The sequence below is a fragment of the Allobosea sp. AAP35 genome, from assembly GCF_001295925.1.
GTDB lineage: Bacteria > Pseudomonadota > Alphaproteobacteria > Rhizobiales > Beijerinckiaceae > Allobosea.
In genome coordinates this window covers 1-56,951 of the sequence record NZ_LJHQ01000038.1, presented here as the reverse complement: position 1 = coordinate 56,951, position 56,951 = coordinate 1, and the positions used below count along the sequence as shown (strand labels likewise).

General features: G+C 67.2%; 49 protein-coding genes and 1 tRNA gene (1 of these 50 running past the window's edge). 20 read left to right on the top strand and 30 right to left on the bottom strand.

From position 1 onward, the window contains the following. A protein-coding gene (locus IP69_RS13505; protein ID WP_054143349.1) for an EAL domain-containing protein crosses the window boundary here: on the top strand, positions 1–1,219 show its 3' end. It extends 2,171 nt beyond the left edge of the window; only the last 1,219 of its 3,390 coding nucleotides appear in the window; its start codon lies off the left edge, out of view; it ends in the stop codon at positions 1,217–1,219. 239 nt (positions 1,220–1,458) lie between these two features. Here IP69_RS13505 and IP69_RS13500 read toward each other — a convergent pair. Together IP69_RS13500 and IP69_RS13495 are read right to left on the bottom strand one after the other, a co-directional pair. Beyond that, positions 1,459–1,533, bottom strand: a tRNA-Val gene (locus tag IP69_RS13500). A gap of 198 nt (positions 1,534–1,731) precedes the next feature. Then, positions 1,732–2,091: a cell cycle two-component system response regulator CpdR gene (locus tag IP69_RS13495; RefSeq protein ID WP_054143348.1), complete on the bottom strand. Its 360-nt coding sequence runs from the start codon at positions 2,089–2,091 to the stop codon at positions 1,732–1,734. A gap of 277 nt (positions 2,092–2,368) precedes the next feature. Here IP69_RS13495 and IP69_RS13490 point away from each other — a divergent pair, with 277 nt between their 5' ends. After that, on the top strand, positions 2,369–3,289 hold the full coding sequence (locus IP69_RS13490) for an N-formylglutamate amidohydrolase (protein WP_082359297.1): 921 nt from the start codon (positions 2,369–2,371) through the stop codon (positions 3,287–3,289). 367 nt (positions 3,290–3,656) lie between these two features. Beyond that, positions 3,657–4,439, top strand: a complete 783-nt coding sequence (gene hisN / locus IP69_RS13485; RefSeq protein WP_054143347.1) for a histidinol-phosphatase — start codon at positions 3,657–3,659, stop codon at positions 4,437–4,439. Here hisN and IP69_RS13480 read toward each other — a convergent pair. Continuing rightward, positions 4,344–5,411: an alpha/beta hydrolase gene (locus IP69_RS13480; protein WP_054143346.1), complete on the bottom strand. Its 1,068-nt coding sequence runs from the start codon at positions 5,409–5,411 to the stop codon at positions 4,344–4,346. The two genes, hisN and IP69_RS13480, sit on opposite strands and share 96 nt — an antisense overlap. 213 nt (positions 5,412–5,624) lie before the next feature. On the opposite strand from IP69_RS13480, the gene IP69_RS13475 reads away from it, so the two are divergent. Further along, complete coding sequence (locus tag IP69_RS13475) at positions 5,625–6,113, top strand: Hsp20 family protein (protein WP_054143402.1); 489 nt, start codon at positions 5,625–5,627, stop codon at positions 6,111–6,113. Between the two features lie 106 nt (positions 6,114–6,219). On the opposite strand, the gene IP69_RS22515 is transcribed toward IP69_RS13475, so the two are convergent. The 3 genes from IP69_RS22515 to IP69_RS13460 form a co-directional block, all read right to left on the bottom strand. Then, entirely contained in the window at positions 6,220–7,236 is a 1,017-nt protein-coding gene (locus tag IP69_RS22515; protein ID WP_054143345.1) for a hypothetical protein, read from the bottom strand. A gap of 88 nt (positions 7,237–7,324) precedes the next feature. Continuing rightward, entirely contained in the window at positions 7,325–8,389 is a 1,065-nt protein-coding gene (locus IP69_RS13465; RefSeq protein ID WP_054143344.1) for a low specificity L-threonine aldolase, read from the bottom strand. A 53-nt stretch (positions 8,390–8,442) separates the two neighbouring features. Then, entirely contained in the window at positions 8,443–8,835 is a 393-nt protein-coding gene (locus tag IP69_RS13460; RefSeq protein ID WP_054143343.1) for an MAPEG family protein, read from the bottom strand. A 698-nt stretch (positions 8,836–9,533) separates the two neighbouring features. On the opposite strand from IP69_RS13460, the gene gltB reads away from it, so the two are divergent. Together gltB and IP69_RS13450 are read left to right on the top strand one after the other, a co-directional pair. Further along, complete coding sequence (gene gltB / locus IP69_RS13455) at positions 9,534–14,153, top strand: glutamate synthase large subunit (RefSeq protein WP_248306833.1); 4,620 nt, start codon at positions 9,534–9,536, stop codon at positions 14,151–14,153. A 126-nt stretch (positions 14,154–14,279) separates the two neighbouring features. Continuing rightward, a complete protein-coding gene (locus tag IP69_RS13450; protein WP_054143342.1) occupies positions 14,280–15,704 on the top strand; it encodes a glutamate synthase subunit beta in 1,425 nt (474 codons plus the stop codon). Positions 15,705–15,785: 81 nt separating this feature from the next. Here the strand turns inward: IP69_RS13450 and IP69_RS13445 are convergent, their stop codons facing one another. The 4 genes from IP69_RS13445 to argH form a co-directional block, all read right to left on the bottom strand. Then, complete coding sequence (locus IP69_RS13445; protein ID WP_054143341.1) at positions 15,786–18,485, bottom strand: TIGR02302 family protein; 2,700 nt, start codon at positions 18,483–18,485, stop codon at positions 15,786–15,788. A gap of 143 nt (positions 18,486–18,628) precedes the next feature. Beyond that, entirely contained in the window at positions 18,629–19,918 is a 1,290-nt protein-coding gene (gene lysA, locus IP69_RS13440) for a diaminopimelate decarboxylase (protein WP_054143340.1), read from the bottom strand. Positions 19,919–19,927: 9 nt separating this feature from the next. Then, entirely contained in the window at positions 19,928–20,191 is a 264-nt protein-coding gene (locus IP69_RS13435; protein ID WP_054143339.1) for a lipoprotein, read from the bottom strand. Positions 20,192–20,357: 166 nt separating this feature from the next. After that, positions 20,358–21,743 (bottom strand): argininosuccinate lyase, encoded by a 1,386-nt coding sequence (gene argH, locus IP69_RS13430; RefSeq protein ID WP_054143338.1) that lies wholly within the window; start codon positions 21,741–21,743, stop codon positions 20,358–20,360. A gap of 45 nt (positions 21,744–21,788) precedes the next feature. Between argH and IP69_RS13425 the strand changes: the two genes are divergently transcribed. From IP69_RS13425 to IP69_RS13415, 3 genes are all read left to right on the top strand, one after another. Further along, complete coding sequence (locus IP69_RS13425; protein WP_248306830.1) at positions 21,789–22,406, top strand: TlpA disulfide reductase family protein; 618 nt, start codon at positions 21,789–21,791, stop codon at positions 22,404–22,406. 85 nt (positions 22,407–22,491) lie between these two features. Further along, a complete protein-coding gene (locus IP69_RS13420) occupies positions 22,492–24,600 on the top strand; it encodes a DUF294 nucleotidyltransferase-like domain-containing protein (RefSeq protein ID WP_054143336.1) in 2,109 nt (702 codons plus the stop codon). Between the two features lie 58 nt (positions 24,601–24,658). Next, entirely contained in the window at positions 24,659–26,389 is a 1,731-nt protein-coding gene (locus IP69_RS13415) for a carbamoyltransferase C-terminal domain-containing protein (protein ID WP_054143335.1), read from the top strand. A gap of 71 nt (positions 26,390–26,460) precedes the next feature. Here IP69_RS13415 and IP69_RS21895 read toward each other — a convergent pair whose 3' ends face one another. Beyond that, a complete protein-coding gene (locus IP69_RS21895) occupies positions 26,461–26,613 on the bottom strand; it encodes a hypothetical protein (RefSeq protein WP_156323447.1) in 153 nt (50 codons plus the stop codon). Between the two features lie 82 nt (positions 26,614–26,695). Between IP69_RS21895 and IP69_RS13410 the strand changes: the two genes are divergently transcribed. Further along, positions 26,696–27,304 (top strand): AAA family ATPase, encoded by a 609-nt coding sequence (locus IP69_RS13410; RefSeq protein WP_054143334.1) that lies wholly within the window; start codon positions 26,696–26,698, stop codon positions 27,302–27,304. Between the two features lie 7 nt (positions 27,305–27,311). On the opposite strand, the gene grxD is transcribed toward IP69_RS13410, so the two are convergent. Genes grxD through purL form a run of 4 tightly spaced genes read right to left on the bottom strand, consistent with a single transcriptional unit; the run spans position 27,312 to position 30,666 of the window. Further along, positions 27,312–27,647, bottom strand: coding sequence for a Grx4 family monothiol glutaredoxin (gene grxD / locus IP69_RS13405; RefSeq protein WP_054143333.1), 336 nt, complete (start codon positions 27,645–27,647; stop codon positions 27,312–27,314). A 13-nt stretch (positions 27,648–27,660) separates the two neighbouring features. Further along, positions 27,661–28,182, bottom strand: a complete 522-nt coding sequence (locus IP69_RS13400; RefSeq protein WP_054143332.1) for a DUF29 family protein — start codon at positions 28,180–28,182, stop codon at positions 27,661–27,663. Then, positions 28,154–28,444, bottom strand: coding sequence for a BolA family transcriptional regulator (locus IP69_RS13395; protein ID WP_054143331.1), 291 nt, complete (start codon positions 28,442–28,444; stop codon positions 28,154–28,156). Before IP69_RS13395 ends, IP69_RS13400 begins: the two co-directional genes overlap by 29 nt. A gap of 11 nt (positions 28,445–28,455) precedes the next feature. After that, the gene (purL, locus tag IP69_RS13390; protein ID WP_197279863.1) at positions 28,456–30,666 is read right to left on the bottom strand and encodes a phosphoribosylformylglycinamidine synthase subunit PurL; all 2,211 of its coding nucleotides are present in this window, start codon (positions 30,664–30,666) and stop codon (positions 28,456–28,458) included. Positions 30,667–30,852: 186 nt separating this feature from the next. Here purL and IP69_RS13385 point away from each other — a divergent pair, with 186 nt between their 5' ends. Then, complete coding sequence (locus tag IP69_RS13385; protein WP_197279861.1) at positions 30,853–32,082, top strand: pilus assembly protein; 1,230 nt, start codon at positions 30,853–30,855, stop codon at positions 32,080–32,082. Here the strand turns inward: IP69_RS13385 and IP69_RS13380 are convergent. The 3 genes from IP69_RS13380 to IP69_RS13370 are packed head-to-tail and all read right to left on the bottom strand — an operon-like array spanning position 32,057 to position 34,303. Then, positions 32,057–32,509 (bottom strand): thioesterase family protein, encoded by a 453-nt coding sequence (locus IP69_RS13380; protein ID WP_054143329.1) that lies wholly within the window; start codon positions 32,507–32,509, stop codon positions 32,057–32,059. The two genes, IP69_RS13385 and IP69_RS13380, sit on opposite strands and share 26 nt — an antisense overlap. After that, positions 32,506–33,393 carry a methyltransferase domain-containing protein gene (locus IP69_RS13375; RefSeq protein WP_054143328.1) on the bottom strand — a complete coding sequence of 296 codons (888 nt, stop codon included), beginning with the start codon at positions 33,391–33,393 and terminating at the stop codon, positions 32,506–32,508. The genes IP69_RS13380 and IP69_RS13375 overlap by 4 nt, the downstream gene beginning before the upstream one ends. Before the next feature lie 28 nt (positions 33,394–33,421). Next, a complete protein-coding gene (locus IP69_RS13370) occupies positions 33,422–34,303 on the bottom strand; it encodes a UTP--glucose-1-phosphate uridylyltransferase (RefSeq protein WP_054143327.1) in 882 nt (293 codons plus the stop codon). Positions 34,304–34,614: 311 nt separating this feature from the next. On the opposite strand from IP69_RS13370, the gene IP69_RS13365 reads away from it, so the two are divergent. Together IP69_RS13365 and IP69_RS13360 are read left to right on the top strand one after the other, a co-directional pair. After that, positions 34,615–35,859: a lytic murein transglycosylase gene (locus IP69_RS13365; protein ID WP_082359294.1), complete on the top strand. Its 1,245-nt coding sequence runs from the start codon at positions 34,615–34,617 to the stop codon at positions 35,857–35,859. A 65-nt stretch (positions 35,860–35,924) separates the two neighbouring features. Beyond that, entirely contained in the window at positions 35,925–37,151 is a 1,227-nt protein-coding gene (locus tag IP69_RS13360) for an SGNH family hydrolase (protein ID WP_054143326.1), read from the top strand. 42 nt (positions 37,152–37,193) lie between these two features. Here the strand turns inward: IP69_RS13360 and IP69_RS13355 are convergent, their stop codons facing one another. Beyond that, a complete protein-coding gene (locus IP69_RS13355) occupies positions 37,194–38,156 on the bottom strand; it encodes an EamA family transporter (protein WP_349236298.1) in 963 nt (320 codons plus the stop codon). A 244-nt stretch (positions 38,157–38,400) separates the two neighbouring features. Between IP69_RS13355 and IP69_RS13350 the strand changes: the two genes are divergently transcribed. Together IP69_RS13350 and IP69_RS13345 are read left to right on the top strand one after the other, a co-directional pair. Then, positions 38,401–39,594 carry an MFS transporter gene (locus IP69_RS13350; RefSeq protein ID WP_054143324.1) on the top strand — a complete coding sequence of 398 codons (1,194 nt, stop codon included), beginning with the start codon at positions 38,401–38,403 and terminating at the stop codon, positions 39,592–39,594. Between the two features lie 104 nt (positions 39,595–39,698). Next, the gene (locus tag IP69_RS13345; RefSeq protein ID WP_054143323.1) at positions 39,699–40,940 is read left to right on the top strand and encodes an MFS transporter; all 1,242 of its coding nucleotides are present in this window, start codon (positions 39,699–39,701) and stop codon (positions 40,938–40,940) included. 20 nt (positions 40,941–40,960) lie between these two features. Here IP69_RS13345 and phbB read toward each other — a convergent pair whose 3' ends face one another. The 3 genes from phbB to IP69_RS13330 form a co-directional block, all read right to left on the bottom strand. Next, the gene (gene phbB, locus IP69_RS13340; protein ID WP_054143398.1) at positions 40,961–41,683 is read right to left on the bottom strand and encodes an acetoacetyl-CoA reductase; all 723 of its coding nucleotides are present in this window, start codon (positions 41,681–41,683) and stop codon (positions 40,961–40,963) included. 90 nt (positions 41,684–41,773) lie between these two features. Further along, positions 41,774–41,989: a DUF1737 domain-containing protein gene (locus IP69_RS13335; RefSeq protein WP_054143322.1), complete on the bottom strand. Its 216-nt coding sequence runs from the start codon at positions 41,987–41,989 to the stop codon at positions 41,774–41,776. Positions 41,990–41,996: 7 nt separating this feature from the next. Continuing rightward, positions 41,997–43,175 carry an acetyl-CoA C-acetyltransferase gene (locus tag IP69_RS13330; RefSeq protein ID WP_054143321.1) on the bottom strand — a complete coding sequence of 393 codons (1,179 nt, stop codon included), beginning with the start codon at positions 43,173–43,175 and terminating at the stop codon, positions 41,997–41,999. 309 nt (positions 43,176–43,484) lie between these two features. Between IP69_RS13330 and phaR the strand changes: the two genes are divergently transcribed. Further along, positions 43,485–44,114 (top strand): polyhydroxyalkanoate synthesis repressor PhaR, encoded by a 630-nt coding sequence (gene phaR, locus IP69_RS13325; RefSeq protein ID WP_054143320.1) that lies wholly within the window; start codon positions 43,485–43,487, stop codon positions 44,112–44,114. Between the two features lie 128 nt (positions 44,115–44,242). On the opposite strand, the gene IP69_RS13320 is transcribed toward phaR, so the two are convergent. After that, on the bottom strand, positions 44,243–45,940 hold the full coding sequence (locus IP69_RS13320; protein ID WP_054143319.1) for a GGDEF domain-containing phosphodiesterase: 1,698 nt from the start codon (positions 45,938–45,940) through the stop codon (positions 44,243–44,245). A gap of 188 nt (positions 45,941–46,128) precedes the next feature. Between IP69_RS13320 and IP69_RS13315 the strand changes: the two genes are divergently transcribed. Further along, the gene (locus tag IP69_RS13315; RefSeq protein ID WP_156323446.1) at positions 46,129–46,326 is read left to right on the top strand and encodes a hypothetical protein; all 198 of its coding nucleotides are present in this window, start codon (positions 46,129–46,131) and stop codon (positions 46,324–46,326) included. A gap of 128 nt (positions 46,327–46,454) precedes the next feature. Here the strand turns inward: IP69_RS13315 and rpmF are convergent, their stop codons facing one another. Together rpmF and mtgA are read right to left on the bottom strand one after the other, a co-directional pair. Continuing rightward, a complete protein-coding gene (gene rpmF, locus IP69_RS13310) occupies positions 46,455–46,640 on the bottom strand; it encodes a 50S ribosomal protein L32 (protein WP_054143317.1) in 186 nt (61 codons plus the stop codon). Positions 46,641–46,802: 162 nt separating this feature from the next. Continuing rightward, positions 46,803–47,504, bottom strand: a complete 702-nt coding sequence (gene mtgA / locus IP69_RS13305) for a monofunctional biosynthetic peptidoglycan transglycosylase (RefSeq protein WP_054143397.1) — start codon at positions 47,502–47,504, stop codon at positions 46,803–46,805. Positions 47,505–47,672: 168 nt separating this feature from the next. Between mtgA and IP69_RS13300 the strand changes: the two genes are divergently transcribed. Then, positions 47,673–48,602 (top strand): polyprenyl synthetase family protein, encoded by a 930-nt coding sequence (locus tag IP69_RS13300; RefSeq protein WP_054143316.1) that lies wholly within the window; start codon positions 47,673–47,675, stop codon positions 48,600–48,602. 19 nt (positions 48,603–48,621) lie between these two features. On the opposite strand, the gene IP69_RS13295 is transcribed toward IP69_RS13300, so the two are convergent. Next, entirely contained in the window at positions 48,622–49,458 is an 837-nt protein-coding gene (locus IP69_RS13295; RefSeq protein WP_156323445.1) for a hypothetical protein, read from the bottom strand. Between the two features lie 86 nt (positions 49,459–49,544). Between IP69_RS13295 and IP69_RS21890 the strand changes: the two genes are divergently transcribed. Further along, a complete protein-coding gene (locus IP69_RS21890; RefSeq protein WP_156323444.1) occupies positions 49,545–49,724 on the top strand; it encodes a hypothetical protein in 180 nt (59 codons plus the stop codon). Between the two features lie 115 nt (positions 49,725–49,839). Here the strand turns inward: IP69_RS21890 and IP69_RS13285 are convergent, their stop codons facing one another. Both IP69_RS13285 and IP69_RS13280 read right to left on the bottom strand, forming a co-directional pair. Beyond that, positions 49,840–51,051: a hypothetical protein gene (locus tag IP69_RS13285; RefSeq protein WP_054143313.1), complete on the bottom strand. Its 1,212-nt coding sequence runs from the start codon at positions 51,049–51,051 to the stop codon at positions 49,840–49,842. Between the two features lie 148 nt (positions 51,052–51,199). After that, complete coding sequence (locus IP69_RS13280; protein WP_054143312.1) at positions 51,200–52,492, bottom strand: adenylosuccinate synthase; 1,293 nt, start codon at positions 52,490–52,492, stop codon at positions 51,200–51,202. A gap of 299 nt (positions 52,493–52,791) precedes the next feature. Here IP69_RS13280 and IP69_RS13275 point away from each other — a divergent pair, with 299 nt between their 5' ends. Then, positions 52,792–54,003, top strand: coding sequence for an amidohydrolase (locus tag IP69_RS13275; RefSeq protein WP_054143311.1), 1,212 nt, complete (start codon positions 52,792–52,794; stop codon positions 54,001–54,003). Between the two features lie 45 nt (positions 54,004–54,048). On the opposite strand, the gene IP69_RS13270 is transcribed toward IP69_RS13275, so the two are convergent. Both IP69_RS13270 and IP69_RS13265 read right to left on the bottom strand, forming a co-directional pair. Continuing rightward, positions 54,049–55,764, bottom strand: a complete 1,716-nt coding sequence (locus IP69_RS13270; protein ID WP_054143310.1) for a mucoidy inhibitor MuiA family protein — start codon at positions 55,762–55,764, stop codon at positions 54,049–54,051. A gap of 257 nt (positions 55,765–56,021) precedes the next feature. Next, positions 56,022–56,951 (bottom strand): methyl-accepting chemotaxis protein (locus IP69_RS13265; RefSeq protein ID WP_248306829.1); only part of this gene is annotated, 930 nt, incomplete at its 5' end.

Sequence of the window (56,951 nt, the reverse complement as noted above, 5' to 3'; positions counted from 1 at the left end):
CCTCGATGACTTCAAGGACATCAACGATACCCTGGGTCATGCCGCAGGCGATCAACTCCTCGCCGAAACGGCGGCTCGGTTGACGCGCCTGGTTGGCGATCGCGGAACGGTTGCCCGCGTCGGGGGAGACGAGTTTGCCGTTGTCCTGGTCGAGCAGTCTGGGTTGCCCGAGATCGCCTCATGCGCAGAAGAAATCATTGAAGCGTTGCGAACGACATTCGATTATCAGGGCAGGGCCTTGTCGACGAAGGCAAGCATCGGCGTGGCGGCTTTCCCTGAACATCATCGCGACGCTGTCGAGCTGATGAAGGACGCCGACATTGCTCTCTACAGGGCGAAGGAAGGCGGGCGCAGCCGGGCGACCCTCTACACCAGTGCCGCCCGGGATATCATGGAACGTCGCGTATCGATTTTGCGTGAAGTGCGCCAGGGTCTCGTTACGTCTGAATTTTTTCCGCATTATCAGCCAAAGATTTCGTTGTCGACCGGCGAAATCACGGGCTTCGAGGCATTGGCACGTTGGCGGCATCCCACCCTTGGTTTGCTGACGCCAGGCTATTTTGGTTCCGCATTCAACGATCAGGATATTTCTGCGGCGCTCGCAATGAGTATGATTGGGCAAGTGGCCTCAGATATCCGCAACTGGCTCGATCAGGGGCTCGAGTTTGGGCGTGTCGCCGTCAACCTCGCTTCCGCGGATTTCGCCGACCGAACGCTTGCAACCAAGATCATCGCAGTTCTGACCGAGGCCGACGTCCCCCCGTCGCGGTTCGAAATCGAGGTGACAGAGACAGTCTTTCTAGGCCGCCAGACGGAGGAGGCCGCAGTTGTTTTGAGTGAGTTCCACGAAGCTGGCATTTCGATCGCACTTGACGATTTTGGCACCGGCTTCGCGTCCCTGACCCACCTCAAACAATTTCCTGTCGATCACATCAAGATCGATCAAAGCTTCGTCAAGAATCTGGAGACAGACAGGAATGACGCGGCGATCGTCACGGCGATCGTGAGTCTGGGTCGAAATATGGGAATGAACGTCACGGCCGAGGGTGTGGAAAATGCCGGTCAAGCAGAGCAATTGAGGCAAGCGGGTTGCGATTTCGGGCAAGGCTACCTCTATGCAAAGCCAACGTTCGGCGAGCGAATTCCCGGGATGATCCGTGGCTGGGCATCGCCCAGTCGGTCGGTGCGTCCTCACCAGCCGAAGCTTCGCCTCGCTTGAAAAGAACCGATCGCATAGGGGCTTCGCTGGGGTCGCTTGAGGAGGTGCGATTCACGTTCAGCGCCCGTATCGAGAGATCAGGGCGAATTGTTCCGCGATGTCGTCACACGGCACAGATGCATCGTGCCGGCGTCAAGTTTCTTTGACTGGACGGAGACAAGACCGCACGCATTCCCCATTCCGGTCTCAGGTTGGCAAAGAAAAACCCCGTAAACGCAGAGGTTTACGGGGTTTGAATATGGTGGGCGCGACAGGGATCGAACCTGTGACCCCTACGATGTCAACGTAGTGCTCTCCCGCTGAGCTACGCGCCCGGTTGCCGCGTCGGAATTTCGCCGCGGCGGTCGGAAACAGGTTGGCCGTTGCCGGCTGACCATGTTGCGAGGAGTGCGGCTATAGCCGCTCGTTTCGAGGCTGGCAAGGCGCCTTTTGGAGAAAGGCAAGGTGCCTTGCGTAGAAAGCCAACGCGCCTTGCGGAGAAAGCGCGCATTGGTGGCGTTGCGCCAATGGGCTCAGGCGGCGAGCAGCTTTTCGACTTCGCTGACCAGCTCGCGCAGGTGGAAGGGCTTGGAGAGCACCTTGGCATCCTTGGGGGTCTGCGAATCGGGGTTGAGCGCCACGGCCGCAAAGCCGGTGATGAACATCACCTTGATGTCGGGATCGAGTTCGGTGGCGCGGCGCGCCAGTTCGATGCCGTCCATCTCCGGCATCACGATGTCGGTCAAAAGCAGCTCGAAGGGCTCTTCGCGCAGGCGGTTATAGGCCGACAGCCCATTGTCGAAGGAGGCCACGTCGTAGCCCGCGTTCTGCAGGGCCTTGACCAGGAATCGGCGCATGTCGTTGTCGTCTTCGGCGAGAAGTATCTTGGTCATGGGCCTGATGTGTCCGTCCCGTATGGCCTGTCTTCAAAGGTCGAGCTGCCGGCCTGGCTGGCTCTCCTTGTTAGCGATCTGGCGCTCGGCTGGCGATCTGGCGTGCGCCCATTTCCAGGGCCCGCGCCGGCAGGGTTATCGGCCCATCCCCGCGCTAGGAACCCCATGTTTCTATAAGGCATCACCATGGTAAACAACGGGTGAATCGGCGTGCGGGAGCGCGATGCGCGCCCGTGTCGCTTCAACCGCACCGCTTTGTGTGCTTGTGTCGGCTGGCATGAGCGCTCCGTCCATCCCCTTCACGCCCGGTTCCGAGGCTGTCGTCGCCGAAATTGAGCGGCCCTACACGCTATACCAGCCGGCGCTCCACATCGTGCCGGTCGTGGTCGATGTGCCCCATGCCGGGCGGCGCTATCCGCGCGCCTTTGTCGATCGCGTCCGGTTGCCGCTGCGCTCGCTGCGCCGCTCCGAGGATGCCTATGTCGATGCACTGTTTGCGCGCAGCGTCGCGCTGGGAGCGCCGTTGCTCGTGGCGGAATTCCCCCGCGCCTATCTCGACGTCAACCGCGAGCCCTATGAACTCGACCCGCGCATGTTCGACGGCCGTTTGCCGCCCTTTGCCAATACCCGCTCGATGCGGGTCGCGGGCGGGCTCGGCACGATTCCGCGCATCGTCGGCGACGCGCATGAGATCTATTTCGGACGGATCCCGGTCGAAGAAGCGCTGGCGCGGATCGACCGGCTTTACCGGCCCTATCATGCGAGCTTGCGCGACCTCGTGCAGCGGACGCAGCGCGCTTTTGGCACCTGCATCCTGGTCGATGCGCATTCGATGCCCTCGAGCGGGCTCGACCGCGAGGGCCTCGGCAAGCCCGACATTATCCTGGGCGATCGGTTCGGGACCAGCGCAGCCGGCCATATCACCGACATCGCCGAGGCGGCCTTCGCCAAGCTCGGCTTCAGCGTGACGCGCAACCGGCCTTACGCGGGCGGGTTCATCACCGAGCATTACGGCGCGCCCCATACGGGCGTCCACACGCTGCAGATCGAGATCAACCGGGCGCTCTACATGGATGAAGCGACGCTGATGCCCCATGACGGCTTTGCCCGGCTGGAGCAGGCGATCTCCGGCGCCATGGCCGAATGTTTCGCGCGCTGGAGCGGCTGGCTCGACGAGTTCAGGCAGGCAGCCGAGTAGCCGGGTGCCGGCTACCGGCAGGGAGCGGCCTGCCATCGCCAAGAAACCCGCCATCGACAGAAAAAAGGGCCGCACACTTGCGTGGCGGCCCAAGTCTAGGGAGGAAACGCCCAAGGAGGGCAACGAAGGCTTGAGGTGATCGCCCCTTCGCAGTGCACAATATGACAGTGCAGCGCAAAAAAGCAAGTGGCCTGACCAAAATAGCCGGCGTGTCAGCGGACGGCTGGGTATGCGTCAGGCGCGGGACAAACGCCGGCGCAGCCCTTTGTTTTGTTGGTCCCGCTTGCCTTTCGGCCCGTGCCCGCTCATCACCATGCCGGATGGCGCGGGTGGTGCGGCGACTTGCCGCGCATAGGGAGGGGTTTTCATGAGCGCGGTGGATTTTGGAGCCTTCGTGGCCGAACTCGCGACCCAGTCCGGCCGGGCGATCCTCCCGTTTTTCAGGGCCCATCATGCGATGGAGGACAAGTCGGCCGGCGGCGTGTTCGATCCCGTGACCGAGGCCGACCGTGCCGGCGAGAACATCATGCGCCATCTGATCAAGCGCAGCTTTCCGGCCCATGGTGTGCTCGGCGAGGAATTCGGCAACGAAAACACGGAAGCCGAATATGTCTGGGTGCTCGACCCGATCGACGGCACGCGCGCCTTCATCTCGGGCATTCCAGTCTGGGGTACGCTGATCGGGCTGACCCGGGGCGGGACGCCGGTCTACGGCATGATGCACCAGCCCTTCACCGGGGAACGCTTTTCGGGCGACGGGCGAGAGGCCCGCTATGAGGGGCCGGGCGGGCCCAAGACATTACGGACCCGGCAGGTCTCGACGCTGGAAACCGCCACGCTGATGACGACCTCGCCGGCGATGTTCAAGGGCAACGAGGCTCACGCCTATGCCCGGGTCGAGAGCCAGGTGCGGCTCGCGCGCTATGGCTGCGATTGCTACGCCTATTGCATGCTCGCCGCCGGCCATGTCGATCTCGTCATCGAAAGCGGGCTGAAGCCCTATGACATCGTCGCGCTGATCCCGATCATCGAGGGGGCCGGCGGCGTCGTCACCTCATGGGAGGGCGGCAGCGCCGCCGGGGGCGGGCGCGTCGTCGCTGCCGCCAACAAGGCGCTGCATCAGGCCGCTCTGGCGCTGCTCACCGGCTGATGCGCGAGAGGGTCCGTCGAGGTCGGCATCCTCGCCGGGGATGAAGGCGTCGAACGCCGCCCAGAACTGAGCCCGGATCGGGTCGCTTTCCATCAGGATTTCGTGTCGCGCCTGGGGCAGCACCAGCGCCTGGCCGGTCTTCAGCCGGGCAGCAAACCGCTCGATGGCCGGCGTCGAGACGATCGGATCGCGCCCGGCGGCGATGACCAGAGTCGGCACGCGGACCTCCCGGGCGGCATGGGGGGCTGCAAGCCGTCCCATCAGCTGGAAGGCGGTGCGGACCCAGGCGATGGTCGGGTCGCCAATGCTGAGATGTCGTCCTTCTGCCGACAATGCGCTGTTGCGGGCATACCGGGCAGGGTCGCCGGTCAAGCGGTTGCCCTCGAAGGGCTTGGTCGCGATCGCGGTGTCACCCCCGCCGGGCACGAAGGCCTTCCCGAGGCCAAGCCAGAACAGCAGGCTGGCGAGCCGGCGCGCGGATCTCGGGTTCGGGATGATGGTCAAGTCGAGCATCGGCGCCAGCGCGACAAGGCGCGAGACGGGCAGGGCGCTGCGACGGGCGGCATCCAGGCACAAGGCGGCGCCCATGGAATGCGCCAGGACGAAATAGGGGCCCGGCAGCTGCTCTTGCATCTGTGCCATCGCCAGGGCGAGATCCGCCTCGTAATGCCTCAGCCAGCCGACATGGCCCTTGCGTTCGCGGCGCACGAAGCGCTGCGAGCCGCCCTGGCCGCGCCAGTCGAAGGTCAGGACGTGGAAGCCGCGACGGCGCAATTCTGCGATGGTCTCGAAATAGCGTTCGATGAACTCCGCGCGGCCCTGGACGACAACCACCGTGCCGCGCACCGGCTTCACCGTCGGGCGCCAGCTGGCAAAGCGCAGCCGGGCGCGGTCGCGCGTCGCGGCGAACCAGACCTTGCCATGGCCCGGTGCCGGATAGTCGGGATGGGCAAAGAGTTCGGCGTCGGCCATGGCGTGCTTTCGTGACAAACCGGCCTGCGGACCGGCATTCGCCAGCATCCATGCCACCTTGTTTATGGCCCTGCCGCAGGCCTCTTGAAAAGCCGAAATCACCTTACCAGATCAGGCTCGTGCAGGCCTGAAACCGGCTGCACGAACCGAAACCGGGCCCGCGCTCATGGCGAGGCGGGCTGGACCCACACGTCGCTTCCTTTGGAGGACATCATGCGTCATTTCGATCTTTCCCCGCTCTATCGCTCGACTGTCGGTTTCGACCGTCTTTTCTCTCTGCTCGACCAGGCCGGCAGCGCCGAGGCCGCGCCGAGCTATCCGCCCTACAACATCGAGCGCACGGCCGAGAACGCCTACCGCATCACCATCGCGGTCGCGGGCTTCGGCGAGGGTGACCTTGCCATCGAGAGCAAGGAGAATGCGCTGACGGTGCGCGGCGAGAAGCAGGCCAACGACAATGGCGAGCAGCGCGAGATCCTGCATCAGGGCATCGCGGCGCGCGCCTTCGAGCGTCGCTTCCAGCTCGCCGATTACGTGCATGTGACCGGCGCCAGCCTCGAGAACGGGCTGCTCCATATCGATCTCGTGCGCGAGATTCCCGAGGCCAAGAAGCCGCGCCAGATCGCGATCGGCGGCGGTCAGGGCAAGGTGCTCGACGCCAAGGTCGAGAGCGCCAAGGTTGAGAGCGCCAAGGCCGCGTAAGCCGCGCCTGACGTCACAGTCCGAATGAAGAGGGCGCTTCCGGAAAACCGGAAGCGCCCTTTTTTTGATGCGCTCGCAATGACACTGGGGACGCGGGCCTCGCGCCTCAATCCAGCGGCACGACCGGGACCTGCGGGGTTTCAGCCGGGGGCGTGGCCGAGGTTGTGTCCTGCGGCTGCACCGGGGGCAGCTGCGCCGGAATCCCCGGCTCCGAACGCGCAAGTGGGGGCTTGATCTCGACGGGCTCGGTGCCACGGACATCGCTGGGATTGACCAGGCGCGGCTTGTCTGCGGCTGCAGGCGGCTCGTCGGGGGCAGGGGTCGGCGGTGTCGGCACGACGGGGGCGGGCAGGGGCTGCGTCGCCGGCGCGCTGGCGTCCGCCGGGGGCTTCTCAGGCGTGGGTGCCGGCTCGACGCGTGGCGGGGCGGCCGGCGACGGGGGAACCTCGGTTGCCGGTGCGGACGCCGCGGCGGGGGGCTTTTCGGGCGCGGGGGCGGGCTCGGTCCGAGGTGGCGCGGCCGGCGCAGGTGGAATCACGGTCGCCGGCGCGGTCGCTGCGGCGGGGGGCTTTTCGGGCACGGGAGCGGGCACGACGCGCGGCGCAGCCGGTGAGGGCGGGACGACCGTGGCGGGCGCGGTCGCCTGGCCGGGAGGCTTGAGGGTCGCCGGGCGCTCGGGCGGCTGCTGGGCCCGGCCCGGCGTCCGCGGCCTGACATCCTCTCGCGGGTCGGTGCGGGCGACGCGCGGGGCGCTGCGGGCCGGGGCCTGCAGCAGGATCTCGTCGAGCACCTGGCCGCTATAGCGATCGACGATGACCCGGAGGCGTGCGCCTGCCCGGGTGCGGCCGTCGACGACATAGGCGGAGCCCGTCGCGATGGTGCGATCGACCCGGACGAGGCCGAGATCGCGGGCGGCGATTCGGCTGGCCGCGCGCGGCGGAATGGCGACGGGCGGACGCGGCGGGGCATAGCGATAGCCATAGCCGAAACGCTGCTCGAGATAGGGCGCGTCGTCATAGCCATAATACTGAGCGGCAGCCGTGCCGGCCGACCCGGCGAGGGCACCGGCGACAGCCACGCCAAAGAGGGCCGCGCGGCTGTGTGCGGTCGAACGAAGTGCCATGGGGGTCATCCCTTTCCAGGACAGACAGTCAGGCTTTCAGTCTTCGTTAGGGATTGCGGCATGCTTGCGGCTGGAATCGGGACGCAGTTCAGCCTTCTTGCGCGACGATCAACGCAATCAGACGTTCGACCTCCGCTCCGCGCGTCGCGAAAGACATCACGAACCGGCCGACGATCTCGCCCTGGGCGAGTGCCACGCCCGCTGGCAGTGCCCGGTCGGACCAGGTCAGGAAGCCGACACCGGCGGCCTGAAGGCGAGCCTGCAGGGAGGCGGACAAGATCGGAAACACTTCATTGGCCTGGGAGGGCCAGGCGAGGCGGGCCTCGCTGTTCGTCTCGATTGCCGTTGCGAGCTTCGTGGCCATGGCGTTGGCGTGGCGGGCCAGGTCGAGCCAGTGCCCGTCCGCCAGCAGCCCCTCGAACTGCGCGCCGATGAGGCGGCCCTTCGACAGGGTCTGGCCGGCACGCTTGCGGCGCCATTTCATCTCGGAGGCCTGGGCGGGGTCGAAGAAGATCACCGCTTCGGCGGCCCAGGCGCCGTTCTTGGTGCCCCCGAAGGAGAGCACATCGACGCCGGCCTTCCAGGTCATCTCAGCCGGCGTGCAGCCGAGCGTGATCAGAGCGTTGGCGAAGCGCGCGCCGTCCATATGCAGGGTCAGGCCCCGCGGCGTGGCGGCGTCCTTCAGGGCGCGGATTTCGTCCACGCTGTAAATGGTGCCGCATTCGGTCGCCTGGGTGATCGAGAGCGCCTGCGGCTGGACCTGATGGAGGGCGCCTTCGCGAAAGCGGGCGAGCGTCTGCGTGACGACGTCCGGGGAGAGCTTGTTGCCGGGGCCGGGCAGGCCGATCAGCTTGGCGCCGTCGCTGAAGAATTCCGGCGCGCCGCATTCGTCGTCGGCGACATGGCTTTCCTCATGGGTCAGCACGGCGCCCCAGGGGCGCGTGATGCTGGCGAGCGCCAGCGCATTCGCCGCCGTGCCCGATGTGACGAGGAAGACCGCAAGCTCGCGCTCGAAGATCTCGGCGAAGCGGCGCTCGGCCTTTTTTGTCCAGATGTCGGTGCCATAGGCGGCTGCCGCGCCGTCATTGGCGGCGGCGATGGCGGCCATGACCTGGGGGCTGGCGCCGGCTGTGTTGTCGCTGATGAAGTTCATGGCGCCTGCGATAGAACCAAGCGGCGTCTCCGCCAAGAGGGGCGGCGGCGCGCTCAGACGAGGACAGCCTGAACGATCAAGGTCAGCGCCGTCACGATGATGGTCAGGAAGGTCGCGATCATTCCGGCGGTGCGGAAGCGCAAATCCTCGTCCGCATGCGAAACGCCCCAGGCGTGGCTCGCCCGTCCCAGGAGCAGAAGCAGGCAGAGCAGGTGCAGCAGGAGTGGGGGCGCGCCGCGCCATTCCGCCATGGCGAGCAGCAGCAGGGCGAGGGGCGTGTATTCGGCGAAGTTGCCGTGCACGCGGACCCGGCGCTCAAGTGCGCGATCCTCCGAGACGCCGATGGCGACGCGCCCGGTGCGGCGCGCCTTGATGACCGCCAGCGAAAGGACCACGAAGAGCAGCGCCAGCACCGCCGCATAAACTGGAACCACGAGGAGCTGCATGTGACGATATCCACCGGGCGAGAGTTGCAGTCTATGGTCCCCTGCAGACACTGACCAGAGACTGCCTCCAGGCGGCACCGACAGGAAGTAAGCCGGGTTGAAGCAGCAACATGCCGGAAATGTCGGGATGATGTGCTGCCGCACAACAAAATTTCCGAGACGGGACAAAACGCCGCTTGTGTGGAGATTGGAATTCTGGCAAGTTCAGATCAATAGGACAGTGTTGCTGTCCCATTTTTCGCCGCGACGATCGGAGCCCGCGAGGGTCAGGGTCGCGCCATTACAACGGAGCGGATCGATGACGAAGGGTACGGCCAAACACGCCAAAGCCGTTCGTACGCGCGCAGCCCGCAAAGCGACGGCCTGACAGGCACGAAGGGGCGAAGAGCCCCCGGCGCCTGCGGAGGACGCGGGCGCCCCTGAGACGAGCGCAAGCCACCCTCCAGACAAACGAACGGCCGGTCCATTTGGCCCTGTCCTTGCTGTGCGCCCTTGGGCTTGCGCGGCAGCGATGCGGCCCGATGGCGGAAGGATGATATGGACTCGAAGGCGCCTCCCGGCCGAAGCTGGCAGGGCCTTGCAAGCGGGGTTTGACGATGAGCAAGACCAGCCAGTCGAACGGTGCCTTGACGAATGTCGCGGGGTCCCTGGACCACGCGCTGCCGTTCGAGCGTTTCCCCGAGGTTCGCGATCCGGCGATGCCGGTGCGCCAGGGTCTCTACGACCCGTCCATGGAGAAGGATTCCTGCGGCGTCGGCTTCATCGCCGACATGAAGAACCGCAAAAGCCACGCCATCGTCGCGCAGGGCCTGCAGATCCTGCGCAATATCGACCATCGCGGTGCTGTCGGCGCCGATCCCAAGCTCGGCGATGGCTGCGGCATCCTCACCCAGATCCCGCATCGCTTCTTCAGCGAAGAGTGCGCGCAGATCGGCATCGAACTGCCGGAGGTCGGGCATTACGCCATCGGCCAGTTCTTCATGCCGCAGGATCTCGGCGATCGGACGATCTGCGAGGACATCGTCGCGCAGACGGTGGTCGAAGAGGGGCTGATCTTCCTGGGCTGGCGCGACGTGCCGGTCGACGGGTCCGATCTCGGCGAGGCCGTGAAGGACAGCGAGCCGGTCCATCGCCAGCTCTTCGTCGGCCGCCCTGCCGAGATCGCGGATGAGGACGATTTCGAGCGCAAGGTCTATGTGCTCAGAAAGTCGGTCTCCAACCAGGTCTACAAGCTCAAGGACCGCGCGACCGCGACCTATTACCCGGTTTCGATGTCGGCCCGCACCATCGTCTATAAGGGCATGGTTCTGGTCACGCAGCTCGGCACCTATTTCAAGGATCTGCAGGACGAACGCTTCGAGAGCGCGCTGGCGCTCGTCCATCAGCGCTTCGCCACCAACACATTCCCGTCCTGGCGGCTGGCGCATCCCTACCGGATGGTTGCCCATAATGGCGAGATCAACACGCTGCGCGGCAACGTGAACTGGATGGCGGCGCGGCAGGCGAGCGTCGATTCCGAGCTGTTCGGACCCGATATCTCGAAGCTCTGGCCGATCTCCTATGAGGGCCAGTCGGACACAGCCTGTTTCGACAACGCGCTCGAATTCCTGGTGCAGGGCGGCTATTCGCTCGCCCACGCGATGATGATGCTGGTTCCCGAGGCCTGGAACGGCAATCCGCTGATGAACGAGGAGCGGCGCGCCTTCTACGAGTATCACGCCGCTCTGATGGAGCCTTGGGACGGGCCGGCCGCGATCGCCTTCACCGACGGCAGGCAGATTGGCGCGACGCTCGACCGCAACGGCCTGCGGCCGGCGCGCTATCTCGTCACCGATGACGGGCTCGTGGTGCTCGCGTCCGAGTTCGGCGTGCTGCCGATCCCGGAGGAGAAGATCGTCGAGAAGTGGCGTCTCCAGCCGGGCAAGATGCTGCTGATCGATCTCGAAGAGGGCCGCATCATCGGCGACGACGAGATCAAGGCAAGCCTCTGCCAAGCCAACCCCTACAAGGAGTGGCTCAAGCGCACGCAGATCGTGCTGGAGGATCTGCCGCCGGTCGAGGCCCGCGCGCAGCGCACGGATGTGGCCCTGCTCGATCGCCAGCAGGCCTTCGGCTATACGCAGGAGGACACCCGCATCCTGATGGCGCCGATGGCGGTGACCGGTCAGGAAGCCGTCGGCTCGATGGGGACGGACACGCCGATCTCGGCGCTCTCGTCGAAGTCGAAGCTGCTCTACACCTATTTCAAGCAGAACTTCGCCCAGGTCACGAACCCGCCGATCGACCCGATCCGCGAGGAGCTGGTGATGAGCCTGCTCTCCTTCATCGGGCCGCGGCCCAACATCCTCGATCTGGAAGGCACCTCGCGGCGCAAGCGGCTCGAGGTGCGTCAGCCGATCCTGACCAATGACGATCTCGAGAAGATCCGCTGCATCGGCCATTACGAGGATCGCTTCGACACCAAGACGATCGACTTCACCTATCCGGCGCGCGACGGCGCGGCCGGTATGGCGGCGGCTCTGGAGCGGCTGTGCGAGCGGGCGGAAGCGGCCGTCCATGGCGGCTACAACATCATCATCCTGTCCGACCGGCTGGTTGGGGCGGACCGGATCCCGATTCCGGCGCTGCTGGCCACCGCAGCCGTGCATCACCACCTGATCCGCAAGGGACTTCGCACCTCGGTCGGCCTCGTCGTCGAGACCGGCGAGCCGCGCGAGATCCATCATTTCTGCTGCCTGGCCGGCTATGGCGCCGAGGCGATCAACCCCTATCTCGCCTTCGACACGCTGCTCGACATGCATGAGCAGGGCGCGTTCCCGACCGAGGTCGACGCCTATGAGGTGGTGAAGCGCTACATCAAGTCGGTCGGCAAGGGCGTGCTCAAGGTGATGTCCAAGATGGGCATCTCGACCTACCAGTCCTATTGCGGCGCGCAGATCTTCGATGCGGTCGGCCTCAAGAGCGATTTCGTCGAGCGCTATTTCTTCGGCACGGCGACCGCGATCGAGGGTGTCGGTCTCGAGGAGGTCGCGCAGGAGAGCGTCAGCCGCCATCGCGACGCCTTCGGCGACGCCCCGGTCTACCGCAACAGCCTCGATATCGGCGGCGAGTATGTCTATCGCATCCGCGGCGAGGAGCATGTCTGGACGCCCGACGTCGTCGCCTCGCTGCAGCATGCGGTGCGGCTCAACGCGCAGGATCGCTACGAGGACTTCGCCCGCCAGGTGAATGACGAGGCGCAGCGGATGACGACGATCCGCGGCCTGTTCAAGCTGAAGCAGGCGAACGAGGATGGACGCCAGCCCGTGCCGCTGGAGAGCGTCGAGCCGGCCGCCGAGATCGTGAAGCGCTTCGCCACGGGGGCGATGTCCTTCGGCTCGATCTCGCGTGAGGCGCATGAGACGATCGCCATCGCGATGAACCAGATCGGCGGCAAGTCGAACACGGGCGAGGGCGGCGAGGAGCCGATCCGCTTCAAGCCGATGGCGGATGGGCGCTCCAAGCGCTCGGCGATCAAGCAGATCGCGTCGGGCCGCTTCGGCGTCACGGCAGAGTATCTCGCCAATGCCGACGTCATGCAGATCAAGGTCGCGCAGGGCGCCAAGCCCGGCGAGGGCGGGCAGCTTCCCGGCCACAAGGTCGACGCCAAGATCGCCAAGGTCCGGCATTCGACGCCGGGCGTCGGGCTGATCTCGCCGCCGCCGCATCACGACATCTACTCGATCGAGGATCTGGCGCAGCTCATCTTCGATCTGAAGAACGTCAATCCGGCGGCCGATGTCTCGGTCAAGCTCGTCTCCGAGATCGGGGTCGGCACGGTGGCGGCCGGCGTCGCCAAGTCGCGCGCCGACCACATCACCATCTCCGGCTTCGAGGGCGGCACGGGCGCGAGCCCCCTGACCTCGCTGAAGCATGCCGGCTCGCCCTGGGAGATCGGGCTCGCCGAGACGCAGCAGACGCTGGTTCTCAACAAGCTGCGCGGCCGCGTCGCGCTGCAGGTCGATGGCGGCCTGCGCACGGGGCGCGACGTCGTGATTGGCGCGCTGCTGGGGGCCGACGAGTTCGGCTTCTCGACCGCGCCCCTGATTGCGGCCGGATGCATCATGATGCGCAAATGCCATCTCAACACCTGCCCAGTCGGCGTCGCGACGCAGGATCCGGTGCTGCGCAAGCGCTTCAAGGGCCTGCCCGAGCATGTGATCAACTACTTCTTCTTCGTCGCCGAAGACGTGCGCAGGATCATGGCCGAGATGGGCTTCACCAAGCTCGAGGAGATCGTTGGCCGCTCCGACCTGCTCGACAAGCGCGAGCTGATCGACCACTGGAAGGCCAAGGGGCTCGATTTCACGCGGCTGTTCCACAAGGTCGATATGCCCGGCGTCGCGATCCGCCATGTCGAACTGCAGAAGCACCCGATCGACGACGTGCTCGACCGCAGGCTGATCGCGGGCGCCAAGGACGCACTCGAAGGCGGCGCGCCGGTCGTGCTCGAACACCCGATCTGCAATGTCGACCGCAGCGTCGGCGCGATGCTGTCGGGCGCCGTCGCTAAAAAATACGGCCATGCCGGCCTGCCGGAGGACACCATCACGGTGAAGCTGAAGGGCACCTCGGGCCAGAGCTTCGCCGCCTTTCTGGCGGCCGGCGTCACCGTCGAACTGACCGGTCAGGCCAATGACTATGTCGGCAAGGGCCTCTCGGGCGGCAAGCTGATCGTCAAGCCGGACCCGGCCTCGAAGGCCGTGCCGGAGCGCTCGATCATCGTCGGCAACACGGTGCTTTACGGTGCGATCGCGGGCGAGGCCTATTTCCGTGGCGTCGCGGGCGAGCGTTTCGCGGTGCGCAATTCGGGCGCCGTCGCGGTGGTCGAGGGCACGGGCGACCATGGCTGCGAATACATGACCGGCGGCGTGGTGGCCGTCATCGGGCCGACGGGGCGCAACTTCGCGGCCGGCATGTCGGGCGGCATCGCCTATGTGCTGGACGAGGACAAGAGCTTCGCGGCGCGCTGCAACCTCTCCATGGTCGATCTCGAACCGGTCGAGGAGGAGGAAGACCTGATGGAGCGCCTGCACCATCATGGCGGCGATCTCGAGCATAAGGGCCGCATCGACATGGCCAACATGTCGGGCCATGACGAGGAGCGGCTGATGCAGATGCTGACCAACCATGCCGACTACACCGGCTCGGAAACGGCGCGTCGCATCCTCGACAACTGGGCCGATTACCGGACCAAGTTCGTCAAGGTGATGCCGGTCGAATACCGCCGGGCGCTGCGCGAGATGGAACAGGCCCGCTCGCTGCAGGCGGCGGAATAAGCTTCAGACCGCGATCCCGGGCGGCTGGCGACGGTCCGCCCGGGCGACGACCATCAAGACAGGCTCCCATCGGTGAGGGATGCGCGGGCTTTTCGGGCCCGGCACGACGGCGAGAGAAACGAGAATATGGGCAAGGTCACGGGCTTTCTCGAATACGACCGGCAGGAGCAGAAATATCAGCTTGCCGGCGACCGCATCCGCCATTTCCGGGAGTTCACGCTCCCACTGGAGGAGCGCGACATCAAGAAGCAGGCGGCGCGCTGCATGGATTGCGGCATCCCGTTCTGCCACGGCCCGACCGGCTGCCCGGTCCACAACCAGATCCCGGACTGGAACGAGCTGGTCTATTCCGGCGGCTGGGAGGATGCGCTGCGCAACCTCCACTCGACCAACAACTTCCCGGAATTCACCGGCCGCATCTGCCCGGCTCCTTGTGAGGAAGCCTGCACGCTCAACCTCGAAAACATGCCCGTCACGATCAAGACGATCGAGCAGGCGATCGCCGACAAGGGCTGGCAGGAAGGCTGGATCGTCCCCGAGGTCCCCACCACCAAGACCGGCAAAAAGATCGCCGTGGTTGGCTCCGGCCCCGCCGGCATGGCGGCTGCCCAGCAGCTCGCCCGCGTCGGCCATGAGGTGCATCTCTATGAGCGGGAAGCGCGCGCCGGCGGCCTGATGCGCTACGGTATTCCCGACTTCAAGATGGAAAAGAAGCATATCGACCGCCGCGTGAAGCAGATGGAGGCCGAGGGCGTCACCTTCCACTACAACGTCAATGTCGGCGTGACCCTGCCGTTTGCGACGCTGACGGCGGAGCATGACGCCGTGCTGATGAGCGGCGGGGCCGAGGCGCCGCGCGATCCCGGCCTGCCGGACACCCATCTCCAGGGCGTCCATTACGCGATGCCTTACCTCACCCAGCAGAACAAGCGCGTCGGCGGCGAGGATGTCTCGGGGATCACGCCGATACTGGCCGGCGGCAAGCATGTTGTGGTGATCGGCGGCGGCGACACGGCGTCGGACTGCGTCGGCACGGCGTTCCGCCAGGGTGCGTTGTCGGTGACGCAGCTCGACATCCGGCCGATGGCGCCGGAGATCGAGAACAAGCTGACGGTCTGGCCCTATTGGCCGACGAAATTCCGCACCTCATCCTCGCAGGCCGAGGGCGCGGAGCGCGAGTTCCAGGCCGCGACGCTGGGGCTGGAGGGCCGCAACGGCCGCCTGACCGGCGTGAAATGCGTCCGCGTCGACGAGAAGCGCAAGCCGATCGCCGGCACCGAATTCGTGCTGCAGGCCGATCTCTGCTTCCTCGCCATCGGTTTCGCGGGTTCGCTGATCGAAGGCATGATCGCGCAGTCGGGCGCGGCGGTCGACAAGCGCGCCAACGTGATCGCCAATGAGCGCGACTACCGCACCAGCGTCGAGAACGTCTTCGTCGCCGGCGACATGCGGCGCGGCCAGTCTCTCGTCGTCTGGGCGATCCGCGAGGGCCGCCAGGCCGCGCATGCGATCGACAAGCACCTGATGGGCGAGACGATTCTGCCGGTGTGAACCGGTCTTTCGCCGATAGCGAAAGCTTGCCCGTCGGGTCTTGTTGACCCCACCGCTTGTTGACCCGCTGCGGGCGAGCCCTCAATTCCGGCGGAGCAAGCGCTCCAGGTAGTCCAGTTCTTCCATCGGTCGCGACGGGTCGCCGAGACGGCGGCGCAGTTCGTCGAGGATGCGGCGGGCGCGCTGGGTCGCGCTTTCGTCGGCTCCGGGCACGCGCACGCGGCCATCGGCCCAGTCGCGCTGCCGCTGCGGCCGGCCGAGCGGGTCCTCGCGGCCACGCTGCTGGGCGGAGGGGCGGCCCGAAGGCTGACCGTCGGGCTCGCCAAAGGCACCTTCCCCGGGTTCGCCGCCTTCGCCGGGCTGGCCCTGCATCTGCTGGGCAAGGTTTTGAGCGCCCTTGCGCAGCGCCTCGAGCGCCCGGCCTTGCGCGTCGAGCGCGCCTTCGCCCTGGCCCTGGCCGAGCTGGTCGCCAGCTTCGCCCATGGCACCCTCGGCCTCGCCGAGTTCGCCCTGCTGCGGCGCGCCCATGCCGCGCATGCGGCGCTGGAGATCCTGGAGCCGGTCGCGCAGCTGCTGCTGGCGCTGGGCGAGGCTTTGGCCACCCTGACCCTGCTGGCCTTGCGCGCCCTGCTGGCCTTCGCCCTCCTCGCCCTCTTCGCCCTCGCCCTGTTCGCCGGGCTGCTGACCCGGTTGCTGGCCGCGCTGGCCCGGCTGGCGCTGACCCTGCTGGCCCGGCCGCGCCTGCTGCTGGCCGGGGCGCTGTCCGCGCTTGGTGCGGTTCTGACGCTGCTGCTCCTGCTGGAAGGTTTCGTCGCGCAGGCCCTGCTGCTCGCGGGTCATCCGGTCGAGATCCGACAGCGCCTGGTTCATCTCGCGCTGGCGCGGGTCCTGCTGGCCCGGGCGCGCCATCTGGAGATTGTTGAGCATCTGGTTGAGCTCTTCCATCAGGCGCTGGGCCTCGGCCATGTCGCCACGCTTGGAGAGCTCCTCGATGCGGTTGAGCATGTTCTGCAGGTCGCGCGGCGTCACCGTCCGGAAGTTCTCCGGCAGCTGCGACATCTGATTGGGGTCGGCATTCTGCTGCTGGCGCTGCATCTGCTCGGCGAGCTGGCGCATGAACTGGTCCATGGCGCGCCGCATCTCTTCGGTAAGCTTCCTGATCTCCTCCTCGGAGGCACCGCGCTCCAGCGCCTGCTGCAGGTTTTCCTGCGCCGCCCGCAGCGTCTTCTCTGCGTCCGACAGATCGCCATCCTCGAGCTGGAGCGCCAGCGCCCACATCAGTTCGGCGACCTCGCGCAGCTCGTCGTCGCTGCTGGCCCGGCGCAGCCGCTCATTGACCATGCGCATGCCGAGATAGACGCCGGTCTCCTTCATGAAGAGTTCGGGCTCGATCAGCAGCGCATCCATGGCGAGCTGGACGCGGCTGCGATCTTCGACATTCATCACGAGTTTGCGGCGCTGCTCGACCAGCGCCTTGGGAAGCGGCTTGGCAAAGGTGCGCTGCGGCAGCACGATCTCGACCGCCTCGCTGCGGCCCTCCTGTCCGGCCTCATCCCGCGCCACCAGCGTCATGGCCACCCTCGCACCGGCCCAGGGATGGGCCGAGAAATCCAGGGTGCTTTTCATTTCCTCGTCGCCTGAGGCGGAGGCCGGCACGCTGAGCGTCTGCTTGGGCGCCTCGACCAGCGAACGCCCGGTCGAGGCCGGGCCGCTTCGCGCGACCGTCGCCTCGACCGAGGCAAGGCCGTAATCGTCCCTGGCCGTGTAAGTGATCGAAAGGCCGCCGGCCTGCGCGCCGGTCACGGGCTTGGGCGGCTCGATGAAACCGACCTGGGGCGCCTGGTCGGCAATGGCGGTGATCGACAGGGTCGCGGCCGGCGCGCCGCTGCCGGTCAGACGCAGAGTGCCGTTCCCGGCGAGCGTGTAGCGCTTCTCCAGAACGGCCGGGGTCTCGCCCTGCACAGGCTTTGCCGTCGCCGCGCCCGGCTTGGGTTCGGCGGGCGGCAGCCCCTCAAGAGCGCCGGTCGTCGCGACATCCATCGCGGTCTTGCCGGCGATTCGCACGACGATCGTCGATTTCTCGGGCGCGCTGATCTGCGGGCTCGCGAGTTTTGCAAAATCGATCAGCATCGGGGGCAGGCGGGTATAGGCCGGAGGGTCGATCCAGGCGTCGATCCGGATGGACGGTTCCGGCAGCGAGGGCCCGCGCCAGTCGAAGGCTGCGCTCAGCCTCGGCACGGCTTCATGCCCGGCGACGAAGACCGCGGTGACGGCGGCCAGAAGCGGTATTGCGCGCAGGGCGTAGCGGTCGCGGCCGGCCATGCGCGGCTGCGGCGCTGCAACGCTCAGGCCGGCGATGCGCGCACTCTGGCGCTCGACATGCAGGGCCCAGAGCGCCTGCGACACCGGATCCCTGGCGCCGACCGCAAGACTGTCTTCAAGCGACGAGGCGGGCCGATGGCCGCCCGCGAGCGACTGGTCGAGCCGCGCCAGCGCGTCGCGATGCGTGGGCAAAGCCGTCCGCGCGATATGAAACAGGCTGGCGGTGAGCGCGACGAGGAAGAGCGCCACGCCGAGAGCGCGCCCCTGCCAGGGCAGATGCAGCCACAACCCGAACCAGGAGACGGCGAGGAAGGTCAGGATCACCGCGACGGGTAGCCACAGCCGCGGCCAGAGGCGCTCCCAGCCCAGCGAAACCCGCGAGGCCATGGCGAGGCGCCCCAGCCTCTGCCGCACGCCTGCGATCCGATCCGGCGCCTTGTGGCGCTGCGCCTCATTCATGCCGTCGCTCCGAGCCGCCCCCAATGCCGCCGGGATCTCACCGCCCGCATCTGTGCCTGTCATCAGACGCTAACACGGGAATGTGGCAAGGCCAGTGCCAAGACGCCGCGTCAGAACCCGCTCGACGTTTCGTGAACGCGCGATCAGGCCAGCCAGGGCGGTGCACGATCCGTGCCGAGCAGGTCTTCATAGCTCTGGCGCGGCCTGGTCACGGCATAGTCGCCGCCCTTGACCAGCACCTCCGCGACGAGCAGCCGCTGGTTGTAGGTCGAGGCCATGCTGGCGCCATAAGCTCCCGCCGTCATGAAGGCGATCAGATCGCCAGGTTCAAGCGCGGGCAGGGCGCGGCCGGAGGTGAAGGTGTCGCCCGATTCGCAGATCGGCCCGACGACGTCATAGGCGATTTCCGGGGTGCCGGCCTGGGGCTCCAACACCGGCCAGATCTCGTGATAGGCCTCGTACATCGCCGGACGGACAAGGTCGTTCATCGCCGCGTCGACGACGAGAAACTGCTTGGTCGGGCGCGGATTAAGATGCAGCACCCGCGTCATCAGGATACCGGCATTGCCGACGATCAGGCGCCCCGGTTCGAAGCCGAGCTCGACATCAAGGCCGTCCGTGACCCGCTTCACCATCGCGGCATAAGCCTCGATCAGGTCCGGGCCATGGTCGAACGCCTTGGGAATATTATAGGGGATGCCGAGACCGCCGCCGAGATCGAGCCGCTCGACGCGGTGGCCTTCCGCACGCAGATCGGCCACCAGCACCGCCATCTTGGCGTAAGCCGCCTCGAAAGATTCGGTCTCGCGGATCTGGCTGCCGATATGGAGCGCCAGCCCCATCATCCGGACGCCCGGCAGGTTGGCGGCACGGCCATAGAGCCGTCCGACCTCCTCGAAGGAGACGCCGAACTTGTTCTCGGACGAGCCGGTGGTGATCTTGGCGTGACCGCCGGCGCCGATATCGGGATTGACGCGGAACACCGCTTCCTGGCGCTTGCCGAGCTGGTTTGCGACCGTCGAGAGCAGGTCGAGTTCGCCTTCCGTCTCGATGTTGACCTGGTAGATGCCGGCTTGAACCGCGAAGCGCAGTTCGCTCTCGCTCTTGCCGACGCCGGAGAAGACGATCTTGTCGGCCGGGAAGCCGGCGGCGAGCGCCTTGCGGATTTCGCCTTCCGACACCGTGTCGGCGCCGGCGCCGAGCGCGGCGAGCGTCTTCAACACGCCGAGATTGCCGTTGGCCTTCATCGCGTAGAAGACATGCGCCTTGCCCGCGGGCGCCGCGCTTTGCATCGCCTCCGCATAGAGCCGGTAATGCCGCTCGATCGTCGCCGAGGAATAGACATAGACCGGCGTGCCGACCTCGTCGGCGATGCGACGCAGATCGACGTCCTCGGCGAAGAGGGCGCCGTCGCGATAGCTGAAATGATGCATCGGACGCTCTTAGAGGATCGGGTCGAGAATGAAGGGCTTCTCGGGCACGGCGATCACCCGGTTGGTCTTGACCGGCCGGGCGAGGACCGAGGTCTGACCGAGCGACTCCGCACTGTTCTCGACTGCACCGATCTGCGCATCGGGCAGGTCGGTCGCGCCGGTGGCGTTTGGGGGGGCCTCAAGCGGGCCCTTGCGGCCGCAGGCTCCGAGCGCGAGGGCGAGCAGGCCCGCAACCAGGACGGCGCGGCCGAATTTCAGGCGGGAGTGCAGCACGGAAGCGAACCCTTGGGCGAGGCGAGGACAAGACTGTAGCGAAGGATCGCGGCGGAGGCGAGGCTTTGACGGGCAGAGCGTCATTCTCGGGCTTGACCCGAGAATCTCTTGCAGCAGATGAATCTCTTGCAGGAGATGCCCGGGTCAAGCCCGGGCATGATGGTCCTCAGCCTTTCGCCAGCTTCTTCAGCCAGCGTTTGGCCTGGCGGCGGACATTGACTGGCGCCGTGCCGCCATAGCTGACGCGGCTTTTCACCGACTGCTCGACGCCGAGCACGGCAAAGACCGCGTCCGTGATCTGCGGCTCGACCGCCTGCATCTCGGCCAGCGTCAGCTTCTCCAGCCCGATCTTCCTGTCCGAGGCGATGCCGACGAGCCGGCCGGTAACGTGATGGGCGTCGCGGAACGGCATCTTCAAAACGCGCACTAGCCAGTCCGCGAGGTCGGTGGCGGTGGCATAGCCCATGCCGGCCGCCTTCTTCATCACCTTCAGGTCCGGCTCCATGTCGCGCACCATGCCGGCCATGGCGGCGAGGCACAAAGACAGCGTCTGGAGGGCATCAAAAGTGCCTTCCTTGTCTTCCTGCATGTCCTTGGAATAGGTCAGCGGCAGACCCTTCATCATCGTCAGCATCGCCTGCAGATGTCCGAAGACGCGCCCCGCCTTGCCGCGCACCAGCTCGGCGGCGTCGGGGTTGCGCTTCTGCGGCATGATCGAGGAGCCAGTCGAAAAGGCGTCCGACAATCGCACGAAGCCGAATTGCGGCGTCGCCCAGAGCACGATCTCCTCGGCCAGCCGCGACAGATGCATCGCGCAGATCGAGGCCGCGGCCAGAGTCTCCAGCACGAAATCGCGGTCCGAGACCGAATCGAGCGAATTGGCCGTCGGCCGGTCGAAGCCCAGCGCATGCGCCGTCATCTCGCGGTCGATCGGGAAGGAGGTGCCGGCGAGCGCAGCCGCACCCAGCGGGCATTCGTTGAGCCGCTCGCGGGCATCGGCGACGCGGCCGCGATCACGGCCGAGCATCTCGACATAGGCGAGCAGGTGGTGGCCGAAGGTGACAGGCTGGGCCGACTGCAGATGGGTGAAGCCCGGCATCACCGACCCGGCATGGATCTCGGCCTTCTCAGCGAGAGCGAGCTGGAGATCGGTCATCTGCTCGTCGAGCTGGTCGAGCGTGTCGCGCACCCACAGCTTCATGTCGGTCGCGACCTGGTCGTTGCGCGAGCGGCCGGTATGGAGGCGCCCGGCGGCAGCGCCGATCCGATCCTTCAGGCTGCTCTCGACATTCATGTGGACGTCTTCGAGCGCACGCGAGAACGTGAAGCTGCCGGCCTCGATATCGGCCTGGACCTGGTTGAGCCCGGCGCTGATCGCCGCCACATCCTCATCTGTCAGGATGCCCGTCTCGCCCAGCATCGCCGCATGGGCGAGCGAGCCGCGGATGTCCTGGCGCCAAAGGCGCTGGTCGAAATCGATGGAGGCATTGATCTCCTCCATGATGGCGTCGGGACCCGTGGCGAAGCGCCCACCCCACATGCGATTGCTCACGATGGTCTTTCCTGCTTTGAGGACGCGATGAGGTCCAGACTGAAAATGACGGCCGCGATCGGAGCCTTCGCCCTGGTCGCCGTCGCGGGCGTTGCGGCCTTCTACTCCGTTGCGGGCAATGCCGGCAATTCCGCATCTTGCAGTGCCGCCCGCGCGACGACGGCGCGCATGGCGCCGCTGGCACGCGGCGAGGTCGCCGCCGTCCAGGTTCATCCCAGGCCGATGCCGACGACCGACCTCGCCTTCGAGGGCCCCGACGGCCAGCCGACATCGCTGTCGGCGTTCAAGGGCCGCGTGCTGCTGGTCAATCTCTGGGCGACCTGGTGCCTGCCCTGCCTCAAGGAAATGCCGGCGCTCGACGCGCTGCAGACGGCGCTCGGCGGCCCGGATTTCGCGGTGGTGGCGATCAACATCGACACCCGCAACCTCGACAAGCCCAAGGCCTGGCTGGCCAAGCGCGAGATCACGGCGCTGCCCTATTATGCCGATCCGCAGGCCAAGGTCTTCCAGGAGCTGCGCGCCGCCCGCAAGGTCGAGGGCATGCCGGTCAGCCTGATCGTCGACCGCGACGGCTGCGAACTCGCGATCCTGCAGGGCCCGGCCGACTGGGCGAGCGCGGATGCAAAGGCGCTGATCGGGGCGGCGATGGCGCCTCCACGCTAGGGCGGGCTTTCCCCCATCCGAACGTCGTCTGGCCAGATCCGCGCGCTTGACGTTAGGCTGTCCCGCAAAGGGCGGAGACAACCGCATGCCGAACCTGCTGCAGGCCACGCCGCTGTTTGCGATCCGCGGCGTCGCGCTCGACGCCGAGACGACGGGGCTCGACGTCAGGCGCGCCCGGATGATCGAGATCGCGGCGATCCATCTCGATGGCGGGCGCCTCGACCGGGCCAACGCCTTCCAGAGCCTGATCGCCTGCGATGTCGACATTCCTGCCAGCGCGCGCGCGGTCCACGGCATCGATCGCGCGACCCTGGCCGGCGCACCCGCCTTCGAGGTCCTGTATCCCGGGATCGGCGCCTTCATCGCCGGGCGGATCCTGATCGGCCATACGATCGGCTTCGACATCGCCATGCTGACGCAGGAGGTCGAGCGCCTCGGCCAGCGCTTCACGCCGCCGATCGCGCTCGACATCCGCCTGCTGGCGCAGCTTGCGGAGCCTGGCCTGCCCTCCTATTCGCTCGAGGCGCTGGGCGCCTGGCTCGAAATCCCCCCGCAGGAGCGCCATCGTGCGCTCGGCGATGCGATGGCCGCCGGCCTGATCTTCCTTGCTCTGGCGCCACGCCTGCGGGATAGGGGCATCCGCACGGTCGGCGAGGCGGTCGCTGCCAGCCGCCGCATCACCGATGCCATGGCTGGCGCGGCCCCGCCTGCCTGGGAACTGCGCTCGCCCGCCCATGAGGGCGATCCGCTGCCTAAACTGGACAGCTACCCCTACCGCCACCGCGTGCGCGACGTGATGCGCGCCGATCCGGTGATCCTTCCCGTCGCGACCCCGATTTCGGAGGCGCTAGCCGCGATGGCGGGCCAGGGGCTCAGTTCGGTCTTCATCGGAGACCCGGCTTCCGGCCCCGACACAATGGCGATCCTGACCGAGCGCGACCTGCTGCGCGCCATGGCACGGGAAGGGGCCGATGCGCTGGCGCTGCCGGCTTCGCGCTTTGCCTCGCGCCCGGTCGTGGGCATCCCCGCCGACGCCTTCCTCTACCGGGCGATCGGGCGGATGAGCGCGCGCAGCATCCGCCACCTTGCCGTCACCGACGAGCAGGACCGGATCGTCGGCGTGGTGACGCCGCTCAAACTGCTGCAGCTTCGCGCCAGCACGGCGGTCGCTCTCGGCGACGACATCGACACCGCTCCCGACGCGCCCGCGCTTGGCCAGATCTGGGCCAGGCTGCCGCTGATGGCGCGGGCTCTGCTGGCCGAGGATGTGCCGGCCCGGATGATCGCGGCCGTGATCGCCCGCGAGGTCGGCGCGCTGACACGCCGGGCCGCGATCCTCGCGGAAGCCGAGCTGATCGCGGCCGGGGCGGGGCCGGCGCCTTGCGCCTATGCCGTGCTGGTGCTCGGCTCGGTCGGGCGCGGCGAGAGCCTGCTCGCCATGGACCAGGACAACGCCCTGGTCTTCGCGGACGGAGAGCCCGGCGGCGAGGCAGACCTGTGGTTCGCGCGGCTCGGCCGCCGCATGGCCGCGATCCTCGACGAGGTCGGCGTGCCCCTGTGCAAGGGCGGCGTGATGGCCTCCGAGCCGGATTTTCGCGGCTCGGTCGCGACCTGGCGGCAGCGCATCGCGCAATGGCTCGGCCGCTCCAATCCACAGGACCTTCTGAGCGTCGACATCGTCTTCGACTTCAAGGCGGTGCATGGCGATCGTGCCATGGCCGAGCAGCTCTGGCGCGACGCCTGGGCAGCGGCGCGCGGCCAGACCGCCTTCCTCAAGCTGCTGGCGGAGAATGCCGGCCAGCCGGCAACGGGCCTGACTCTGTTCGGCGGCATGCGTACCGAAGAGGATGGCCGCATTGACCTGAAGCGGACGGGGCTGAAGGACATCGTCACCACGGCGCGCCTGCTCGCGCTGCATCACGGCGTGCCCCGGCACGCGACGCAGGCGCGGCTGGAAGCGGTCGCGGCGCTAGGAACCGGCGCGACCCAAGATCTCGCCGAGATCGACCGCGACCATGCCTTGCTGATCGACTGTATCCTGAGCCAGCAACTCGCCGATATCGCGGCGGGCTTGAGCCCGTCGAACCGCGTTTCGCCCGCCACCATCGGCAAGGCACGCACGGCGTCGCTGAAACAGGCCCTCGGGCGCCTTTCGATTCTGGAGGAACTGCGCCGGGACCAGCTCGCGGGATGATCGACCGGCAATCCGTGCTAGGGGTAGGCTCGGTTTCCCGATGTTTCGACAAGGCAGCATGACCTACACGATTGGCCTGGCCACCACCTTCCATGACCCCGCGCTCGCGATCATCGGGCCTGACGGCGAGGTTCTCTTCGCCGAGGCGACCGAGCGCTATCTGCAGTTCAAGCGCGCCCCCAACTGCGAGCCCGATTCGCCGGCGCGCATGGAATCGCTGCTCAAACGCTACATCCCGCCGGATGCCGAGGTGGCGATCGCGACGAGCTGGGGCGAGGAGTTCACCGGCTTTCTGGACCAGATGAGCCGCGCCGGCTCGTTTTCGCTGGACGCCCTGCTCAAGCTCTCGCCTGAGCTCAACCGCTCGCTGGTGCCGGAACGCACGGAACGCGCTCTGATCGCCTCGCTGCATCAGGGCCAGCAGCGCGCCGGCATCGGCACGCTGCTCGGACTCGACCGTGCCTTCGGCCGGGCGAATGTCACGGGCCTCACGCGCTATGGCCATCATCTAAGCCATGCGGCCTATGCCTGCTGGTCGTCGCCCTTCACGGACGCCGCCTGCCTCGTCGTCGATGGCATGGGCGAGACCGGCGCCTCGGCCATCTTCGCGCTGGAGGGCGGGCGCATCCGCGAGGTGAAACGCCATCGCGGACGCGAATCGATCGGCTTCTTTTTCGGGCTCGTCACCGATCTCGCCGGCTTCGACCAGGCCAAGGGCGAGGAGTGGAAGATCATGGGGCTCGCGCCTTATGGGCGGACCGACGAGCGCCTGATGGCGCTGCTGCGGAGGCTTTACACGATCGAGGGCCACAAGCTCTCCTTTGCCAAGGCCGATGCCGTGCAGGCGGTGGCGGCGGAGATCCTGAGTTTACGCCCGGCGGAGGCACTCGACCAGGGCTGGGCCGATCTCGCGCGCTGCGGGCAGGATGTCTTCGCCGAGATGATGGAGGCGCTGCTGGCGCAGACCGCCGCGCTGGTGCCCTCCGCCAATCTCGTGCTCGCCGGCGGCTGCGCGCTGAACTCCTCCTTCAACGGCAAGATTGTCGGCCGCCACGGCTTCACGGAGGTCTTCGTGCCCTCCGCCCCGGCCGATGACGGCAATGCGATCGGCGCCGCCTGGCTGAGCCACGCGCAGGCGAACCCGGACTGGCGCGCGCCCAGGGGCCCGGCTTCGCCCTATCTCGGCTCAACCGTCTCGACCGAACCGCTGGAGCGGATGCAGGCCTGGGAACCCCGGCTTCGCAAGCTCGCCCCCGAAGAGGTCGCGCCCGTCGCCGCGAAGCTGCTGACGGAAGGCAAGCTGATCGGCTGGGTCCAGGGCCGGGCCGAGTTCGGCCCGCGCGCGCTCGGCAATCGCTCGATCATCGCCGATCCGCGCCCGGCGAACGCCAAGGACATCCTCAACGCCAAGGTCAAATACCGCGAGGCCTTCCGCCCCTTCGCCCCGTCGATCCTGGCCGAGCATGGCCCGGCCTGGTTCGAGGACTATCAGGACGCGCCCTATATGGAGCGCACGCTCACCTGGAAGGAGGCCGTCCGCCACCACGTCCCAGCCGTGGTGCATGAGGACGGCACGGGACGTCTCCAGAGCGTCACGGCGCCGCGCAATCCGCGCTACCACGCCCTGATCTCGGCCTTTCACGCGCTGACCGGAGTGCCGGTGATCCTCAACACCTCCTTCAACATCATGGGCAAGCCGATCCTGCACACGGCCGAGGATGCGATCCTGATGTTCTACACCAGCGGGCTCGATGCGCTGGTGGTGGAGGACTGGCTTCTGGTGAAGTGAGGATCAGTCTGGGTCGATGGCGGCGCGGAAGGCCGCGATTTCGATGTCGATGCGGGCAAGGAAGCAGTGCGTCAAACAGCGCTCGGATCGGCGGCCCCCAACACGATCCCTTCCTCCAGCGCGCGCGCATAGGCGGCGAGCACCGGTTTCAACGCCTCGACGGCATCCCGGCAATTGGCCAGCTTGCGATCACGTCGCTCGCGCAAGGTGAGATACGGACCCATGCGGATATTATAGCATGACGTCATGAGTGATGCCGAGATGCGCAAAGTGGCGATGCGGCATGCCGCGTGCTAGCCAGACCGTATGAATGCTCCGCAGCCGCAATTCTGGATCGTCGCCGGCCCCAACGGCGTCGGCAAGACGACCTATGCGTTCAGGCACATCAAGGCCGTGTCCGGCAGCACCAGTTTCGTCAATCTCGACGAGATCGCGCGGGGTCTGTCCCCACTCGACCCCTCTGCGGAGCAGCAGCGTGCCGCCCGCGTCGCACTGGAACTGACTCGGTCGCTGATCGCGCACCGACGGTCGTTTTCAATCGAAACGACCTTGTCGGGTCAAACACATCTTCGGACAATCACGGCGGCGCGGGAGGCCGGCTTTGCCGTCAATCTGCTGTTCTTCCTGGTCGCCACGCCTGAGGTGTCGCTGTCCAGGATCGCACGCAGGGTCAGCGAAGGCGGTCATGACGTCGCCGAAGTCGACGTCCGCCGCCGCTTCGACCGGGCGATTGCAAACCTGCCGCGTTACATCTCGGCCGTCGACCAGTGGCGTGTCTTTGATAACGCAACCTTGAAACCAAGGGCTGTCGCGGAAGGGAGACGCGGCTGCATCGCCCTGCTCGAACGATCAGCGACGCTGCCCGGTGCGTTGTGGGACGTTCTGGAAACGCTTCCGCCCTGCCCAGAAGCCTGAGCGAGCCTCAGCTCGCCTGTTTGACGGCGATGCCCTTCTCTTCGAGCAGGGCCTGCAACTCACCGGCCTGAAACATCTCGCGGGTGATGTCGCAGCCGCCGACGAACTCGCCCTTGACGTAGAGCTGCGGGATCGTCGGCCAGTTCGAATAGGCCTTGATGCCCTCGCGGATCTCCTGATCCTCCAGCACGTTGACGCCCTTGAACGGCACGCCGACGTAAGACAGGATCTGAACGACCTGTCCCGAGAAGCCGCACATCGGGAATTGTGGCGTGCCCTTCATGAAGAGCACCACATCGGCGGACTTCACTTCGGCATCGAGGCGGGCGTTGACGTCGGTCATGGGTGGCGATCTCCTAGGACAAGGGTTCGTTTGCTCGGCGGGAGCGGCCGAGACGCATTTCAGCGATCGATACGGCTTGATCAAGATCCAGTTCGGGATCGATCAGTTCATCCAGAGTCAGCGGGCATTCACCAGCCAAATCGCCAGCGAGGCTTTCGCCATGCTCGGCGAGCGACAGCCCCGCCTGACGGAGCGCCTTGCCCCAGATCCGATCGATATCGACCTTCTGGCGCATGGCGCGCGTGAAATACTCTGCCGCATCATCATGAAACGCCTGCGCTTCTGTCCGCCAATGCCCGTAAGCCTGGGATCGGGGAACCGACAGGGCCTTTGCCAAGTGTATCAGGAATTGTCGGGTCAAGCCTGTGAATTTGAAGAGGAAATCCTGCGCCACCCCTTCAATCTCCTCGGCGACATGCTCCCAGTCGAGCAGGTTCGACAGATCGGGCCGCGTGCGCGCAAGCTCCCTCAAGCCACGAGACTGCTGCTCGGCCCAGGCGACGATGTCATCCTCGTAAAGCGTATCGGCCGGCATGGCAGCCTCCGCAGAAACTCGTCCCCTGATTTTGGGGAACCGAGGTCGTCAGCGCAAGGGCATGCAGCACGCCGCCCATGTTCCCCTGCAGCGCCGCATAGACCATCTGATGCTGCTGCACCCGCGTCTTGCCCGTGAAGGCGGCCGAGATCACGGTCGCGGCATAATGGTCGCCGTCACCGGCGAGATCCTTGATCTCGACGATGGCATCCGGCAGCGCCGCCTTGATCATCGCCTCGATGTCGTGGGCATCCATCGCCATGGCAAAACTCCTCAGGCGGTCTTGCCGGCCATATAGGCCGGCAGCCAGGTTTCATGCGCGCTCTTGAGCTCCGCCAGGGCCAGCGGAGTCTCGCCCGGCAGCGCAAAGGTGTCGCCGCCCGTCTGGCCGAGCACCGTCACCGGCACGCCCGCCGCCGCGATCTCGGCGCGGACGGTCTCGGCGGAAGCCGCCGGAACCGTGACCAGATAGCGCGCCTGATCCTCGCCGAAGAGAACGGCATGGACGGACCCCGCCGGCAGGCTATCGATCGTGGCACCCATGCCGCCCGCCATCGCCATCTCGGCCAGGGCCACCGCGAGACCGCCATCGGACAGGTCGTGGCAGGCCGTGACGCGCTGGCTCGTGATCATCCCACGCACGGCATCGCCATTGCGGCGCTCGACGGCAAGATCGACCGGGGGCGGCGCTCCCTCTTCGCGGCCGCAGACGGTCGCGAGATAGGCACTCTGGCCGAGCCATCCGGTGGTCTCGCCGATCAGCAGGATCGCCTCGCCCTCAGCCTTGAAAGCGATGGTGGCATGCTTCGTCACATCGGCCAGCACGCCGACGCCGCCAATGGTCGGGGTCGGCAGGATCGAGACACCGTTGGTCTCGTTGTAGAGCGAGACATTCCCTGAGACGACGGGGAAGTCGAGCGCGCGGCAGGCCTCACCGATTCCCTTGATGCAGCCGACGAGCTGGCCCATCACCTCGGGCCGCTCCGGATTGCCGAAGTTGAGATTATCGGTGACGGCGAGCGGCGTCGCGCCCGTCGCGGTCAGGTTGCGCCAGGCTTCCGCCACCGCCTGCTTGCCGCCCTCGAACGGATCGGCCTCGCAATAGCGCGGCGTCACGTCGGCAGTCATGGCGAGGCCCTTCGGCCCGTCCTCGATCCGGATCAGCCCGGCATCGCCACCCGGCGTCACCACCGAATTGCCGAGGATCAGCGTGTCGTACTGCTCCCACACCCAGCGCTTCGAGCAGAGATCGGGCGAGCCGATCAGGGTCAGCAGCGCCTGCGCGTTCGAGACTGGCGGCTCGACGCTTTCGGGCGCGATGCGCTGCTGCGGCGGCGTCTCGATCCAGGGCCGGTCATATTCGGGCGCCTCGTCGCCGAGCTCCTTGATCGGCAGGTCGGCCATGACCTCGCCCTGGTGCTTCACGACGAAGCGCAGATCGTCGGTGGTGTGGCCGATGACCGCGAAATCCAGTCCCCATTTCTTGAAGATGGCTTCGGCGGGCTCCTCATGGCCCGGCTTGATCACCATGAGCATGCGCTCCTGGCTCTCCGACAGCATCATCTCATAGGCGCTCATGCCCTCCTCGCGGCAGGGCACCGCGTCGAGGTTGAGTTCCACGCCGAGATCGCCCTTGGCGCCCATCTCGACGGCAGAGCAGGTCAGCCCTGCCGCGCCCATGTCCTGGATCGCGTCGACATGGCCGGCCGCCATGATTTCGAGGCAGGCTTCGAGCAGCAGCTTCTCGGCGAAGGGGTCGCCAACCTGCACGGTCGGGCGCTTCTCCTCGGCGCCCTCGCCGAAGGCGGCGGACGCCATGGTCGCGCCATGGATGCCGTCGCGGCCGGTCTTGGAGCCGAGATAGACGATGGCTTTGCCGACGCCCGAGGCCTTGGCGTAGAAAATCTCGTCGGCCCGCGCGATGCCGACCGCCATGGCGTTGACCAGGATGTTGCCGTCGTAGCGGCTGTGGAAGCCGGTCAGGCCGCCGACATTGGGCACGCCGAAGGAATTGCCGTAGCCGCCGACGCCGGCGACGACGCCCGAGACGAGATGGCGCGTGCGCGGATGGTCCGGCGAGCCGAAGCGCAGCGCATCGAGCACGGCGATCGGCCGGGCCCCCATGGTAAAGACGTCGCGCAGGATGCCGCCGACACCCGTCGTCGCGCCCTGATAGGGCTCGATGAAGGACGGGTGGTTGTGGCTTTCCATCTTGAAGACGATCGCCAGACCGTCGCCGATATCGATGACGCCGGCATTCTCGCCCGGCCCCTGGATCACCCAGGGCGCCTTGGTCGGCAGAGTCTTGAGATGAATCTTCGAGGATTTGTACGAGCAGTGCTCGTTCCACATCGCCGAGACGATGCCGAGTTCCGTGATCGAGGGCTCGCGCCCGATCAGATGCAGGAAGCGCTGATACTCGTCGGGCTTGAGGCCATGCTCGGCCACGAGCTGCGGCGTGATCTTGATGTCGTTGGGAATCACGGGGCGAAGGTTCCTGGCGTTTGGGCCGCGCGGCGGATCTTCGATCGCCACACGTCTTCGATGACGCGGGGCATAGCGCGCCTGACCGGCTGAGACAACGCATTCCGGCACTGCCGCGCGCGGCTGGCATGCGATCTGCGCTGTTCTTCCCGGCACGGGGCGGATCGTGCCATGGAGGAACAGTCGATGTCGCTTTTGTCCCGTTTCAGGAAAGACGCGTCCGGCAATGTCGCGATCATGTTCGGATTCGTCGCGGTGCCGCTGATCGGGATCGCCGGTGCCTGCGTCGATTACGCCCGGGCGAGCTCGGCTCGCGCCAGCTTGAACATCGCTGTCGACTCGGCTGCGCTGATGGTCGCGCGTGATGCGACGAAACTCTCCGATGCGGAGCTCAAAACCCGCGCCGAAGCTCTCATCCGCGCCAATCTCGCGGGCAATTCCGACGCGAAGCTCGGGACCCATACGATTGCGATCGACCGCGCGGCGCGCACCGTCAACGTCACGGCGGGTACGGCCGTCGAGACCAGCCTGACCAAGCTCATCGGCTTCGAGACGATCCCGGTGTCGTCGACCGCCCAGGCGGCCTGGGGAACGAATAAGGTCGAGCTTGCGCTGGTGCTCGACAATACCGGTTCGATGTCCTCGTCCAGCAAGATGAGCGAACTGAAGAAGGCCTCGCTCGACCTGCTGAAGATCATGAAGGAGGCTTCGACCGAAACCGACCAGATCAGGATTTCGGTGGTGCCCTTCGCGACGCAGGTGCGGCTGCCGCTTTCGTATAAGGACTCGCCCTGGCTGCGCTACGACCAGACCAAGGGCACCGGCAAGAACAAGCAGACGATCTCCAAGACGAATTGGGAAGGCTGCGTGAGTGACCGCGACAAGCCCTATGACGTCAGCGATGCGGGCGCGGTGACGGGACAGAAGGAGACACTTTATCCCGCCGATTTCTGCGCCCAGTCGACGCTGACGCCGCTCCGTCCGCTAACCAGCGACTGGACCGCGCTGACCAGCACGATCAACGCGATGACGCCGGTCGGCAACACCAATGTCACCATCGGCGCCGCCTGGGGCGCGGCGAGCCTGAGTCCGATCGCGCCGCTGCCGGAAGCAGCGCCGGTCAACACGCCGCGACTGAGCAAATACATGATCCTGCTCACGGACGGCGACAACACCCAGAACCGCTTCGGCGACAACCAGGGCACGATGGACGACCGCACCGAAGCGGCCTGCACCAGCGCCAAGGCCAGCGGCATCAAGATCTATTCGATCCGCGTGATCAATGGCGACCGGGACCTGCTGCGCGGCTGCGCGAGCGAGACCGGCATGTATTACGAGGTGTCCAATGCCTCGCAGCTCGCGCCGATCTTCCAGCAGATTGCCCGCGAGATCAGCCAGATCCGCTTGACGATGTGAGCGCTTCGAGCGCGGCGCGCAGGTCGGCCGGGATCGGCACGGGGCGCTGCGTGGCGCGGTCGACATAGACATGGGTGAAGCGGCCCTGCGCCACGGCCCGCTCGCCATCCGCGCGGAAGACACCGATCCGGTAGGTCACCGAACTGGTGCCGAGCCGCTCGACGCCGAGCCCGATCTTGACGGTGTCCGGAAAGGCGACGCTCTCGAAATAGCTGCAGTGCGTCTCGACGACGAGGCCGATCGTGGCGCTGCCGGCAATGTCGAGGAAGCCGCGCTCGACCAGCCAGCCATTCACCGCCGTGTCGAACCACGCATAGTAGACGACGTTATTGACGTGCCCGTAGACATCATTGTCGGCCCAGCGCGTTGGAATGGTCCGGAACAGGCCAAAGGCGTTACGTGTGAGACGTTCCTGTTTGCCGCTCAACTCGGCTCTCCCGCTCTGTCGCCCGCGCCAATCTCCGGCACGCCCAGCGCATCGGCCAGCCGCGTTTTGGCCGAACCTGGGCGCAGCGGCTTCTGCTGGCTTTCATGCGGCGCCCAGCCCGAAAGCCAGACGATCTCGAAGGTCGCGCGCAGCCGCCCGTCGGGATCGGCGAAACGCTCGGCATAGAGCGCGGCAGCGCGCATCAGCGTGTCGCGGCGCAGGCCCGTCCGGCGGCGGGCCGTGAGCGCGTTGCCCCAGCCCATGGCCCGCAGATCGCGCAGAAGGCCGAAGATGTCGCGATAGCGCACGGTCACGACCTCGCTGTCGACCACGGGCAGCGCGAAGCCCGCCCGCTGCAGCAGGCTGCCGAGATCGCGCAGATCGGCAAAGGGTGCGATCCGCGGGCTGGCGCCGCCCGTCGTCTCGGCTTCGGCTTCGAGCAAAACGGGCCGTAATTCCTGAAGGGTGCGGCCGCCGAGCAGGCAGCCGGTGAACAGCCCGTCGGGCCGCAGCGCCCGCCTGATCTGGATCAGGGCACCGGGCAGGTCGTTGACGCCCTGCAAGGCGAGCAGGGAGACGGCGAGATCGAGGCCGCCTGGCGCGATCGGCAGGTTTTCGAGATCGCCTACCAGATCAGGCCGGCCACCCGGCGCTTCCGCCATGTGCAGCACCGCGCCCGCCTTGGCGCGAAGCACAGGCGCTGCCAGCGGCAAGGGCGAGCCGAGATCGGCGGCAATCTCGAAATGCCGGAGCACGGCGGCGAGCCGCTCCTCCAGATCCTCGACGGCCCGGGCCAGCAGGAAATCCGGATAGCCCGCAGCCAGTGCGCGCCTCAGCCGCGACCGGCCGAGGGCTCGGTCGAAGACGACCCCGCTCTCGCTCACTGGCCCGGATCCGGCGTCGCCCGACGCATCAACGCTCCAGCAGCCGCTCGATCTCCTGGCGGAACTGCGGGCCGATATCGGTGCGATCGAGCGCATAGGCGATATTGGCCGTCAGGAAGCCGATCTTCGAGCCGGTATCGTAGATGTCGCCGTCGAAGCGCACGGCGTGGAAGGGCTCGAGCCGCGACAGCGCGATCATCGAATCGGTCAGCTGGATCTCGCCGCCCGCGCCGGGCTCCTGGTTTGCGAGCAGGTTGAAGATCGTCGGCTGCAGGATGTAGCGGCCGGTGATGTGCAGGTTCGAGGGCGCGGTGCCCTTGGCCGGCTTCTCGACCATCTTGGTCACTTTCGAGACCTTGGCCTCGCGGTTCTCGACGCCGACGATCCCGTATTGATGGGTCTGGTCGTCGGGCACGGGGGCGACCGCGATGTGATTGCCGCCATGCTTGTTGTAGGCGTCGATCATCTGGGCGAGGCAGCCCTTGCCGTGGGTATGGTGCAGCATGTCGGGCAGCAGCAGCGCGAAGGGCTCGTCGTCGCCGATGATGTCGCGGGCGCACCAGACGGCATGACCGAGGCCAAGCGGCGCCTGCTGGCGGGTGAAGCTGGTGGCGCCAGCCGGCGGCAGATCGGCCAGAAGCGCCTCGAGCTCCGCGATCTTGTTGCGCTTGCGCAATGTGTCGTCGAGTTCATAGGCCAGATCGAAATGATCCTCGATCACCGCCTTGTTGCGTCCGGTGATGAAGACGAAATGCTCGATCCCGGCTGCGCGGGCCTCGTCGACAACATGCTGCACGACGGGTCGATCGACCACCGTCAGCATTTCCTTGGGTATCGCCTTGGTGGCGGGTAGGAAGCGGGTGCCGAGACCGGCGACGGGGAAAACGGCCTTGCGGATGCGTTTCGACATGGAAGGTCCAGTTGGCGCCTTGGCCTGGCGTGTGGCGTTTCGGAAAGGTGCGGCCAGCTCGCGGCTTTGTGTTGAGCCGGTTGCATCCTACGCATAGCAGAACCAGCTTGCGATACCGTCAACGCTTTTTGCGTCGGGGCGGTTCCTGCATCCCTCGACGGGGCCGCCGCATCCGTTGCGAACCCGGCGGGCAAAGGGCGCCGCTGCCGACAGGGTCGTGCAGGCCGCTGGCCTTTACCTTCGATTAAGCTTGTTCAGGCGCTGTAGGGCCAGCATCATCCCGACACTCCCGCCAGAAAGCGAGATCGCCCATGCGTCTGTCCGTCATCGCCGCCACGGCCCTGATCAGCCTCGCACCGGCGCTGGCGCAGACCACCGGCTCGATCAACACCTCGGCGGCCAGGGCAAGGGATGCCACGCCCACCCCGGCCGCACGACCGGCGAACTCCGGCTTCGACGCGTTCGTGCAACGCCTCTGGCCGCTGGCGCAAGCGCGTCGCGTCTCGCGTGCGACGTTCGACTCGGCCTTTCGCGGCGTTTCGCCCGATCCCTCGATCGCAGCGCTCACCAGGAAGCAGTCGGAGTTCACCGCGCCGATCTGGGGCTATCTCAACAGCGCCGTCGGCGGCACGCGCATCCCACGGGGGCGAGACGCGGCCGCCGAGAATGCCGGCGTGCTGGCACAGGTCGAGGCGCGCTATGGCGTGCCTCGCGAGATCGTGCTCGGCGTTTGGGGGATGGAAACCAATTACGGCTCGTTCAAGGGCGACAAGGACACGATCCGCTCGCTGGCGACGCTCGCCCATCTGCGCTATCGCGGCGACTTCTTCCGCGACGAATTGCTGACGGCGCTGGAGTTGATCGAGGCGGGCCATGTCGAGCGTCGCGAGTTGCGCGGCTCCTGGGCGGGCGCCATGGGCCACACCCAGTTCATGCCCTCGAGCTACAGCAAATACGCGGTGGACTTCACCGGCGACGGCCATGCCGACATCTGGAGTTCGACCGCCGACGCGCTCGCCTCCACCGCCAACTACCTCAAGGGCCATGGCTGGGTGCAGGGCCTGCCCTGGGGCCTCGAAGTCACCTTGCCAGAGCGCTTCGACCACCGGCTCAGCCAGGCGAGCTTCTCCGCCTTCGCATCGGCCGGCGTGCGCCGGGCCGATGGCGGCCGCCTGCCGGGCTCCGGCGAAGGCCGGCTGTTCTACCCGGCCGGTCATCGCGGCCCGGTGATGCTGCTGACCGCGAATTTCGACGTCATCAAGAAGTACAATTCTTCGGACGCCTATGCGCTCGCCGTCGGCCATCTCGGCGACCGGATCCTGGGTCGCCCCGCGATCCAGGCCGACTGGCCGGTCCAGGCGCCGCGTCTCGACATGGCCGGCACGCGCGACCTGCAGCGCCGGCTGAAGGCGCTCGGCCTCTACAACCACGATGCCGACGGGCGCATCGGCACCGGAACGCGCGAAGCGGTGCGGCAATACCAGCTGCGCAACGGCGAAATTGCCGATGGCTGGCCGACCCCCGCCTTGCTGGCGAAGATGAAGTCCGGTGGCTGACGCAACGGCCATTCCGCGCTATGAATGACGTCACCGAGACACCGGCGCGGGATTGAACAGGCCCTATGCGTTTGCGCTCTCTTGTCCTGCTCCCGGCGCTGGCCGGCCTGCTGCTGCTGACCGGCGGTGGGGATGGCTTCGCGCAGCAGGGCCGTCAGGGCTTCCAGCAGCCGCAACCGCAGCAGCGTGGCTTCTTCCAATTCTTCTGGCAGCAACCGCCGCCGCCTCCCGTGGCTCAGCCCCAGCGCCAGCGCGTCGCTCCCGTGGTGCGCCGCCGCCCCACGGCTCCCGTGGTGGTGCGGGACGATCCCGTGATCCCCAAGGTCGATGTCGCCCATCATATCCTGGTGATCGGCGATTCACTGGCGAATTTGCTCGCCAGTGGCCTTGAGGATGCGCTCGAGAACCGGCCCGACCTTGCCGTCGTCGCGAAAGCCAAACCGGATTCCGGGCTCGTCCGGGCCGATTTCCACGACTGGCCCAAAGTCGCCGCCACGCTTCTCGCCGGCGACCAGACGATCAGTCTCGGTGTCATGATGATCGGCCTGAACGACCGCCAGGCGATCCGCGAGGGCGAGATCGTCCATGATCCGCTGAGCCCGCGCTGGCTCGAACTCTATCGCGAACGGATCCAGTCCGTGACCCAGGTTTTCGCGACGAGACGCATCCCGCTGATCTGGGTCGGCGCGCCACCGGTGCAGAACGCAAGGCTGTCGGCCGATCTCGTCACCTTCAACGAGCAGTATCGCCAGCTCGTCGAGCGCGGCGGCGGGCAATATGTCGATCTCTGGGGCGCTTTCGTCGATACCGAGAACCGCTATACGGCGACGGGGCCAGACGTCTCCGGCCAGACGATGCGGCTGCGGCTGGGCGACGGCATTCACTTCACGGAGGCCGGCGCGCGCAAGGCGGCACATTTCGTCGATGTGCTGGTGCGCCGCATGTTCGAACCCGGCACGCAGGGCGATGTCATTGCGCTGCCGGTTTCGCCCGACACCGGCGCTCCGAGCAATCCCGAACTTCAGCCCGGTGGGGTCGAGCGCCTGATCGACCAGATGGTCGCCGGCCTGCCCGTGATCAGCCTGCCGGCGGCACTCCAGGCCAAGCCGCTGGCGGGCCCGATCCTGCCGCTGACCGGCAATGCCGGGCCCGGCGAGCCGGCGCTTCTGGTCTCGATCCCCGATGCGCGGGGTCGGGGCGAGATCGCCGGCCAGCTTGACCGCATTTTCGGCGAGGGCATCCTGCCCGAGCCGAAACCGGGGCGGATGGACGACCACCGCTGGCCGCGTTGACCGCTCGGGGCGATGCTGGCCTGCTGCGAGGGGAGGGGTGTCCTAGCCCCCGCCCCGATTCTGCCGCGGCGACCAGCTTGCGACCAGCGCACCGACCACGATCAGAACGCAGGAAACCGCCAGCAACCAGCTTGGCTGGGCGTAGCCCGCCAGCACGAGGATGATGGTCGAGAGCACCGGCGCGGCATAGGAGGCGACGCCGAGCAGCGCGACGTCGCCCTGTTTCATGCCGATGTCCCAGACCACGAAGGCAAGGCCGATCGAGCCGAGCCCTAAGCCCATCACGCCTGCCCACTCCACGGCAGTCAGCGACCACAGCGTCGTCTCGAAGGCGGCGTGGCAGGCGAAGGCGGGGATGGCGCAGCCGAGCATGGTGATGCACAGGCTCTCCGAGGGCACCGCGGCGAAGCGGCGCGAGGCCACCGAATAGCTCGCCCAGACAAAGGCGCCGAGCGCCGCCAGTACATGCCCGAGCGCCAGACCCTGTCCCGAACCGAGCCCGCCCGAGACCAGCAGCGCGGTGGCGGCAAGGCCGATCAGCGCCCCGACCACGTGCCGGAGCCTGAGCTTGCCGCCGGGCAGCAGCGCAGCGAACAGCACGATCAGCAGCGGCCAGAGATAGTGGATCAGATTGGCTTCCGCCGCGGGCGCCGTCTTCACGGCGGCGTAGTAGAGCGCCGTGTCGCCGAACGGGCCATAGAGCCCGAGCGCGAAGGAGGCCGGCGTCGGGCGGATGTGCGCCAGCTGGCCGCGCGCCGCGGCGATGGCGAGGATCAGAAGCCCGCCGATGACGAAGGTCATGCCGACGAGCTGGAAGGGCGGCACCCGCCCGCTCATCGCGGTGAACACGGCCAGCGTCGACCAGAGCAGGATGGCGATGGCGCCGATGAGCGTGGCAGTGCGGGAGGTCATGAGCGGGGCGGGGCTTGGGGCAGGCGGTTGGCGCGGGTGGTCTCGATAGCAGGCGGGCAGGGCAAAGCCGATAGTCTGCGTGTGTTGATCCATGCGCCGTCATCCCGGGCGACCGGAGGGAGACCCGGGATCCATGCCGGAACCTCTCCGGCAAGCGCTCCGGAATGGATCCCGGATCTGCGCTTCGCTGCGTCCGGGATAACGGCGTGGTTCTAAACGACCAAGCTGTGAGCGTCTCACCGCAGCGCAGCACGGCTTCGGCGCCATGGCCGTCATGATCGGCACGCCGTGCGCGCGGCATTGACCGGGATAGGACGAAGGATCACAGGTCGAGACCATGACAACGCTCCCTCTTGCGGCCGCCGAGCGCCGCCCGCTGATCCCGATCCTGGTTGCGCTCAGTGTCGCGCATCTGCTGAACGATCTGCTTCAGTCGATGATCCCGGCGCTGTACCCGCTGATCAAGGAGAGCTTCCAGCTCGACTTCGGTCAGATCGGGTTGATCACGCTGGCCTTTCAGGTCACGTCGTCGCTGCTGCAGCCGCTGCTCGGCTGGCTTACCGACAAGCGGCCCTGGCCGCATGCGATGGTCGCCGGCATGGGGGCGACGCTGGTCGGTCTGCTGACGCTGGCCTTCGCCACAAGCTACGGCATGGTCCTGCTCGCCGCAGCGCTGGTCGGGCTGGGCTCGGCCGTGTTCCACCCGGAGGCGACCCGCATGGCGCGCCATGCCGCGGCCGGCCGGCAGGGGCTGGCGCAAGGGCTGTTCCAGGTCGGCGGCCATGCCGGCTATGCCATCGGCCCGCTGCTGGCGGCAGCCGTCGTGGTGCCGCGCGGGCAGGCGAGCCTGGCCTGGTTCTCGATCGTCGTGCTGGTCGCGATGGTGCTGATGTCCTGGACCGCCTCACGCTACAGCGCGTTCCGCCGCGCCCAGACCGCGAGCCATGGCGACGACGTCGCCAGGCACGGCTTGTCGCCCGCGCGTGTGCTGTTTGCGATGACGATCCTGATCCTGCTGCTGGTCTCGAAGAACGGCTACACTGCCGCCTTCACCTCCTATTACACCTTCTACCTGATGACGCGCTTCGAGGTCCCGCTGCAGCTCTCGCAGATCATGCTGTTCCTTTACCTTGCGGTCAGCACGGCCGGCGTCATCATTGGCGGCATGGTGGGGGACAGGATCGGCCGCGACCGGGTGATCTGGCTGTCGATCGTGGGCTCGCTGCCGTTTGCGCTGTTGTTGCCCCATGCCGACCTGTTCTGGACCGGCGTGCTCAGCGTGATCATCAGCTTCGTCATGGCGAGCGCCTTCTCGGCGATCCTGATCTACGCGATCGACCTCGTGCCGCATCGCGTCGGCCTCGTTGGCGGGCTGTTCTACGGGTTGTCCTTCGGGCTCGCCGGCATCGCGGCGGCTGTGCTGGGCGCGTTGGCGGACCGCATCGGCATCATCGAGGTCTTCCGCATCACCGCCTGGCTGCCGGCGCTGGGGCTGCTCACCTTTCTGCTGCCGAAGACGCGGCGGGGGTAGGTCTGGCGGCTTTTCGGTTGGGACGCACTCAGCCCACATTTTGCACCTAGCGGTTCCGCCTCATCCGGCCGCCTTTCGGCGGCCGTCCGCGCAGGAGAGAAGCCGTGCTGGTCCAGATCGGAACGCTGATTGCCGCCACCAGCCTGATCCAGCTCGCCAACGGCTTCTTCAACACCTTCCTGTCGCTGCGGCTGACGACGGAGGGCTTCGGCCCAACGGCGACCGGCCTCGTGCTCAGCGCCTATTTCGTCGGCTTTACCGTCGGTGCCGTCGGTTGCGGCGGCGTGATCCAGCGTGTCGGCCATATCCGCGCCTATGCGGCCTTTGCGGGGCTCGTCGTGGTCGGGGTGGCGATGATGCCGCTGTTCGTCTCGGCCGCGGCCTGGATCGCCTGCCGCATGGCGATGGGAATCGGCTGCGTCGGCCTGTTCATCACCACCGAAAGCTGGCTCAACGCCAAGGCGCAACCCGACCAGCGCGGGCGCGTTTTCTCGACCTATATGGTCGGCACCTTCCTGGCACTGGCCGTCGGGCAACTCGTGATCGCCAAGCTCGCCATCGAGTCGGCTGCGGCGTTTCATGTCGTGGGCGCGCTGTTCGCGCTGGCGCTCGTCATGGTCTGCACGACCCGGGCGGAGGCCCCCACCACCGTCGCTGAAGGCGGTTCGCTGCCCTATGGCGAGTTGACCCGGCATGCCCCGGTCGCGGTGGCGGGATGCGTCGTCAGCGGCATCGTCAGCAGCGCCTTCTATGCGCTGATTCCGGCCTGGATGCTGAACAACGGCATCGCTCAGGGCACCATCGCGCTGTTCATGCTCGTCGCCGTACTCGGCGGGCTCGCGCTGCAGGTGCCTGTCGGGCGCCTGTCCGACCGCAACGATCGCCGCCTCGTCCTGGCGGGGCTGGCGGTGGGGTTTGCGGCCGCCGCCGTGCTGCTGGTGCTGCTGCCGGCGCGGCTGGCGGTCGTGCTACCGGTCGCGGCCCTGCTCGGCGGCTTCATGTCGACGCTCTATCCCGTCTGCGTCGCCCACGCCTTCGACCGGATGCCGTCCGACCGCGTGGTCGCGGTCAGTGGCCGGTTGATCCTCGTCAGCGGCTTCGGCTCGGCCCTGGGGCCGATGCTTGGCGCGGCCATCATGGCCCGCTTCGATATCGACGGTCTGCTCTACTTCATGGCCCTGATGACGCTGCTGCTTGCGGCCATCGCCGGGCTGCGGGTCCGCATGCGGGCGCCCCCGGAGCATGTGGAGCGGCCCTTCGCCATCCTCGACCCGATGACGGCGCCGATCTCGCAGGAGCCCGAAGCGACCGAGGCGGACGGCTCGCCCCGGCCTGCGGCAGCGTAAGGTCGGCTCCGGTTCGACCCTCAGGCCATGTACTGCCCGCCATTGACGGCGAAGGTCGCACCCGTCGCGAAGGCGCCCTGCTCGGAGGCCAAAAACACCACCATGGCGGCGATTTCCTCGGGCTTGCCAAGACGGCCGACGGGGATGCCGGCAATGACGCGCTTCAGGGCTTCCTCTGGCATGGCGGAGACCATGTCGGTGCCGATATAGCCCGGCGTGATCGCGTTGACGGTGATGTTCTTGTTGGCGTTCTCCTGCGCCAGCGCCTTGACGAAGCCGATATCGCCGGCCTTGGCGGCGGAGTAGTTGACCTGCCCCATCTGGCCCTTCTGGCCGTTGATCGAGGAGATCACGATGATGCGGCCAAAGGAGCGGGCGCGCATGCCCTCGATCACCGGACGCGTCATGTTGAACAGCGAATCGAGATTGGTGCGAATCACGTCCGACCAGTTCTCTTTCGTCATCTTGTGGAAGAAGCCGTCGCGGGTGATGCCGGCATTGTTGACGAGGATGTCGATCGGCCCGAGATCGGCCTCGACCTTGGCGATGCCCGCCGCGCAGGCGTCGTAATCGCCGACATCCCATTTGAACACGGGGATATTGGTCTCGGCCTGGAATTTGGCGGCCGCCTCGTCATTGCCGGCATAGCTGGCGGCGACCTTGTGGCCGGCCTCCTGGAGGGCCCGGCTGATCGCCGCCCCGATGCCGCGCGTTCCCCCCGTGACCAACGCAACCTTCGTCATGACCGTATCCCCTCCTGTGGCGGCGTGGGCGCCGCGCTTTAGCATTTCAAAGTGATGGATCGCCGCGTGCCCGAACGGATGCGCGGCGAGCTATTGTTCCGACAGTTTCATGTCCGACGCGTAAGGCCCGTCGACGTCCTTGATGATGGCCTGGCCGCAGATGACGCGGCCTTGCGCAGCGTCGAAGGTCAGCGAGGGATGGCCGTAAAGCACCCAGCCCCGGCTCAGCGCCTCCGACACCCGATGGCAGAAGCTCGCGTCATCGGGCCCGGTGAGGTAGCGGTAGAGCGTGGTCTGGCGCGCCATGCCGGTCTCAGCGCTCCAGCGCCATGGCGACGCCCATGCCGCCGCCGATGCACAGCGTGGCGAGGCCCTTCTTCGCGTCGCGCTTGGCCATTTCGTGCAGCAGCGTGACGAGCACGCGGGCGCCCGAGGCGCCGATCGGATGGCCGATCGCGATCGCGCCGCCATTGACGTTGACGATGTCGGGGTTCCAGCCGAGATCCTTGTTCACCGCCAGCGCCTGCGCCGCAAAGGCCTCGTTGGCCTCGACCAGATCCAGGTCGGCGATCTTCCAGCCAGCCTTGTCCAGCGCCTTGCGCGTCGCGGGGATCGGCCCCGAGCCCATGATCGCGGGATCGACGCCAGCCGTCGCCCATGAGGCGATGCGCGCGAGCGGGGTCAGGCCGCGCCTGGCGGCTTCCTTGGCGGTCATCACCACCAGCGCAGCCGCGCCGTCATTGATGCCCGAGGCGTTGCCGGCAGTGACGGTGCCGTCCTTGGAGAAGGCGGGCTTGAGCTTGGCCATGGCCTCGATGGTTGCGCCGTGGCGGGGATATTCGTCGGTGTCGACGACGATGTCGCCCTTGCGGGTCGAGACGGTGAAGGGGACGATTTCGTCCTTGAACTTTCCGGCCTTCTGCGCGGCCTCCGCCTTGTTCTGAGAGCCGACGGCGAAGGCGTCCTGCTCCTCGCGGGTGATCTGCCATTTGGTCGCGACGTTCTCGGCGGTCGTGCCCATGTGATAGCCGTGGAAAGCGTCCCAGAGCCCGTCCTTGAGCATGGTGTCGACGAATTTCAGGTCGCCCATCTTGGTGCCGGACCGCAGATGCGCGGCGTGCTGCGCCATCGACATCGATTCCTGGCCGCCGGCGACGATGATGTCGGCATCGCCATTGGCGATCTGCTGCAGGCCGATGGCGACCGTGCGCAGCCCCGAGCCGCAGAGCTGGTTCAAGCCCCAGGCGGTCTTCTCCTGCGGGATGCCGGCGGCCATGGCGGCCTGACGGGCGGGGTTTTGGCCCTGGCCGGCGGTCAGGATCTGGCCGAAGATCACCTCGTCGACCTCGGCTCCCTCGAGCCTGGCGCGCAACAGCGCCTCCTTGATGGCGGCAGCCCCGAGATCATGGGCCGGGGTGTTGGCGAAGGCGCCGTTGAAGGCGCCGACCGCGGTGCGCGCCGCGCTGACGATCACGATGTCCGTATCGGCCATGGGAGATTCCTCACTGTTGTCGCAACGACCGGAGCGCGCCGGGCGCCCTGTTTCGGGCGCACATTCGAAGCCCGCCGCGCTGCCGTCAAGTCAGCCGAAAGAGATCGCATCGCCCAAACTTGCGGCCGTCTGTTTTTGCGCTGGCGCAATGACATGCAAATTCGCTCATGCATTGATCCCGTTTTTGAGTGGGGCGCTCAAAAAACTTGCGACCGACGCAGCAGCGGCTACCATTGCGTCAGCGAACACCTTCCGGCCGGCCGTCGCGCGATTTTCGCGGGAGGGTCCGGTCCAAAGCGCAGGATTCTGATGGCCAGCGACAAAGAACCGACCGTCATCAAGAAATACGCCAATCGCAGACTCTATCACACGGGCACGAGCTCCTATGTGACGCTCGAGGATCTCGCTGGCCTGGTGCGCGGCGGCGAGGATTTCGTGGTCTATGATGCCAAGTCCGGCGAGGACATCACCCGCCCGGTTCTGGCTCAGATCATCTTCGACGAGGAATCCAAGGACGGGCAGAACCTGCTGCCGATCGCCTTCCTGCGCCAGCTGATCCGCTTCTATGGCGACAGCATGCAGGCGCTGGTGCCGCGCTATCTCGAATTCTCGATGGACAACCTGACCAAGGACCAGGCCCAGTTTCGCGAGCAGATGACCAAGGCCTTCTCCGGCGGCGCTTTCGGCAGCGGGCTGAGCGGGGGTCTCGGCAACGGTATGGGCAGCGGCGCGATGGACGCGCTCCAGGCACAGACGCGGGCCAATATGGCGATCTTCACGGAGGCCTTCCGGCTGTTCAACCCCTTCGCGGCGGCTGCCGCTGCCAAGGCGCAGGAAGCGGGCACGGCGGACGCCGCCAAGGCGGACGATCTCGGCGACCTCAAGCGCGAGCTGAGCGAGATGCGCGACAGGCTGGACAAGCTCGCCAAGACGAAGTGAGGCTGGGCTCGCCGCCATCGACACGGCGGCAGGCGAGGTCAGCGACCCCATCAAGTCGTCGGCGGCGCAAGGCGCGATCCGCAAGGTCGCTGTGCCTGCCTGCCGCGGCGCCGTCGTGGCGCCGCGCGTCAGCCGATGGCGACGGCCTGAACAGCCCCTGGACCTGCCACCGGGCCGCGCAGCTCGGCTTTTCCCAACAGATGGCCCTGGAGATAGGTGACGCCCCAATCGGCCAGCATCGTGGCCTGAAGCTCGTCATCGACCCATTCGGCCACCGTCTCGACGTCGAGATGGCGGGCGAGGTCGATCAGGGTGCGGACGTAGAAGCGGTCGTCGGTGGAGCGGCGCAGGCTTTGCGTGAAGGTGCCGTCGATCTTCAAAACGTCGATCGGGAAGGCGCGCAGATGGCGCAGCGAGGTGTGGCCCGCGCCGAAATCGTCGATGGCGATCCGCGCGCCGCGGCCCTTGATCTGCTCCAGCAGCCTGGCGACCCGCGTCGGGTTGTCGATGGTCGCGGTTTCCGTGATTTCGACGATGAGTCGCTCCGCGATGCTGCGCGGGCCGCTGGTGCAGGCGAGAAAGGCATCCAGCCATTCGGGGTCGGACAGCGAGTGCGGCGAGACGTTCACCGACAGCGTCAGGGCTGGTTCGCCCGCGAGCAGGTCGACCGCCAGTTCGAGGACGCGGTGATCGAACAGGCGCACCAGCCCGCGTCGCTCGAGCATCGGGATCAGTTCGGCGGTAGCAAAAAAGACTCCGTCCTCGCCCAGCGACACCCGCAGCAGCGCCTCGTGAAACGCGACCTCGCGTGATTTCGCCCGAACGATTGGTTGCAGCGCGAGTTCGATGCGCCGCTCGTTGAGTGCGGCCAGCGCGCTGACGTCGAAACCGACACTGGCATCGGCACGTCGGCTGTTCTCCTGACGGCGCGCGATCACGGGCGTGTCGGCCGAGCCCGCCTTGGCGCCGGCGAGCGCGTTTTCAGCTCCCGACAGCAGCGTGCCCGCATGGCTTGAAAGGTCGGGGGCGACGGCGGCGCCAACCCGCAGGCGCACCAGCGCGATGCCGCGCGCAGTCTCGATGGCGGCCTGTCCCACCGCCTTGCTGAAGCGCCGCGAGGCTGCCTCGACCTGGTTGTAGGGGCAACCGGTCAGCAGGATGGCAAAGCGGTTGCTCGAATAGCGGACAAGCTGGTCGCGCCGGCGCGTCACCGAGCGCAGCCGGTCCTGCACCACGCTGATGATCTCGTCGGTGGCTTCATGGCCGAAATCGTCGTTCAGCCGGGCAAGTTCGTCGATCGCGGCGACCAGCACGACGACAGAGCGCTCGGCCGGCAGATGCTCGGTGAGCGCCGCACCGATCCGGTCCAGCAGCGCCGAGCGATCGCCGAGTTCGCCGGTTGGCGTCAACAACTCGTCGGGCCGCAGCGGACGTCCGATCCGCAGCATGCCGCGCGCGCAGGCCGGCCGGCCATCGGTCCCGGCAAACCAGCGCCCGGCATCCTCGATCCACATGCTGCGGCCGGCGAGATGGGCGGCATAGCGGGTGCGGTAGACCACGCCCTCGCCCTGGTCGTGGCCACCGGAGGAGAAGACGGCGTCATAGCGGCTGCGACCGCTGCCGGGCTCGACAAGGCCGGCGAAGCCCAGCCCGCGTGCCATGGCCGCATCGGGGATCGCGCCCAGTACGTCGACGGCGTTGGGGCCCCAGCTGAGCGCGTCGCTGTGGATGTCCCAGGTGTAGACGACTTCGCCGATCGACGAGAGCAGGTCGCGCGGGGCCACGCGGTGGTCGTCACGGGCGTTGAAGATCGACGGCACCGGCATCGCGTAGCGGCCTCGATGAGACGGGATGCCCGGCAGCGGGAAGCGGGACGCGGTGCCTGACCGTCCCTGTCCGGACGGAAGTGGAAATGTCCCGAAACGATGCGGTGCCGCGTCTTAATACCCCGTTAAGGTTGGCCGGCCTCTTGCAACTTTGGCTTCGAATGCGCGATGGCGCTTCGGAGTGGAACATGGCCGATTCGGCATATGGCGAACAGGGTGGGGAGCGCGCGGCGGCAGGGTCGGCCATGCTGCTGCTGCAGCTTGCCGCCAGCCAGGCCGAGATCGGGCCCTTCGCGCGCCGCGAACGCGAAACGCCGCAAATGGCTGCGCGACTTTACCGCGCGGCGGCCATGCGGGCGAGGGGCGGACTGGCCAGGCGCGCCTGAAGACCAGACCAAGGACTCAAGCCCCATTCGGCATTGAGCGCGTGGCCTCAATCAACACGAAAAAGCCGGCCTTGCGGCCGGCTTGTTTCGTCAGCGTCCGGTCGGGGCCCGTCCGGACCCCTGACAGATCACGCTTCGGTCTTGACCTTCAGCACCTGACGGCCGCGATACATGCCCGACTTCAGATCGACATGATGCGGACGGCGCAGTTCGCCGGAGTTCTTGTCTTCGATATAGGTGGGCTGCTTCAGCGCGTCGGCCGAGCGGCGCATGCCGCGCTTCGACGGCGACGTCTTTCTCTTTGGAACGGCCATGCTACTTCTCCATCGTGCCGCCGTCCGGAAGCGCTGCCCTGAGGCCACGCCACCGCCACGACGACGGATCAATCTCGTGAGGCGTTGCCCATACACGCTGTGGCGCGGGATGGCTAGTGCTGAATCGGGATTTCGGGATTCGCCGCCCTCGATGGGCTGCGCTTACCCCGGCACCGCACAATCTCCCAGCGGTCCCATCTGCCCGACGCGGCGCTGGACGCGGCCGGCCGCCGATTGCAGGCCCCGGCTCGGCCTGGCGGGATTGCGCAGGATCGGGTTGGGCAGCGCACCAGCCAACCGCGCCGCCTCGGTGGCGCTGAGTCGCGATGCGGGCTTGCCGAAATAGCGCTGCGCCGCAGCCTCCGCGCCATAGAGCCCTTCGCCCCATTCGGCGACGTTGAGATAGATCTCGATGATGCGCTGTTTGGGCCAGGCGACGTCGATCGTCATGGCCAGCGGGATCTCCAGACCTTTGCGGACATAGGAGCGGCCCGGCCAGAGGAAGACATTCTTGGCGGTCTGCATGGTCAGGGTCGAGGCGCCGCGCGAAGGGCCGTCCTCATCCTCCAGCACGGCGTTGAGCTCGACCCAATCGACCCCGTCATGGCTGCAGAAGCGTTGGTCTTCCGCCGCGATCACGGCCCGGATCAGGTTGGGCGAGATCTGCGCCAGCGGCACCCATTGCCGCTCGACCGGTTGGAGCGTCAGCCAGCGCCCGAGCATCAGGGTCGAGGGCACGGGCACGAAGCGATAAAGGATCAGGGCCAGGACCAGCGCGGCGAGCAGGGCAAGCCCCGCGATCAGAAACCAGCGCAGCAGACGGGCGAACAGGCTCCGCCGCGTGGTTGCCCGTTCTGCCGCCATCGCCGTCATTCCCCCTGGCCTTCCAATGATGGGCCTTCCGCCTGGCTTGCCCAACCGGCCTGACGCTCAGACCGACATTGCTTGACGCTTCGCTTGCGGTCCGGCAAGCCCCGCCGGTCAGCGAACGCGAGGTCCGCGCATGAGTTCCGCGAGAGGGAGTTCCGCAGCATGAAGTCCGACGCATTGGCCTCCCGCCTGGCGCAGACCGCCGACGCGATCGAAGCCTTGCTCGACGCCCTGCTGGTCGAGACCGTCCGCGAGGGCGAGATCGCCCGTCCAGCCCGGCTGCTGGCGGCGATGCGCCATGGCGCGCTCGGCGGCGGCAAGCGGCTGCGGCCCTTCCTGACCGTCGAGACGGCGCGCCTGTTCGGGGTAGACCCCGGTCAGTCTTTGCGGGCGGGTGCGGCGGTCGAACTCGTGCATTGCTATTCGCTCGTGCATGACGACCTCCCGGCGATGGATGACGATGATACCCGCCGGGGCCGGCCGACCATCCACAAGGCCTTCGACGAGGCCAGCGCGATCCTCGCCGGCGACACACTGCTGACGCTCGCTTTCGAGGTGCTGGCCGACCCCGCTACACATCCGTCGGGCGAGACCCGCGCCGCGCTGGTTCTGGCGCTGGCGCGCGCCTCGGGGCTCGGCGGCATGGCGGGCGGGCAGATGCTCGATCTCGCGGCGGAGGGGCGCTTCGAGGACGGTGCTGCCGCGACGCTGTCGGAAACCGAGATCCGCCGTCTGCAGGCAATGAAGACCGGCGCGCTCCTGGCGGCCAGCGTCGAGATTGGCGCCGTGCTGGGCGGGGCCTCGCCCGAGCAGCGTGCGGCGCTGGGGATCTACGGCCGGGCGCTCGGCGCCGCTTTCCAGGTGGCCGACGACATCCTCGACGTCGAGGCCAGCCCCGAGCAGCTGGGCAAGGCGACTGCCAAGGATCAGGACAGGGGCAAGGGCACGCTGGTCCAGGCTTTGGGGCTTGGGGCGGCGAAGCGCGAGCGCGACGGCCTGAGCGCGGCGGCGGTTGCGGCGTTGGCGGGGTTTGGGACGGAGGCCGACACGCTGCGGGCGGCGGCGCGGTTTGCTGCCGAGCGGAGAAGCTGAACGGCAGCGCAGACGCGGCCTACCGGCAGCGCATGAGCCTCGTGCGGCTGCCTTTCCTGTCCGGGAACACGAGCGTCATTCGGTCGCCATCGACGCTGATCTCCATCCGGCTGCGCGTCCTTGTTCCCTCGACGTGGCAGGTTTGCCGGACGCTCCAGCGGCCATTTCCACCCTCGATCCGGTCGAAATCGCAGGCACTTTCGATTTCCTCCGTGCCGCGCAGCGTGAAGCGGATCCGGCTGTCGTCGTCGGCACACCAGGCCTTCTGCCGGGCCCACAGGCCGAGATAGCCCGGCTGGTTACCGGGCGTCTGCGCAGAACCGGGCTGGATCGCTGCCGCCTCAGCCGGACAGCGGCGAAAAGCGACGCCGAAGAGGCTCTTCAATTCGCGCGCATCGGCAGGATTACTTTCCTCAAGCACGATCGTCCCCTTCGCGCCCTGGGCGGCTGCGGCGACGAAGGCGAAGGGTTGGCCCGGTTTCCTGCTGACGAGGAACCAGATGCCTGGGCCGCTGGCCCGAACGCCGCCCATCCAGGTCCTGCTGATATCGACGCCGTCAAACCGGTATGATCGGCCATCGGCCGTCGTCTCGATGCCGCCCGCGGCGAGCACAAGACGGGGAGCAGCGGAATCCGTGCAGCGGGGCGCCCATACGCCGCGAAATTCGGCTGGGATCTCTTCAGCGCCGACCGGGCCCGCCAAGAGCCCCGCCGCCAAAAAAAGCAGGAAGCCGCCCGCTCTCGACCGACGTTGACCCCGCAGTCCAGGCATGCAGGCCATGATCGCCTCCCCTACGGCGTCGTTCGTCGCCGACGGCAGGACGCGAAGGTAAAGTCCAAGGTGACGCTTGGTCAACACGAGCTTGGCGGCTCTGTTTCGTCCAATCCATTTCGCCGGACTCGTCAAGCTGCCCTTGGGGCGCTAGCGTATGGATCTTGATCTTGGATCCGGAACGGGGAGGTGGCCATGCCCGACGCCGATGCCGTGATGATCCTCTCCTGCAGGAACGCAAAGCCGCCATCCTGCGGGCCGCACGGCTGCTGCAGTGTGCGGGCGGAACCGACGAAGACCGCGAATTCGCGATTCTGACGCAGGCGATCGCCGAGTACGACCTCATTTAGGAGGCCCAGGCGCCCGTCGAAATTCCGCCCGGTTTCATGCCGTTCGTCCGGTAAGCGGGTCGACAGCGCGCTGCCAGCAAGGATGCGTGAGAGCGCTGTCGGCGAGCTTCCAGCCTCAGCGCCACCTTCCAAACGCATCCGCCAGCGTCTGCCCGCCCGAGACGCCCTTTTCAAAGGTCAGGATGCCGCGCTTGCCTGAGGCGAAGCGAACGGGGACGTCGATCCAGGTCCGGTTCAGGATCAAATCGATGTTGCGCTCGACCTCGACGGGTACGTTCGACAGGGCCGCGACGAAGAGGTTCTCGCCCAGCGCCGAATTGATCGCCGAGAGCGGGGCGCCGCGCTCACTTTCCTCGGTCTTGAACTGCGGCACGCCGACCTCGCGCACCGCCTCCGTCGCCGGGTCGCCGGTCGAGGTGAAGCGCATCCCGATAATGTGCGAGGCCGGGAAGGCCGTGTCGGTGTTGCGGCGGATGGTGAAATCGAGCGACAGGCCCATCTCGGCGATATCGACGGTGGCGCGCACGATCGTCTCGACCGGCCGCCCCTGGCCGACGCTCTCGCTGTCGAGGCGCCAGAAGACGCGGCCATTGACCGCTCGCGGCGCCTGCGGGCTGTCTGGATCTTCGGTGTAGAGGATTGCCCGTTGCGCGACCGCAATTTCCTGGGAGGGAGGGCTCGCGGCCGTGCCGGGCCGCGTCACGGGCGCCGGTGTGCCGGCCTCGCCGATGCGGTCGTTGATCTTGCCGGCATTGTCGGCTGGCGTGGGTTGGGCTGCCGTCTCGGTGCGCGGGCGCGAGGTCGTATCGGGCGGCGCGACCTTGTTGACGTAATAGGCTGCCACCGCGATGGCGCCGACGGCAATGGCCACGCCGGTCGCGACAACCGCCGTGCGCAGATGTCCGGGCTTGACCCGCTTCTCGCGCGGAGGCGCGATGCGGGGACGCGCCGGCTGCGGTTCGGCCGGCTCGGGCAAGGGCTCGTCGAAGCGATCGGCATCCGGGAGGGCTGCGGGTCGGGCGGACGGCGCGGTCCTTTGCGGCGGCTCGGCTTGCGGCGCGGGCTGCTGAATCTCGAGAGGGGGCAGCTCCGTTTCGATATCGAAGGCCGGCGGGGCGTCGTTGTAATCCGCCTCGATCCTGGCCACGGCCTCGTCGAGCGAGAGGCGCTCGCGCATGATCTCGGCCTCGCCCAATGGCGGGTCGAGACTGCGAAGCTGGGTCACGAGGGCAGCCCGGGCGCGCTCGTAGATGGCGAGGCGTGCTGCCGGTGACGTATCAGGCAGCCCGGCGACGGCCCGTGCCAGGATGGGATAGAAGTCGGCCATTGGCCTCACTTGTCGTTGTTGGATGCCTGCGTCAACCCTCGAAGGGGCGCGCGTGTTGCAAAGGCCAGGCAAGTTTTCGACAGACGGCTCAGGGCTCAGGGCTCGGGGCTCGGGGCGCTTGAGTTCGTGCCGGGCGGTCGCGGGTCGATCAGCCTTCGAACGGATTATGCACCAGGATCGTGTCGTCGCGCTCGGGGCTGGTGGAGAGCACGGCCACGGTCGCGCCGATCAATTCCTCGATGCGCCGGACGTATTTGATCGCTTGCGCCGGCAGATCGGCCCAGGAGCGCGCGCCCGCCGTCGAGCCGTCCCAGCCTTCGATGCTCTCATAGATCGGCTCGACCCGGGCCTGGTCGCTCTGGCCGGCGGGGAGATGTTCGAGGATCTCGCCATCGAGACGATAGCCGGTGCAGACCTTGATCTCCTTGAAGCCGTCGAGGATGTCGAGCTTGGTCAGGGCGATGCCGTCGATGCCGGAGGTCTTGACCGTCTGGCGGACCAGGCAGGCGTCGAACCAGCCGCAGCGGCGCTTGCGGCCGGTGACGACGCCGAATTCCTTGCCCTTCTGCCCGATCAGCTCGCCGATCTCGTCGAAGAGTTCGGTCGGGAAGGGGCCCTCGCCGACGCGGGTCGTATAGGCCTTGGCAATGCCCAAGACATAGCCGACCGCCGAAGGGCCAAGCCCCGAGCCGGTCGCGGCCTGGCCGGCGACGATGTTCGACGAGGTCACGAAGGGGTAGGTGCCGTGGTCGACATCGAGCAGCGCGCCTTGGGCGCCCTCGAACAGGATGCGTTTTCCCGCGCGACGCTGCGCATCGAGCAGCGCCCAGACCGTGTCGGCATAGGGCAGGACCTGCGGCGCGATCTCCTTGAGCTGGCCAAGCAGTTCGACGGCGTTCACCTCGTCGATGCCGAGACCCCGGCGCAGCGCGTTGTGATGCGCCAGCAGCCGCTCGATCTTCGCCTCAAGGATGGCGGGGTCCTTCAGGTCGATGACGCGGATGGCGCGGCGGCCGACCTTGTCCTCATAGGCCGGGCCGATGCCGCGCTTGGTCGTGCCGATCTTGAGGCCGACATTCGAGGTCTCGCGGAAATGGTCGAGCTCGCGATGCAGCGGCAGGATCAGCGTCGCGTTATCGGCCAGGCGCAGATTGTCGGGCGAGATGGCGACGCCCTGCGCGCGCAGACGGTCGATCTCCTCGACCAGATGCCAGGGATCGACCACGACGCCATTGCCGATGACCGAAAGCTTGCCGCCGCGCACGATGCCGGAGGGCAAAAGCGAGAGCTTATAGACATTGCCGTCGATGACGAGGGTATGGCCGGCATTGTGGCCGCCCTGAAAGCGCACCACCACATCGGCCTGGCTCGACAGCCAGTCGACGATCTTGCCCTTGCCCTCGTCGCCCCACTGGGCGCCGACCACCACCACATTTGCCATGGTTCAGGTGTTCCTGCTGATCATAGTTTGAGTCTTGCGCGCGTCGTTCCGGGCAAGCACCGCACATGAAAAACCCCGGCGCAAGACCGGGGTTCGAAGGCAGGTTCTTGCACGCCCTCATGAGCCAAGAGCGCACGCAGGTCAAGCTTGGAGCGCATGGATGGGGCGCCCGCGAGGGTGTAGAAGGGGTTTCAAGGCCGTCGAGATGCCGTGCTGGCAGGGTTCATGCTTGCCTTGCGCCATGACGGCCGCCGCCGCACACAACTGGTACGGCCTGCGCGAAAAGGATTGAGACGACGATGACGAGCACTCTCGACAGCTGGCTCGACCGGCACCATGCGACGTTCTCCGCGATCCGGCAGGACATCCACGCCCATCCGGAGCTTGGGCTGGAAGAGACCCGCACCGCGGCGCTGGTGGCGAAGAACCTGCGCGAATGGGGTGTCGAGGTCACGGAAGGGGTCGGCGGCACCGGCGTCGTCGGCGTCATTCGCGGCCGGCGGCCGGGCCAGCGGGCGGTGGGCTTGCGCGCCGACATGGACTGCCTGGCGCTGGAGGAGCAGACGGGGCTGCCTTACGCCTCGCAATATCCCGGCAAGATGCACGCCTGCGGCCATGACGGCCACACCACCATGCTCCTGGGCGCCGCGCGCTACCTCGCCGAGAACCCCGATTTTGCCGGCACCTGCATCCTGATCTTCCAGCCGGCCGAGGAGGGTCGCGGCGGCGCCGAGGCGATGCTGGCCGACGGGCTGTTCGAGCGTTTCCCTTGCGACGCGATCTATGGGCTGCACAACACGCCGGGCCTTCCGGCTTCGCATTTCGGCACCACGGTGGGGCCGTTCCTGGCCTCGGCCGACAGCTGGGAGGTGATCTTCCGCGGCGTCGGCGGGCATGGCGGCTCGCAGCCGCATCTCTCGACCGACATCACCTATGCGCAGGCGCAGTTCGTGCTGGGCCTGCAGGGCATCGTCGGCCGCAACGTGCCGCCGCTCGACACCGCCGTGATCAGCGTCGGCTACATCCATGCCGGCTCGGTCGAGGCCTCGAACGTCATCCCCTCGGAACTGGTGCTCGGCGGGACGGCACGGACCTACTCCGCCGAGATCCGCGACACGATCGAGCGCCGCATCGGCGAACTCGCCTCGGCGACCGCGCTGGCCTGGGGCTGCAAGGCGGAGGCGACTTACGAGCGGGGCACGAGCCCGCTGATCAACAAGGCCGAGCAGGTCGCGGTTGCGGTGGCGGCAGCGTCGGCTTCGGTCGGCGCGGCCCATGTCGACGGCAAGATGCGGCCAGGCACCGGCGGCGAGGATTTCGCCGAGATGATGCTGATCAAGCCCGGCGCCTTCATGCGCATCGGCAACGGCGTCGAGGCCGACGGCTCGTTCAAGGGCCTGCACACGCCACTCTACGATTTCAACGACGCGATCATCCCCGACGGCATCCGCTACTGGGTCAATGTCGTCGGCGAGGAACTCGGCATGGAGCCTCAGGCGGTGGCGGCCTGAGGCATCTTGAGGGCAGGCGCAGGCGCGTCCGCCGGGCGGCGGCGTTCAATGAGCGCCGAGTGACGGGCGTGGCAGGGGCTGCGGCGCGTAGGTGACCTCGCGGTCGCCGGGCCATCTTATGCGATAAGCGATCTTGATCTCCTTCTCGGCCCCGGGGGCGAGATCGAAGGTCCAGGCCGAGACGCCACGCTTGTCGCCGACCTGTTTTTCGGTCGGCGGGGTGGTCTGGCCGGCGATGGTTTCGATGGTGATCGCGGTGCTCTCCGAGAAGGGAACGCGTTCGCTCACCGTGACCTTGACCGGCTGCGCATGCAGGCTCTTCACCACGGTTTTGAACTCGCGCAGGTCGGTGCGGGTCTGGCCGAGCCAGGTCGGCTCGTTCTCGCGGCGGCGGACCGGGGCGCGGCTGACCTTGAGCTTGTCGTCGGCGCCGAAGCCGAGCGCGACCTTGTCGCCTGGTGCCACCAGACCGAGCTGACCGCGCCCGATGAAGCTGCCGTCGCGATGCAGCGCGACGGCCCCCGGCAGCAGCGCCGCGATGTCGTCATGGGTGAAGGCCGCCTCGAGATAGGCCGTCTCGTCCAGTTCGGGTGCGACGCGGGCCGAGAGCGTGGGCTCGACCCGGTTCTGGCTCAGCACCACCGTCTTGGACGAGCCATCCTGCGGGATCGAGACGCGGCCCGGCACCTGGAAGCTCGCCTGATAGGCGCCGGCCTCGAGCTGGGCTGTCTGGATGTCGGCGGGACGCGGCACAGGCGCCGGGCGCGTCGCAGCATCCCCGTCGATTTCGGCCAGAGCCTTGCCGCGTGCCATCTGATCGGGTGCCATCGGGATGGCCGACACCGTGCTGCGCGTGGGGCGGGGCGCCGCAGCGATCGGCGGCTCGAAGAACATCACCTGCATGGGGGTGAGGTCCGGCGCGCGCGTTCCCCCGGCCGAGCGGGTCGTCGACAGCGTCAGCGCCACATCGCTCCAGTCCTCGCCGCTGCGCTGGCGCAGTTCGGCGCGGCGAACGAGATCGATCGCCGGCTTCTCGGCGCCGCTGCCGGTGGTCAGCCTCGCCTCGTATTGCGGGGTCCAGCCGGCGCCGCCGACGCGATAGGTCACGGCGAATTCGGCCGCGACCGGCGCATCCGCCTCAACCGAAATCGCGACGTCGCGCTTGGGGGCGCCGCTGCGCAGGGTCGGCGGCCTTGCCCGTTCCAGGGCTGCGATCTCGGCATCGACGTCGTCGGCGCGGGCCCTGACGGCGCGCAGTTCGTCATGAACCCTGACCAGCGAGGTGCCGATCGCATCGAACACGGCCGCCCAGTCCGCGACCGGCAGCGCCTTGCCGTCCGGGCCGAGCTTGTCGGGGCCGATCTGGGCGAAGCGTTCGATGGTGGCGCGCTTGGCCTCCGTGGCGCTGGACCGGCCGGCCAACGCCGCCTTCTCGTCGCGCAGGGCCTTGAGCTTGTCTTCGATCACGGCATCCAGAACGGGGCGGGCTTCTCCGGGCGTGAGCCGGACATCGACCGCGCCAACTGAAAATGACCGGTTGCCCTTGCCCTCGACACGGATCGAGGCGGGGTCGATTGTCGTGGGCAGGCCGCGCAGCACGATCTGCGAGGCTCCCTGCACCAGTTCCGCTTTGCCGATCCGCGTCACCACGGCGCCATCCGGATAGACGGTGACGCGCTCGACGCGGGAGGCCAGCTCGATCTCGGCCGCGCCCGCCAGGCTCGGCGCGAGAATCAAGGCGGCTGCCAGTTTGGTCATCATGATGTGCTATCCCCTCAGTCGATCACGGGGCCGTGATAAACCGGTTCGAATTCGGCGCGGCCAAGGCGGAATTGGGCCCGCTCCAGGACAGCGTGCCCCGGTGATGGCGACATCGCGTCGTGCATTCGGATGAGCATCACCCCGAAACACAAAAGCCCTGCCGGTCGGGCAGGGCTCGTGTCGAAGGGCTCGCTTGTCGAAACGCCGCTTGTTCTGAGGGGTGTCCTCGCGGCGAGGGCTTAGGGCAGCCGGATCGCCTAGAATTCCTCCCAGCCGGAATCGCTGGCGCGGCTGTTGGCGACCTTCTTGGCGGGGGCGCGCGTCGCCGGTGCCGCCGTCGGGGCACGGCTTGCGGGCGCCTTCTGGACGAAGGCGGACTCAGCCATCTGGCGCAGGCGGGCAGGCTCGGACGAGGCGGCCCGCGGGGGGGCGATCGCATGGCCGGCTACGGGGCCGGTCTTGAAGGCGGCGACGAGGTCGTTGAGTTGGCCGATGCGGGTCGAGAGCGAGGCGGCGGAGGCCGCGCTCTGTTCGGACAGAGCCGCATTGGCCTGCGTCATCTCGTCGAGATGGGCAACCGCCTGGCTCATCTCATCGATGCCATTGGCCTGTTCGCCGGACGCCGACGAGATGTCGGCGATGGTGGCGGCGACCTTCTGCGAGGAGGCGAGGATCTGGCTGAGCTGGTCGCCGGCCTGGCGGACCAGCTTGACACCCTCACCGACCTCCATGTTCGACGACGAGATCAGGGCCGTGATGTCCTTGGCCGCTTCGCTGGAACGCTGCGCCAAGGTGCGGACCTCGGAGGCAACGACGGCGAAGCCCTTGCCGGCATCGCCGGCGCGGGCGGCTTCCACCGCAGCGTTCAGCGCCAGAAGATTGGTCTGGAAGGCGATGTCGTCGATAACGCGGATGATGTCGGAGATCTTCTGCGAGGCGCTCTCGATGCGCGCCATCGCCTCGACCGCCTGACCGGCGATCGCGCCGCCCGACTGCGCCGCTCCCATCGCCTCATTGGCAATGGCGGCGGCGTTGCGAGAGGCCTGGGCCGAAGCCTTGACGGAGGCTGCGAGCTCCTCGGTGGTGGCGGCGGTCTCCTCCAGTGAAGAGGCCTGCTCCTCGGTGCGCTTGGAGAGGTCGTCGGCGCCCATGTTGATCTCGCGGGCCGCCAGGCCGACGTCGGCGGA

Bases quoted from the DNA above. Each gene is read 5' to 3' on its own strand.
- IP69_RS13365 (WP_082359294.1), top strand. From the start codon at position 34,615: ATGCGTCTGTCCGTCATCGCCGCCACGGCCCTGATCAGCCTCGCACCG.
- IP69_RS13280 (WP_054143312.1), bottom strand. From the start codon at position 52,492: ATGGCAAATGTGGTGGTGGTCGGCGCCCAGTGGGGCGACGAGGGCAAG.
- IP69_RS13360 (WP_054143326.1), top strand. From the start codon at position 35,925: ATGCGTTTGCGCTCTCTTGTCCTGCTCCCGGCGCTGGCCGGCCTGCTG.
- IP69_RS13480 (WP_054143346.1), bottom strand. From the start codon at position 5,411: ATGGCCGACGCCGAACTCTTTGCCCATCCCGACTATCCGGCACCGGGC.
- IP69_RS13425 (WP_248306830.1), top strand. From the start codon at position 21,789: ATGACGGCCGCGATCGGAGCCTTCGCCCTGGTCGCCGTCGCGGGCGTT.
- IP69_RS21895 (WP_156323447.1), bottom strand. From the start codon at position 26,613: ATGGGTCCGTATCTCACCTTGCGCGAGCGACGTGATCGCAAGCTGGCC.
- IP69_RS13285 (WP_054143313.1), bottom strand. From the start codon at position 51,051: ATGGCCGACTTCTATCCCATCCTGGCACGGGCCGTCGCCGGGCTGCCT.
- phbB (WP_054143398.1), bottom strand. From the start codon at position 41,683: ATGACGAAGGTTGCGTTGGTCACGGGGGGAACGCGCGGCATCGGGGCG.
- IP69_RS13335 (WP_054143322.1), bottom strand. From the start codon at position 41,989: ATGGCGCGCCAGACCACGCTCTACCGCTACCTCACCGGGCCCGATGAC.
- IP69_RS13420 (WP_054143336.1), top strand. From the start codon at position 22,492: ATGCCGAACCTGCTGCAGGCCACGCCGCTGTTTGCGATCCGCGGCGTC.
- IP69_RS13495 (WP_054143348.1), bottom strand. From the start codon at position 2,091: ATGACCAAGATACTTCTCGCCGAAGACGACAACGACATGCGCCGATTC.
- IP69_RS13330 (WP_054143321.1), bottom strand. From the start codon at position 43,175: ATGGCCGATACGGACATCGTGATCGTCAGCGCGGCGCGCACCGCGGTC.
- IP69_RS13465 (WP_054143344.1), bottom strand. From the start codon at position 8,389: ATGAACTTCATCAGCGACAACACAGCCGGCGCCAGCCCCCAGGTCATG.
- IP69_RS13355 (WP_349236298.1), bottom strand. From the start codon at position 38,156: ATGGATCAACACACGCAGACTATCGGCTTTGCCCTGCCCGCCTGCTAT.
- IP69_RS13275 (WP_054143311.1), top strand. From the start codon at position 52,792: ATGACGAGCACTCTCGACAGCTGGCTCGACCGGCACCATGCGACGTTC.
- IP69_RS13270 (WP_054143310.1), bottom strand. From the start codon at position 55,764: ATGATGACCAAACTGGCAGCCGCCTTGATTCTCGCGCCGAGCCTGGCG.
- IP69_RS22515 (WP_054143345.1), bottom strand. From the start codon at position 7,236: ATGGCACTTCGTTCGACCGCACACAGCCGCGCGGCCCTCTTTGGCGTG.
- IP69_RS13475 (WP_054143402.1), top strand. From the start codon at position 5,625: ATGCGTCATTTCGATCTTTCCCCGCTCTATCGCTCGACTGTCGGTTTC.
- IP69_RS13370 (WP_054143327.1), bottom strand. From the start codon at position 34,303: ATGTCGAAACGCATCCGCAAGGCCGTTTTCCCCGTCGCCGGTCTCGGC.
- IP69_RS13450 (WP_054143342.1), top strand. From the start codon at position 14,280: ATGGGCAAGGTCACGGGCTTTCTCGAATACGACCGGCAGGAGCAGAAA.
- rpmF (WP_054143317.1), bottom strand. From the start codon at position 46,640: ATGGCCGTTCCAAAGAGAAAGACGTCGCCGTCGAAGCGCGGCATGCGC.
- gltB (WP_248306833.1), top strand. From the start codon at position 9,534: ATGCCGGTGCGCCAGGGTCTCTACGACCCGTCCATGGAGAAGGATTCC.
- lysA (WP_054143340.1), bottom strand. From the start codon at position 19,918: ATGCATCATTTCAGCTATCGCGACGGCGCCCTCTTCGCCGAGGACGTC.
- IP69_RS13315 (WP_156323446.1), top strand. From the start codon at position 46,129: ATGGCCGATTCGGCATATGGCGAACAGGGTGGGGAGCGCGCGGCGGCA.
- IP69_RS13410 (WP_054143334.1), top strand. From the start codon at position 26,696: ATGAATGCTCCGCAGCCGCAATTCTGGATCGTCGCCGGCCCCAACGGC.
- IP69_RS13460 (WP_054143343.1), bottom strand. From the start codon at position 8,835: ATGCAGCTCCTCGTGGTTCCAGTTTATGCGGCGGTGCTGGCGCTGCTC.
- IP69_RS13350 (WP_054143324.1), top strand. From the start codon at position 38,401: ATGACAACGCTCCCTCTTGCGGCCGCCGAGCGCCGCCCGCTGATCCCG.
- IP69_RS13445 (WP_054143341.1), bottom strand. From the start codon at position 18,485: ATGAATGAGGCGCAGCGCCACAAGGCGCCGGATCGGATCGCAGGCGTG.
- IP69_RS13395 (WP_054143331.1), bottom strand. From the start codon at position 28,444: ATGGCGATGGATGCCCACGACATCGAGGCGATGATCAAGGCGGCGCTG.
- hisN (WP_054143347.1), top strand. From the start codon at position 3,657: ATGAGCGCGGTGGATTTTGGAGCCTTCGTGGCCGAACTCGCGACCCAG.
- IP69_RS13300 (WP_054143316.1), top strand. From the start codon at position 47,673: ATGAAGTCCGACGCATTGGCCTCCCGCCTGGCGCAGACCGCCGACGCG.
- IP69_RS13320 (WP_054143319.1), bottom strand. From the start codon at position 45,940: ATGCCGGTGCCGTCGATCTTCAACGCCCGTGACGACCACCGCGTGGCC.
- IP69_RS13490 (WP_082359297.1), top strand. From the start codon at position 2,369: ATGAGCGCTCCGTCCATCCCCTTCACGCCCGGTTCCGAGGCTGTCGTC.
- mtgA (WP_054143397.1), bottom strand. From the start codon at position 47,504: ATGGCGGCAGAACGGGCAACCACGCGGCGGAGCCTGTTCGCCCGTCTG.
- grxD (WP_054143333.1), bottom strand. From the start codon at position 27,647: ATGACCGACGTCAACGCCCGCCTCGATGCCGAAGTGAAGTCCGCCGAT.
- IP69_RS13415 (WP_054143335.1), top strand. From the start codon at position 24,659: ATGACCTACACGATTGGCCTGGCCACCACCTTCCATGACCCCGCGCTC.
- phaR (WP_054143320.1), top strand. From the start codon at position 43,485: ATGGCCAGCGACAAAGAACCGACCGTCATCAAGAAATACGCCAATCGC.
- IP69_RS13385 (WP_197279861.1), top strand. From the start codon at position 30,853: ATGTCGCTTTTGTCCCGTTTCAGGAAAGACGCGTCCGGCAATGTCGCG.
- IP69_RS13400 (WP_054143332.1), bottom strand. From the start codon at position 28,182: ATGCCGGCCGATACGCTTTACGAGGATGACATCGTCGCCTGGGCCGAG.